46 protein-coding genes and 1 tRNA gene (1 of these 47 only partly in view) are annotated in these 57671 nt (G+C 37.7%); 35 read left to right on the top strand and 12 right to left on the bottom strand.

What is annotated here, in order from left to right:
• On the top strand, window positions 1-376 hold the 3' end of the coding sequence (gene tldD / locus QMA08_RS13145) for a metalloprotease TldD (protein WP_138488454.1). 1064 nt of this gene lie to the left of the window's left edge; the window shows 376 of its 1440 coding nt (coding positions 1065-1440); the start codon falls outside the window, past its left edge; the stop codon is at window positions 374-376.
• 153 nt (window positions 377-529) lie between these two features.
• Here tldD and QMA08_RS13140 read toward each other — a convergent pair whose 3' ends face one another.
• From QMA08_RS13140 to gorA, 3 genes are all read right to left on the bottom strand, one after another.
• Window positions 530-1366, bottom strand: coding sequence for a mechanosensitive ion channel family protein (locus QMA08_RS13140; RefSeq protein ID WP_024597410.1), 837 nt, complete (start codon window positions 1364-1366; stop codon window positions 530-532).
• Between the two features lie 108 nt (window positions 1367-1474).
• Complete coding sequence (locus QMA08_RS13135) at window positions 1475-2107, bottom strand: hypothetical protein (RefSeq protein WP_290174686.1); 633 nt, start codon at window positions 2105-2107, stop codon at window positions 1475-1477.
• A gap of 264 nt (window positions 2108-2371) precedes the next feature.
• Window positions 2372-3733: a glutathione-disulfide reductase gene (gorA, locus tag QMA08_RS13130; RefSeq protein ID WP_039485720.1), complete on the bottom strand. Its 1362-nt coding sequence runs from the start codon at window positions 3731-3733 to the stop codon at window positions 2372-2374.
• A 78-nt stretch (window positions 3734-3811) separates the two neighbouring features.
• Between gorA and QMA08_RS13125 the strand changes: the two genes are divergently transcribed.
• The 13 genes from QMA08_RS13125 (at window position 3812) to QMA08_RS13065 (ending at window position 17190) form a co-directional block, all read left to right on the top strand.
• Window positions 3812-4486 carry a DUF2461 domain-containing protein gene (locus QMA08_RS13125; RefSeq protein ID WP_138488457.1) on the top strand — a complete coding sequence of 225 codons (675 nt, stop codon included), beginning with the start codon at window positions 3812-3814 and terminating at the stop codon, window positions 4484-4486.
• 86 nt (window positions 4487-4572) lie between these two features.
• Window positions 4573-6612: an oligopeptidase A gene (gene prlC / locus QMA08_RS13120; RefSeq protein ID WP_290174685.1), complete on the top strand. Its 2040-nt coding sequence runs from the start codon at window positions 4573-4575 to the stop codon at window positions 6610-6612.
• A gap of 139 nt (window positions 6613-6751) precedes the next feature.
• Window positions 6752-7930 (top strand): response regulator, encoded by a 1179-nt coding sequence (locus tag QMA08_RS13115; RefSeq protein ID WP_290174684.1) that lies wholly within the window; start codon window positions 6752-6754, stop codon window positions 7928-7930.
• A gap of 57 nt (window positions 7931-7987) precedes the next feature.
• Window positions 7988-8743: a class I SAM-dependent methyltransferase gene (locus tag QMA08_RS13110; RefSeq protein ID WP_182671023.1), complete on the top strand. Its 756-nt coding sequence runs from the start codon at window positions 7988-7990 to the stop codon at window positions 8741-8743.
• A gap of 157 nt (window positions 8744-8900) precedes the next feature.
• Window positions 8901-9626 (top strand): tRNA (cytosine(32)/uridine(32)-2'-O)-methyltransferase TrmJ, encoded by a 726-nt coding sequence (trmJ, locus tag QMA08_RS13105; RefSeq protein WP_002958423.1) that lies wholly within the window; start codon window positions 8901-8903, stop codon window positions 9624-9626.
• A 237-nt stretch (window positions 9627-9863) separates the two neighbouring features.
• Window positions 9864-10355, top strand: a complete 492-nt coding sequence (iscR, locus tag QMA08_RS13100; protein WP_002958424.1) for a Fe-S cluster assembly transcriptional regulator IscR — start codon at window positions 9864-9866, stop codon at window positions 10353-10355.
• Between the two features lie 24 nt (window positions 10356-10379).
• On the top strand, window positions 10380-11597 hold the full coding sequence (locus QMA08_RS13095; protein ID WP_002958425.1) for an IscS subfamily cysteine desulfurase: 1218 nt from the start codon (window positions 10380-10382) through the stop codon (window positions 11595-11597).
• Between the two features lie 41 nt (window positions 11598-11638).
• Window positions 11639-12022, top strand: a complete 384-nt coding sequence (gene iscU, locus QMA08_RS13090) for a Fe-S cluster assembly scaffold IscU (protein WP_002958426.1) — start codon at window positions 11639-11641, stop codon at window positions 12020-12022.
• A 12-nt stretch (window positions 12023-12034) separates the two neighbouring features.
• On the top strand, window positions 12035-12358 hold the full coding sequence (gene iscA / locus QMA08_RS13085; RefSeq protein ID WP_002958427.1) for an iron-sulfur cluster assembly protein IscA: 324 nt from the start codon (window positions 12035-12037) through the stop codon (window positions 12356-12358).
• Window positions 12359-12440: 82 nt separating this feature from the next.
• Window positions 12441-12968: a co-chaperone HscB gene (gene hscB / locus QMA08_RS13080; protein WP_002958428.1), complete on the top strand. Its 528-nt coding sequence runs from the start codon at window positions 12441-12443 to the stop codon at window positions 12966-12968.
• Window positions 12969-13009: 41 nt separating this feature from the next.
• Window positions 13010-14872: a Fe-S protein assembly chaperone HscA gene (hscA, locus tag QMA08_RS13075; RefSeq protein ID WP_002958429.1), complete on the top strand. Its 1863-nt coding sequence runs from the start codon at window positions 13010-13012 to the stop codon at window positions 14870-14872.
• An 11-nt stretch (window positions 14873-14883) separates the two neighbouring features.
• Complete coding sequence (fdx, locus tag QMA08_RS13070; RefSeq protein WP_002958430.1) at window positions 14884-15222, top strand: ISC system 2Fe-2S type ferredoxin; 339 nt, start codon at window positions 14884-14886, stop codon at window positions 15220-15222.
• Window positions 15223-15762: 540 nt separating this feature from the next.
• Entirely contained in the window at window positions 15763-17190 is a 1428-nt protein-coding gene (locus tag QMA08_RS13065) for an NAD-dependent succinate-semialdehyde dehydrogenase (RefSeq protein ID WP_290174683.1), read from the top strand.
• Window positions 17191-17478: 288 nt separating this feature from the next.
• Here QMA08_RS13065 and QMA08_RS13060 read toward each other — a convergent pair whose 3' ends face one another.
• From QMA08_RS13060 to QMA08_RS13025, 8 genes are all read right to left on the bottom strand, one after another.
• Window positions 17479-19140: an HD family phosphohydrolase gene (locus QMA08_RS13060; RefSeq protein WP_290174682.1), complete on the bottom strand. Its 1662-nt coding sequence runs from the start codon at window positions 19138-19140 to the stop codon at window positions 17479-17481.
• Window positions 19112-21331, bottom strand: a complete 2220-nt coding sequence (locus tag QMA08_RS13055; protein ID WP_356783080.1) for an adenylate/guanylate cyclase domain-containing protein — start codon at window positions 21329-21331, stop codon at window positions 19112-19114. The genes QMA08_RS13060 and QMA08_RS13055 overlap by 29 nt, the downstream gene beginning before the upstream one ends.
• Before the next feature lie 20 nt (window positions 21332-21351).
• Entirely contained in the window at window positions 21352-22185 is an 834-nt protein-coding gene (locus tag QMA08_RS13050; RefSeq protein ID WP_290174681.1) for an MBL fold metallo-hydrolase, read from the bottom strand.
• Window positions 22186-22194: 9 nt separating this feature from the next.
• Window positions 22195-27516: an Ig-like domain-containing protein gene (locus QMA08_RS13045; RefSeq protein WP_290174680.1), complete on the bottom strand. Its 5322-nt coding sequence runs from the start codon at window positions 27514-27516 to the stop codon at window positions 22195-22197.
• 473 nt (window positions 27517-27989) lie between these two features.
• Window positions 27990-28334 (bottom strand): hypothetical protein, encoded by a 345-nt coding sequence (locus tag QMA08_RS13040; protein ID WP_290174679.1) that lies wholly within the window; start codon window positions 28332-28334, stop codon window positions 27990-27992.
• 39 nt (window positions 28335-28373) lie between these two features.
• Entirely contained in the window at window positions 28374-29495 is a 1122-nt protein-coding gene (locus QMA08_RS13035; protein WP_290174678.1) for a FecR family protein, read from the bottom strand.
• 12 nt (window positions 29496-29507) lie between these two features.
• Entirely contained in the window at window positions 29508-30833 is a 1326-nt protein-coding gene (locus QMA08_RS13030; protein ID WP_290174677.1) for a hypothetical protein, read from the bottom strand.
• 569 nt (window positions 30834-31402) lie between these two features.
• Window positions 31403-31478: transfer RNA gene (locus tag QMA08_RS13025), tRNA-His, on the bottom strand.
• 284 nt (window positions 31479-31762) lie between these two features.
• Here QMA08_RS13025 and QMA08_RS13020 point away from each other — a divergent pair.
• From QMA08_RS13020 to QMA08_RS12925, 20 genes are all read left to right on the top strand, one after another.
• Window positions 31763-32581, top strand: coding sequence for a mechanosensitive ion channel domain-containing protein (locus tag QMA08_RS13020; RefSeq protein WP_002958438.1), 819 nt, complete (start codon window positions 31763-31765; stop codon window positions 32579-32581).
• 186 nt (window positions 32582-32767) lie between these two features.
• On the top strand, window positions 32768-33550 hold the full coding sequence (locus tag QMA08_RS13015) for a DUF481 domain-containing protein (RefSeq protein ID WP_002958439.1): 783 nt from the start codon (window positions 32768-32770) through the stop codon (window positions 33548-33550).
• Window positions 33551-33672: 122 nt separating this feature from the next.
• On the top strand, window positions 33673-36351 hold the full coding sequence (locus tag QMA08_RS13010) for an SLBB domain-containing protein (RefSeq protein WP_290174676.1): 2679 nt from the start codon (window positions 33673-33675) through the stop codon (window positions 36349-36351).
• An 82-nt stretch (window positions 36352-36433) separates the two neighbouring features.
• On the top strand, window positions 36434-37390 hold the full coding sequence (locus QMA08_RS13005) for a Wzz/FepE/Etk N-terminal domain-containing protein (protein ID WP_182694792.1): 957 nt from the start codon (window positions 36434-36436) through the stop codon (window positions 37388-37390).
• A 147-nt stretch (window positions 37391-37537) separates the two neighbouring features.
• Window positions 37538-38728, top strand: a complete 1191-nt coding sequence (locus tag QMA08_RS13000) for a UDP-N-acetylglucosamine 4,6-dehydratase (protein WP_290174675.1) — start codon at window positions 37538-37540, stop codon at window positions 38726-38728.
• A gap of 15 nt (window positions 38729-38743) precedes the next feature.
• Entirely contained in the window at window positions 38744-39898 is a 1155-nt protein-coding gene (locus QMA08_RS12995; protein WP_290174674.1) for a LegC family aminotransferase, read from the top strand.
• A complete protein-coding gene (gene neuC, locus QMA08_RS12990) occupies window positions 39898-41052 on the top strand; it encodes a UDP-N-acetylglucosamine 2-epimerase (protein WP_290174673.1) in 1155 nt (384 codons plus the stop codon). The genes QMA08_RS12995 and neuC overlap by 1 nt, the downstream gene beginning before the upstream one ends.
• A gap of 8 nt (window positions 41053-41060) precedes the next feature.
• On the top strand, window positions 41061-42134 hold the full coding sequence (neuB, locus tag QMA08_RS12985) for an N-acetylneuraminate synthase (protein WP_290174672.1): 1074 nt from the start codon (window positions 41061-41063) through the stop codon (window positions 42132-42134).
• A complete protein-coding gene (locus tag QMA08_RS12980; protein WP_290174671.1) occupies window positions 42124-42783 on the top strand; it encodes a NeuD/PglB/VioB family sugar acetyltransferase in 660 nt (219 codons plus the stop codon). The genes neuB and QMA08_RS12980 overlap by 11 nt, the downstream gene beginning before the upstream one ends.
• Window positions 42773-43834, top strand: coding sequence for a nucleotidyltransferase family protein (locus QMA08_RS12975; RefSeq protein WP_290174670.1), 1062 nt, complete (start codon window positions 42773-42775; stop codon window positions 43832-43834). Before QMA08_RS12980 ends, QMA08_RS12975 begins: the two co-directional genes overlap by 11 nt.
• The gene (locus QMA08_RS12970; RefSeq protein WP_290174669.1) at window positions 43827-44531 is read left to right on the top strand and encodes an acylneuraminate cytidylyltransferase family protein; all 705 of its coding nucleotides are present in this window, start codon (window positions 43827-43829) and stop codon (window positions 44529-44531) included. Before QMA08_RS12975 ends, QMA08_RS12970 begins: the two co-directional genes overlap by 8 nt.
• A 102-nt stretch (window positions 44532-44633) precedes the next feature.
• On the top strand, window positions 44634-45905 hold the full coding sequence (locus tag QMA08_RS12965; protein WP_290174667.1) for an oligosaccharide flippase family protein: 1272 nt from the start codon (window positions 44634-44636) through the stop codon (window positions 45903-45905).
• 28 nt (window positions 45906-45933) lie between these two features.
• Window positions 45934-46917, top strand: coding sequence for a glycosyltransferase family 52 (locus tag QMA08_RS12960; protein WP_290174665.1), 984 nt, complete (start codon window positions 45934-45936; stop codon window positions 46915-46917).
• A gap of 16 nt (window positions 46918-46933) precedes the next feature.
• Entirely contained in the window at window positions 46934-47974 is a 1041-nt protein-coding gene (locus tag QMA08_RS12955; protein WP_182694782.1) for a hypothetical protein, read from the top strand.
• 1 nt (window position 47975) lies between these two features.
• A complete protein-coding gene (locus tag QMA08_RS12950; RefSeq protein WP_182694781.1) occupies window positions 47976-48815 on the top strand; it encodes a hypothetical protein in 840 nt (279 codons plus the stop codon).
• 25 nt (window positions 48816-48840) lie between these two features.
• Window positions 48841-50067: a glycosyltransferase family 4 protein gene (locus tag QMA08_RS12945; RefSeq protein WP_290174664.1), complete on the top strand. Its 1227-nt coding sequence runs from the start codon at window positions 48841-48843 to the stop codon at window positions 50065-50067.
• The gene (locus tag QMA08_RS12940; protein WP_290174663.1) at window positions 50060-50659 is read left to right on the top strand and encodes a sugar transferase; all 600 of its coding nucleotides are present in this window, start codon (window positions 50060-50062) and stop codon (window positions 50657-50659) included. Before QMA08_RS12945 ends, QMA08_RS12940 begins: the two co-directional genes overlap by 8 nt.
• Window positions 50652-51293, top strand: coding sequence for an acetyltransferase (locus QMA08_RS12935; protein ID WP_290174662.1), 642 nt, complete (start codon window positions 50652-50654; stop codon window positions 51291-51293). The genes QMA08_RS12940 and QMA08_RS12935 overlap by 8 nt, the downstream gene beginning before the upstream one ends.
• Before the next feature lie 25 nt (window positions 51294-51318).
• Window positions 51319-52497, top strand: a complete 1179-nt coding sequence (locus QMA08_RS12930; RefSeq protein ID WP_290174661.1) for a DegT/DnrJ/EryC1/StrS aminotransferase family protein — start codon at window positions 51319-51321, stop codon at window positions 52495-52497.
• Window positions 52498-52667: 170 nt separating this feature from the next.
• Window positions 52668-54602 (top strand): nucleoside-diphosphate sugar epimerase/dehydratase, encoded by a 1935-nt coding sequence (locus tag QMA08_RS12925; protein WP_290174660.1) that lies wholly within the window; start codon window positions 52668-52670, stop codon window positions 54600-54602.
• 154 nt (window positions 54603-54756) lie between these two features.
• On the opposite strand, the gene QMA08_RS12920 is transcribed toward QMA08_RS12925, so the two are convergent.
• The gene (locus QMA08_RS12920; protein ID WP_290174658.1) at window positions 54757-56130 is read right to left on the bottom strand and encodes an MBL fold metallo-hydrolase; all 1374 of its coding nucleotides are present in this window, start codon (window positions 56128-56130) and stop codon (window positions 54757-54759) included.
• A gap of 619 nt (window positions 56131-56749) precedes the next feature.
• Between QMA08_RS12920 and rfaH the strand changes: the two genes are divergently transcribed.
• Complete coding sequence (gene rfaH / locus QMA08_RS12915; RefSeq protein WP_290174657.1) at window positions 56750-57232, top strand: transcription/translation regulatory transformer protein RfaH; 483 nt, start codon at window positions 56750-56752, stop codon at window positions 57230-57232.
• The last annotated feature ends 439 nt before the right edge of the window (window positions 57233-57671 follow it).

Here is a 57671-nt window from a genome sequence, read left to right as displayed (position 1 = left end):
TTTACCAATGCCTCGCATGACTAATACCTACATGTTAGGTGGTGAGCACAGCCAAGCCGATATTATCAGCTCAGTTAAAAAAGGGGTATTCGCGCCTAACTTTGGCGGCGGACAAGTTGATATAACCTCAGGTAAGTTTGTATTTAGTGCATCAGAAGCGTATTTAATCGAAAATGGTAAAATTACCCAACCAATTAAAGGCGCAACGCTTATTGGTAATGGACCAGAAGTAATGCAGCAAATATCTATGGTTGGTAACGACTTAGCACTTGATAAAGGTGTTGGTGTTTGTGGTAAAGATGGTCAAAGCGTACCGGTAGGCGTAGGCCAACCAAGCCTTAAAATTGATCAGTTAACGGTCGGTGGTACAGCTTAAATATTACTCAAGCGCGAAGTGAATTCGCACCTTCGTGCTTGATGTTTATTGTAGGTGAGGTTTTACACCTCGCTTTTTAAATACAGACTTAGAAACAGATCGCGAAATAAATTCGCACCTACGATTTGTATTTTTACTTTGTGTAGGCGAGGTTTATGCCTCTCCTTCACCTTCTTTATTTTTTTCAGCCTCTTTGTACCATAACGCAAAAAAGCATTCTGTTAATTTGTGCTCTATCTCAAGCGCTTTTTCTGTCGGGCAAAACAAGGTAAAGCTTGCTTTAAATTCACCTAAATCGGTTGTACCAAAGTGAATTACCGGCTCTGGACCAGATATTTTTGCATCAAGTTTACGCTCAATCATCGAATTATAACGGCTTGCTACTTCTTGAAACTCTTCGCAGTACAGTTTAGCTTGCTCAGTGAGTGTGTCGTGAATAGGGTACGGGTTAAAGCTCTCTCTTCGGACAATAATAAAATGATGTGTAACAAAGCGTTTTACAAAGTTTAAGTTTTTAATAGAGCTGGTAATCAGCTTATTATTAGGTATGTATATGGTTTTTCTAGAAAATTGATAAGTATGTATATCAATTTCATGCATGGTTGTTTTTATCCAATCCGTTTCAGCTACTTCACCAAAGTAATCACCAACTTGTATCCAATCACCCACTCTAAACGGGCGAGTTGTTACGAGGTAAAAAAAGCCTATTACACACTGAATAAACTCACGCGTTGCAAGTACAATCGCCACAGCAAAAGCAGCAATAGAAAGTGCAAAGTTTTGAATTTCAGTAGACCACACAAATAGCAGCGATATCATCATTACAAAATTAATAAAGTGCTTAATATTGTGTGCGATGTAACGGATGTCTTTTTCTTTTTTTTCTGCGCGACTTTTAGCGAGCTTATCAACAAGCACTTTTAGTACAAATGCAATTGTGATCATTACAATTGAAAGAAGAAACGGATGCAGCAATATATCTTTAGTCATGGTATCCAATTAAACGTGAGTTGATAAAAACAGGCTCAGTATATTGATTTATTAAACCAATTAGCAAATTTAGTGTAAAAAAAGTAACCAATAAAAAATGTAGCTACGTTATTGAGTTACTTGATCAGTGCAATGCTTGTGATTTTTAGCCATTCTTTTTCGGCATATGAGTACAAGCTCAATGGCTGAAATAAAAATCAAAGTATAGCCAAGCGTTTCTATACCTTCTTCAACAATGTTTTTTACCGCACGTACATAGTCATCACCCATTACTGAATGCCAAAATGCGCCTTTGCCCATCATTCGCGAAAATGCGAGTAAAGTAACCATGCCTGATAAGCAAATTCCATAACTAGGAGTGAGGCTATAGGCTTTTAAAGAGTTAAAAGTACTTCCTCTGTTTGTTATTAAATAAACAAACACGCCAGCTAAAATTGAATAGACGATACTTTGCCAAGCGCCATCAAAAAAGTATAAGTCGAGGTAGGTATCAAACTCTCTCACAAACATCATTGCCGATAACGCAGCTAGTAATACAGCCGGTATTTTGAGTTGAAAGTTAATTCGCGAAGCGTAAAAAAATAAAATACAGCTTAAAAAAGTTAAAACATCTTGCATATGTTCGGTAAGAGTTTCTTCACTGTAAAGTGCATCCTGTTTTAATTCAAACCCTTCAAGTTGAATTAAATAAGCAACACCCGCTAGGCATAATAAATAAATAAAAGATCGCAGTAAAAACATAAATAACCAAGAGAAACTATAAATGCGCGGGATTCTAATCGTTAAAATGCTTTAAAGCCAAAACAAAATTTAAACTTTTAACCTTTTTATCGGTCTAAAATTTTTGTTGTTAAAATAACGGCTTAGATGTTTTTTTAATGTTGAATGGATGTTTTTAATGTGACGTTTTAAGTGGTTTGTTGTGCAAAATATAACAAGCATTAAAAAGCCCTTACTAATTACTTAACAAGGGCTTTTTATAATTGAGCGCTTAGAGTTTAGCGCCTAGCGCATCGTTACAAACTCTTCAGAACCTGTTGGGTGAATCGCAACAACGGCATCAAAGTCAGCTTTAGTTGCGCCCATTTTCATGGCAACTGCAAAACCTTGAATCATTTCATCAACCGCAAAACCAATACCATGTAGGCCAACTACTTTTTCGTCTGGGCCGGCACATACAAGTTTCATTTTACAAGGCTGGCGATGTTTAGTTACCGCTGTGTACATAGCTGTAAAACCAGATTGGTAAATCTTAACGTTTTCTTCGCCATACTGAGAAATAGCTTCTTGTTCAGTAAGGCCAATAGTACCAATTGGTGGGTGACTAAATACAACAGTAGGAACTAGGCTGTAATCCATTTTTAAATCATCAGGTAGTTCTTTATTAAATAAGCGTTCTGATAAAGTACGCCCTGCTTTAACTGCTACAGGCGTAAGTTCAATACCGTTTTCGATAATATCGCCAACCGCGTATACATTTTTAGCTGTGGTATTTTGAAACTCATCAACTTTAACAAAACCATCGCTGTTAACTTCTACGCCGGCAGCGGCTACATTAATTGCATCTGTTGTTGGCTGGCGGCCAATGGCCCAAATTACTTGGTCAACGTTATGAGTTTTGCCATTATCTAAATGTAGCGTTACAGAGCCATCATCTTCTTTAACTAATTTATGAGGTACAGATTCTGTATGAAGAGTAGGGCCTTCAGCAGCCATAACATCAACAAGTGTTTCAACTATGTATGGGTCAAAGTTACGAAGTGGAGAATGCTTACGAACAAATAAATGTGTTTCAGTACCTAAACCATGTAATACACCAGCAAGCTCGACGGCTATGTAGCCTGCGCCAATAACTGCAACGCGCTTAGGCTGCTCTTTTAGTTCAAAAAAGCCATTTGAATCGATACCGTGTTCAGCACCTTCAATATGCGGAATGCTTGGGCGGCCGCCTACTGCAATTAATATATGGTCGGCTGTGTAGTGCTCGCCGTTTACTTCAACTGTTTTATTATCTACAAATTTAGCAAAACCTTTAATTACAGTAACGCCATTGCTAGCAAGGCCACTGTCGTAACCTTTATGAATTCGACCTATGTAGGCTTCACGGCTTTCTACTAACTTGCTCCAATCAAAGCCTTTAACTTCAACATTAAAGCCGTAATCTGGGGCATATAAATTAATTGCTTCAGCAACCTGAGCACCGTGCCACATTACTTTTTTAGGTACACAGCCCACGTTTACACACGTGCCGCCCATGTGTTTTGCTTCTATAAGTGCTACTTTAGCGCCACGCATTGCCGCTCTATTTGCAGAGGCAATACCACCACTGCCACCACCGATTGCAATATAATCAAAGTGTTGTGTCATTTTATGTCCTTAGGCGTTGAGTTTTATGCGCATTAGCATAACATTAAGTTTTAAAAATAAAGAGTGTTTAGGTGACCTATGTTTAGTAAAAAAACATTCGAATTTCTTGCTCAGCTTGATCAAAACAATAATAGAGACTGGTTTAACGACCATAAATCACAGTATGAGGAATACGTAAGAGAGCCCGCTTTAGATTTCATTAGGCAAATGCAAGCACCACTTGCTGAGGTTTCTAGCCATTTTGTCGCATCAGATAAAAAAGTCGGCGGTAGTTTAATGAGAATCCATAAAGACGCGCGTTTTAGTAAAGATAAAACCCCATATAAAATTAATGTAGGAATTCAATTTCGCCATTTTATGGGAAAAGACGTACACGCCCCTGGTTTTTATTTTCACTTAGCAAATGACGAATGTTTTGTAGGTGCTGGTATTTGGCGACCAGAATCAAAGGCGCTTAATGCAATTAGAACCTGCATAGACGAAAACCCAAATAGCTATAAAAAAGCAATTTATGATGAGCAATTTAAATCTATATTTGAAATGTCAGGAGAGTCGCTAAAACGCCCACCAAGAGGTTTTGAAAAAGATCATCCCTTAATAGATGAGCTCAAACGAAAAGACTTTATAGCCATTAGCCCACTTACTCAAAAGCAAATATGCAGTAATAACCTAGTTGATACGGTACTAGAACGTTATAAAGTGGCCGACTCATTAATGGGTTATTTGTGTTTTGCTTTAGAGCAACCTTATTAAAATTAAACAACTTAAAAGCGGCTGAGTTGTTTTTTTACTTTTAGACCCAATTTAAAACGTAATGCATTAACGCAAAGAGAGTATTTATGAGCAACCCACTAATTGGCCTTGAAGGCTTACCACCATTTTCAAAAATAAAGCCTGAGTACGTAGTACCAGCACTAAAAGACGGTATTGAGCTTTGTCGTAAAGCCATTGATGACGTGCTAGCGAAAGGCTCGTACACGTGGGATGACTTAGTATTACCCCTTGAAGAAGCGGACGATAAATTATCGCGCATGTTCTCCCCTGTATCGCATTTAAATTCAGTAATGAATAACGACGAATTACGTGAAGCTTACGAGCAGTGCTTACCGTTAATATCTGAATATTCAACATTTGTAGGTCAGCATCAAGGTTTATACAACGCGTATAATACGCTTTATAACAGCGACGAATTTAAAACGCTGACTACAGCACAGCAAAAAACAATTACTAATGCGCTTCGTGATTTTAAATTATCGGGTATTGCATTAGCACCGAAGCAGCAAAAACGCTACGGCGAAATTAGCGCGCGTTTATCAGAACTTGCCTCAAAATTTGGCAACAACGTAATGGATGCCACACTTGCTTGGCACAAACATATTACTGATGAAAGCGACTTAGCTGGCTTGCCAGAATCTGCTTTAGCGCTTGCAGCTGACACAGCAAAAAGTAAAGAGTTAGACGGTTGGGTATTTACCCTTGATTTTCCGTCGTATTTACCAATTATGACCTATGCAGATAACCGCGAACTCCGCAGAGAAACTTACACCGCGTTTTCTACGCGCGCATCAGATCAAGGCCCTAATGCTGGTGAGTTTGATAACTCACAGATTATGAGTGAGGAGCTTGCGCTTCGCCATGAACTTGCACAGTTACTAGGATTTAACAGCTACGCTGAAAAGTCACTGGCAACTAAAATGGCCGAAACACCGGCGCAAGTATTCTCGTTTTTAGAAGACCTAGCGGCTAAATCAAAACCACAAGCAGAACAAGAAGTGGCAGAATTAAAAGCCTATGCTGAGCAAAAACATGGTATTTCTGAATTACAGGCATGGGATTTTGGTTACTACAGCGAAAAACTTAAGCAAGAAAAATACGCTATTTCAGATGAAGTACTACGTCCTTACTTCCCAGCAAATAAAGTATTAAGTGGCTTATTCGAAACCGTTAACCGCTTATTTGGTATTAGCGTAAAAGAAGTTACTGATTTTGATACTTACCACAAAGATGTACGTTTTTTTGAAATTGTAGATAGCAGCAACACCCTACGCGGACGTTTTTATCTCGATTTATATGCACGTGACCGTAAACGCGGTGGGGCGTGGATGGACGACTGTATGGGCCGTAAAGTACGTGCTAACGGCGAACTACAAACTCCAGTGGCTTATTTAGTGTGTAATTTTAATAAAGCGGTTGGCGATAAACCTGCATTGTTTACTCATGACGAAGTGACTACCTTATTCCACGAGTTTGGTCATGGTATTCACCACATGCTTACACAAGTTGATGCTGCCCCTGTTGCGGGTATTAATGGTGTAGCGTGGGATGCGGTAGAGCTTCCTAGTCAGTTTTTAGAAAACTGGTGTTATGAAGAAGAAGCATTGAGCTTTATTTCAGGTCATTATGAAACGGGCGAGCCGTTACCTAAAGAGCTACTTGATAAGCTACTAGCGGCTAAAAACTACAACTCAGGCATGCAAATGCTACGTCAAATTGAGTTCTCGTTATTCGACTTTAAAATCCACAATGATTATAAAGCGGGTGAAGAGTGTCAAATTCAAGCAGTACTTGATGACGTACGCAGCCGTACCTCGGTCGTTAAGCCTCCTGAGTTTAACCGTTTTCAACATGGCTTTAGCCACATTTTTGCAGGCGGTTACAGCGCTGGTTATTACTCATATAAATGGGCTGAAGTACTCTCTGCTGATGCTTATTCTAAATTTGAAGAAGAAGGTATTTTTAACCCGCAAACCGGTCAAGCCTTCATGCAAAACATTTTAGAAAAAGGCGGCAGTGAAGAGCCAATGGAATTATTTAAAAAGTTCCGTGGTCGTGAGCCTAATGTTGACGCGTTACTACGCCACAGCGGTATTGCAGCTTAAAAACTAATATTTAGCACAAACTAAATTAAAGCGCCTAAATGGCGCTTTTTTATTATTTGTAAATTATTATCTAATAATTTTTAGTAATTTCATCCTGTCGTACTATGCTTTTAGCACACCTATTAAAATGGATTAAGGCATGGCAAAGTTGGTATTAGCAATTGATGACGACAAATATGTTCATCATATAATTGAAGAGTCTTTAGCAGGGTTTTGTAAAATAATTCATGCAAAAGATGGCGATGAAGGATTAAGGCTAACCAATAAATATAACCCTGATATTATTTTACTCGATATTGAAATGCCAGATATGTCAGGCTATGACGTATGTAAAGCGATAAAGCACAGTGAAAGCACTCAAGATATTCCCGTTATGTTTCTCTCATCTAAAATAGAGTTAAGCGATCGGGTAAAAGGTTATAGTGTTGGCGCATCTGATTACATTACTAAACCCTTTAACGCAGAAGAGTTAATAGCGCGTATAAAAGTGCTTTACGAATATCGACAGCAATGTGCAAAGCTAAAACTGGATATAGCAAAAGCGAATAAAACAGCGGAAATAGCGATGACAGAGTCGGGCGATATGGGGCGTATAATGCGCTACGTTGGACAAAGCTATCACGCTAATAACTTTCAATCGTTGAGTGAACACTTTTTTGCCTTTTTTGCTCCTTTAAATTTAGATGTTGTGGTTGTGTTTTGGTATCAAGGAACAGGTGTTTTTTACAGTCAGCAAAGCGGTGTATGCCCGTTAGAGCAAGAGCTGCTGGAGCAACACAGACAAGCTCAACGATTTGTTGATATTGGTAGTAGTACTATAATTAATTACCCCAAAGTATCCCTTTTGATAAAAAATATGCCAGTTGATAACGATGCTTTGTACGGACGCTATAAAGATCTGTTCCCGCATATATTAGAAGTAACCAACGAGAAGGTTATTACCATGGAAAGAAGCGAAAGCAGTTATGAGCAGGCAGCTCAAATAAGTACAGCCCTTCAAGATATTGTTAAGCAGTTAACTACTCAAAATATAGAGCAAAACAAAAGTACTAAAGTGTTTATAGAGCAGCTACATGAGCTTGACTGCGCCATTAAGCTACAACAAACACAAGCAAATCCTGCAGATCTCACCTTATATATATCTCAATTAGATCAAACAATGCAGTTATTTGTATCGGCTAATAGTGATTTAGCTTTTATCAAATATCAGCTTAAACAAGTTGCCGAAAGCCGCAATGAGCTTATATCTAATTTACGCACTAAAGCGGAAGCCGCAAAGGTCAATACGAATCATCACAGTGATATAGAGCTATTTTAGTGCTTTAAAGTAAAGCGGTTGATATACTACTGGCGTATTTTATCGTCGGAGTTTATTGTGGTTATTCAGTGTGCTTTTAAAGAGTTACGCCCTTATTTAAATGAATTAGAAACACGCTTTGGTTTAGCCCAATGGGCGCAAAATTGCAGTGGCTTTAGCTTACATTACGACGATAAAGGGTTAAGCCTATTTAAAACCGACGAGCCTAAACTAGGTGCAATTAATGTTGATTTTGTAACCGGTGCTGCTGCCCATAGGCGCAAGTTTGGCGGTGGTAAAGGGCAAGCTATTGCCAAAGCGGTTGGTTTAAATAAAGGTGCAACGCCTGTTGTACTTGATGCTACCGCAGGCCTTGGGCGAGACGGCTTTGTACTTGCCTCGCTAGGGTGCAAAGTCATATTACATGAACGTCATCCGGTTGTTGCAGCCCTTTTATACGATGGGTTAAAGCGAGCCTATAGCGATATTGAAATTGGTGTGTGGATGAAAGAAAACATGAGCCTAATATTTGGCTCAAGCCATACTTTGCTCTCTCAGTGCGAAAGCATGCCCGATGTTGTTTATTTAGATCCCATGTTTCCGCATCGCGAAAAATCAGCATTAGTTAAAAAAGAAATGCGCGTATTTCAAGAGCTAGTTGGTGCAGACAACGACGCTGACGACCTACTTGATTTTGCTTATCCACTTGCCAGTAAGCGTGTCGTTGTAAAGCGCCCCGATTACGCGCCATTCTTAAACGAAAAAACCCCAAGTATGCAAATTAAAACCAAAAAGAACCGTTTTGATGTTTACGTAAAAGCGGCAATGGTTTAAACATCAAAACAAATTGGTGGTTTATCCCTAGAATTTATCTATGTAAGAATCGTTATATTGGCTTTGATCTTAGGATCTAGCCTTTTGAATCTAGGATCTTATTACATTTTCATGTTAGAATTTGCGCAATTTTTTGGCATAGCAAAGTAGCACAGTAATGATCTTAGATGATATTCGCATTGTTTTAGTTAACACGTCACATTCGGGCAATATTGGTTCGGCGGCTCGCGCCATGAAAACCATGGGTCTATCAAAGCTTTATTTAGTTGATCCTGCTTGTGAAATAGACAGCCAAGCAAGTGCTTTAGCTGCAGGCGCAACTGATGTTTTAGGCAATGCAGTTATTGTAGGTACTGTTGAAGAAGCTATCGCTGACTGTACATTAACAATTGGCACAAGTGCGCGTTCTCGTACGCTTTCGTGGCCAATGGTTGAACCACGTGAATGTGGTGAAAAACTCGTTGCTGAAGCTGTAAATGGTCCTGTAGCGCTAGTATTTGGTCGTGAAAACAGCGGCTTAACTAATGAAGAATTACAGCTTTGTAATTACCACGTATGTATTCCTGCTAATCCTGAATACAGCTCGCTTAATTTAGCTATGGCGGTACAAACACTTAGTTACGAAACACGTATGGCGTTTTTAAATCAACAACCTAAAAAGGTTGAAGAAGACGATGCTGTTTACCCAAGCTCAAAACAAACAGAACTGTTTTATGAGCACCTTGAAGAGACGCTTTTCAAAACCGGCTTTATTATCAAACAGCACCCTGGTTTAGTTATGACTAAATTACGTCGTTTATTTAACCGAGCTCACCCTGAAGATGCCGAAATGAATATTTTACGCGGTATTCTCACCTCAATTAATAAGTCTATCCCTAAGTAACTTAGGTATAGCTATTAGTTATAAAAACCAATGGGTAAATAACTAGCTAATACTTGACTAAAATACTCAGGTAATTACAATGGCTATAATACTTGACCAAAGAGGTCAAGTATTGAAAGTTTGTTAACTCTACAATTTAAAAAGTAAGAGTTTATAAATCAAATTTTTATCAAGTGATAATACTTGACTAATTTACTCTGGTAATTAAAATTTGCACTCTTTTGTGCAGGGGGCGTTATGAAGTTAACATCAAAAGGCAGATATGCCGTTACAGCTATGCTGGATGTTGCACTACACACAGGTGTAGGTCCTGTAGCCCTTGCTGATATTTCACAAAGACAAGAAATTTCTTTGTCTTACCTTGAACAATTATTTGCTCGTTTACGTAAAAATGGCCTAGTAAGTTCTGTTCGTGGACCTGGTGGTGGTTATTTACTAGGGCGTGAAGCGGGCGTCATCTCTGTCGGCGATATTATTAGCGCCGTAGACGAATCGGTCGATGCAACACGTTGCCAAGGTGCCGATACCGGCTGTCAGAGTGGTATGCGTTGTTTAACACATAATTTGTGGTCAGACTTAAGCGCACGCATAGAAGAATTTTTGAATAATATTACCCTTGCTGAATTGGTGGAAAAATCAGATGTGAAAGAAATAGCATCGCGCCAAGATAACAGTATCAATAATGCAATTAAGCAGTTGGAAAACATTCAAGTAAGCTGTCAACTTTAAGGTTGACCTGCAGCGGAGAGAGAAATGAAGTTACCGATTTATTTAGATTACGCAGCGACCACGCCTGTTGATGAACGTGTTGCTAAAGAAATGATGCAGTGCCTGACAATGGACGGTAAGTTTGGTAATCCTGCGTCACGCTCACACCGTTTTGGTTGGCAAGCAGAAGAAGCTGTTGACCAAGCGCGTACAGATATTGCTGATTTAATTAATGCAGACCCACGTGAAATTGTTTTCACATCGGGTGCAACAGAATCAAATAACCTTGCTATTAAAGGTGCAGCACAGTTTTACAAGAAAAAAGGTAAGCACGTTATTACCGCTAAAACTGAGCATAAAGCTGTAATCGACACATGTCGTGAGCTTGAGCGCCAAGGTTTTGAAGTAACTTACATGGACGTCGAAGAAAACGGCCTACTTGATTTACAAAAACTTGCCGACACAATGCGTGACGACACAGTACTTGTAAGCATCATGCACGTTAATAACGAGCTAGGTGTGATTCAAGATATCGCGACTATTGGCGAAATGTGTCGCGAACGTAAAATTATGTTCCACGTAGATGCAGCGCAAAGCGCGGGCAAAGTATTAATCGACGTGCAACAGCTTAAAGTTGATTTTATGTCGTTCTCTGCACATAAAGTGTATGGCCCTAAAGGTGTTGGTGCACTTTACGTTCGTCGTAAACCACGTGCTCGCCTCGAAGCGCAAATGCACGGTGGCGGACATGAACGCGGTATGCGCTCTGGTACACTAGCAACTCACCAATTAGTGGGTATGGGTACTGCGTTTAAAATTGCTAAGCAAGATTTCGAAAAAGATCACGCACACATCAGCGCCTTACGTAATCGTTTAATCGACGGCATTATGGCTGATATGGACGAAGTATACTTTAACGGCACACAAGACCAATCAGTACCGGGTATTGTAAATATCAGCTTTAACTTTGTTGAAGGTGAGTCGTTACTTATGGCAGTAAAAGACATTGCAGTATCGTCAGGTTCAGCCTGTACATCTGCAAGCTTAGAGCCTTCTTATGTATTACGTGCACTTGGCCGTAACGACGAATTAGCACATAGCTCAATTCGTTTTAGTATTGGTCGCTTTACTACCGAAGAAGAGATTGATTACACCGTCGAATTAATGAAAAACTCTATCGGTCGCCTACGTGAGATGTCTCCACTTTGGGAGATGCATCAAGAAGGTATTGATTTAGATTCAGTTGAATGGGCTCACCACTAATAGTGTGAGCACATACCCTAGCAGGTAATGAGGATAGAATAATGGCTTATAGTGATAAAGTAATCGACCACGTAGAAAACCCACGTAACGTAGGTACTCTAGATAAGAACGATCCGTCAGTGGCAACGGGTATGGTAGGCGCACCAGCATGTGGTGACGTAATGAAACTGCAAATTAAAGTATCTGCCACTGGCGTTATTGAAGATGCAAAATTCAAAACCTACGGTTGTGGTAGCGCAATTGCTTCATCTTCACTTGTAACAGAGTGGGTTAAAGGCAAAACGCTAGACGAAGCAGCGACAATTAAAAACACTGATATCAGTGCAGAGCTTGAGTTGCCACCAGTGAAAATTCACTGTTCAATTTTAGCCGAAGACGCAATTCAAGCAGCAATTGCAGACTACAAAAGCAAACAAGCGAAGTAAGAAGAGAAACTCATGGCAGTGACATTGACAGATGCGGCAGCAAACCGCGTACAATCATTTTTAGCAAACCGCGGTAAAGGTTTAGGCCTGCGCGTTGGCATTAAAACGACGGGCTGTTCAGGTCTTGCTTATGTACTTGAGTTTGTTGACGATTTAAACGAAGACGATGAAACTTTTGCGGCTAAAGGTGTCACCTTAATTGTTGACGCTAAAAGCTTAGTTTACATTGACGGCACAGAGCTCGACTACACTAAAGAAGGCTTAAATGAAGGGTTTAAATTTAATAACCCGAATCAAGCAGATGAGTGTGGTTGTGGCGAAAGCTTTACCGTTTAAGCTTTAAATATCTTTGTAGTATAAATAAGCCCTGCCAGTTAATGTAGGGCTTTGTTATTTCTGAATATTATTGGTTGAAGTTATGCGTTACTTTGAATTATTTGCAGTCCCCGTTGATTACAATATTGATTTAGCAACGGTTAACAAGCACTACTTGGAATTACAGCGTACTGTACATCCCGATCGCCACGCGAATGCGAGCAGCCGCGATAAGTTAATGGCTGTGCAAAGCACCGCCGAAATTAACGATGCGCTACAAACATTAAAGCACCCAGTAAAACGTGCCGAATATATGTTGAGCGAGCTAGGCGTTGATATTCGTGCAGAGCAGCAAACCTTGCAAGATCCAATGTTTTTAATGCAGCAAATGGAACTTCGCGAAGAACTTGAAGAGCTAACATCAGCTAGCGATCCTGATACCGCCATTGCAAATTTTGAAAAACAAATTAAGCAATTAAACGCGCAATACAGTGCACAACTTGCTGAGCAATTAGCAAGTAACGATGAGCAGCAATATCAACTTGCCGCAGATAATATTCGTAAACTGAAGTTTGTTTATAAGTTACGTGAAGAACTAGAGCGTATCGAAGACAGTTTATTTGACGATTAATTACTTGCTGCAAAGCGAGCAACACGAGTTTAAAGAGCATTATGGCATTATTGCAAATTGCTGAGCCGGGGCAAAGCGCGGCACCACACGAACATAAACTAGCAATTGGTATTGACCTTGGTACAACTAATTCATTAGTTGCAACAGTGCAAAGTGGCGAAGCCCGCACGTTAACTGATGATCTTGGCGCGGCTATGTTACCGTCGGTTGTTCGTTATCAAGCAGGCGGTATTACTGTTGGCGCAGAAGCTGCACAAGCCGCAACGCAAGACCCTGCTAACACACTTATTTCGGTTAAGCGTTTTTTAGGTAAAACTCAGGCTGAAATAGAGCAAAGTTATGGGCAACTACCGTATGAATTCTGTGAGCACAATGGTGCGCTAGCAATAGAAACTGCGGCAGGTAAAATTAGTCCAATTAAGGCATCAAGCCATATTTTAGCTGCATTAAAAGCACGAGCTGAGCAAAGTTTTGGCAACCAAGAAATTTTAGGGGCTGTAATCACAGTACCAGCGTACTTTGATGACGCACAGCGCCAAAGTACTAAAGATGCCGCAGAGCTTGCTGGTATTAACGTACTACGTTTATTAAATGAGCCAACAGCAGCAGCGGTTGCTTATGGTTTAGATTCAGGTCAAGAAGGTATTATTGCTGTTTACGATTTAGGTGGTGGTACGTTTGATATATCAGTACTTAGATTACACCAAGGTGTGTTTGAAGTAATGGCAACCGGTGGCGACTCTAGCCTCGGCGGCGATGACTTTGATTCGCTCCTTGTTGATTACTTTAAGCAGCAAACAGGTGTGTCAGCATTATCACCTTCAGTTTTACGTTTATTCATCAATAAAGCAAAAGCGTGTAAAGAAGCATTAAGCCAATACGCTAAAGTAAACGTGGGCCTTGAGTTTGACGATCAAAAATACACCGTTGAAGTAACGCGCGAAACGTTTGATGAAATGGCTATGCCACTAATTAAAAAAACGCTGCGCTCGTGTCGTCGTGCTGTAAAAGATGCTGGCATTGAAAATGAAGAAGTGCTGCAAGTTATTATGGTAGGTGGTTCAACCCGTATGCCATTGGTACGTAGTCAAGTACAAAGCTTTTTTGATAAAGAGCCACTAACTTCAATCGATCCTGATCGTGTTGTAGCCTTAGGTGCCGCGCTTCAAGCCGACGTGTTAATTGGCAATAAGCCCGATTCTGACATGTTATTGCTTGATGTATTACCGTTATCGCTAGGCCTTGAAACTATGGGTGGTTTGGTTGAAAAAATCATTCCGCGTAATACAACGATTCCGGTAGCACGCGCACAAGAATTTACAACGTTTAAAGACGGTCAAACAGCCATGTCATTACATGTGCTGCAAGGTGAACGTGAGCTTGTTGATGATTGTCGATCGCTTGCTAAGTTTAGCTTAAAAGGTATTCCACCAATGGCGGCAGGCGCTGCGCATATTCGTGTAACCTTTAAAGTTGATGCTGATGGCCTATTAAGTGTTTCAGCTATGGAAAAATCAACAGGTGTACAAGCTGAGATTCAAGTTAAGCCTTCGTTTGGTTTATCTGATGACCAAGTAGCTAACATGCTAAAAGAATCAATGAGCAACGCTAAAGGCGACATGCAAGCGCGTATGCTTAAAGAGCAACAAGTAGAAGCGTTGCGTGTAATAGAAGCGCTTAATGCATCACTTGAAGCCGATGGTGCATTACTTGACGATATGCAACTAGCTAACTTACGCGCTGAAATTGCAGAACTGGTAAAAGTGCGCGAAAATGCACAAGAGCCTGGCGAGATTAAAGCAGCTATCGAAAAAGTCGATAATGCGAGTAGCGACTTTGCATCGCGTAGAATGGATGCATCAATTAAAAAGGCCCTTACAGGGCAGTCAGTAGACAACATTTAAGAGAGATTAGAATGCCACAAATTGTTTTTCTTCCACATCCTGAATTATGTCCTGACGGCGCTGCAATTGAAGCTCCTACAGGTCAAACGGTACTCGACGCTGCGCTTAAAAATGGTATCAGCATTGCGCACGCTTGTGAAAAATCGTGTGCATGTACTACGTGTCACTTAGTGATTCGTGAAGGATTTGATTCACTTGAAGAAAGTGATGAGCTAGAAGACGACATGCTAGATAAAGCATGGGGCTTAGAGCCTGAGTCACGCCTTGGTTGCCAAGCAATTATAAGAGATGAAGACCTAGTGGTTGAAATACCTAAGTACAATCTCAATATCGTTAATGAAGAGCACTAGTTTTTAACGATGTATATATTAAAAGCCGCTGTTTGATACAGCGGCTTTTTTGTTTGTGAATTGTAGGCGTGACGAGTAAAACTCGTAAGTTATTTTGTAGGCAAGCAAAGCATGCTGGCGTTATGTGTTTTAACTCTAGGTTATAAATATAGAAGCTGCGCTTCTCACGTGAGCAAGCTCAACGTCTACAGCAAATTTTAAATTATATATTTATTTTGTAGACGCAAAGCTTGCTGGCGTTATGTGTTTTAACTCTAGGTATAAATATAGAAGCTGCGCTTCTCACGTGAGCAAGCTCAACGTCTACAGCAAATTTTAAATTATACATTTATTTTGTAGACGCACAGCTTGCTGGCGTGACGAGCAAAGCTCGTAAGTTATTTTGTAGACGCAAAGCTAGCTTGTGTGATGTGTTTTAACTCTAGGTTATAAATATAGAAGCTGCGCTTCTCACGTGAGCAAAGATCCTAAAATGTTAGCCTTGGCTTTATGCCACGCATTAAAAGCTAACACCTTAAAACGTAATTTTGGAGGTTTATTTTGAGTAATCTTATTTTTTCTGACTCATTTATTAACGGCGAATTTTATAAAACTGATACGCGCTTTAGCGTTAACGATCCCGCTACCGAAAAAAGTATTGTTGAAGTAAGCGATATTGACGAGCAGGGTGTAAATAGCGCAATAACCGCAGCTCAAGAAGCTTTTGTTAAGTTAAAAACGACAAATGCCACTGAGCGAAGCGAAACCTTGATGCGCTGGTATGAGCTAGTAATAAAGCACAAGCAAACACTTGCAGAGCTAATGACCAAAGAGCAAGGCAAACCACTCAAAGAATCCCTTGGTGAGATTGATTACGGTGCAGGTTTTATCAAATGGTTTGCAGAAGAAGCCAAACGTAGTTACGGAGATGTAATTCCGCCAACAGATGACTCGCACCGTTTAACCAGCTTTAAGCAGCCTGTCGGTGTTGTAGCTGGTATAACGCCGTGGAACTTTCCTATTGCTATGGTTACTCGTAAAGTAGCGCCAGCTTACGCTGCGGGCTGTAGCTTTATACTTAAACCTTCTGAACACACGCCACTTTGTGCTATTGCGCTTGCTCATCTAGCCGATCAAGCTGGTTTTGTTAAAGGTGCATTTAATGTACTGGTTTCTCAAGATGCCAAAACAGTAGGTAAAATGCTGACTGACTCAGAAGTTGTGCGTAAGTTTACATTTACCGGTTCTACCGGTGTAGGTAAGCAGTTGCTATCGCAATGTGCTGACACAATTAAACGCACCTCGATGGAGCTTGGCGGTAATGCACCTTTTATTATTTTTGATAATGCCGACTTAGATGAAGCTGTTGAAGGGCTAATGGCGGCTAAATTTAGAAATAGTGGGCAGGCATGTGTTGCTGCAAACCGTATTTTTATACAACGTAATATTCTCGACAAAGTACTTTCAAAAATCACGCCTAAGGTTGCAGCGTTAAAAGTAGCAAATGGTTTTGAAGACGATGTTGATATTGGTCCACTCATTTACCCTAAAGCCAAAGAGAAAGTGCAACAGTTAGTACAAGACGCACTCGATAAAGGCGCGACGCTGATTGGTGATAATAGTGACTTAGGTGGCAGCTTTCAAAACCCATTAATTGTAAACAACGTCACTACAGAGATGGATATTTACCACGAAGAGGTATTTGGCCCAGTGTTAACGGTTATTCCTTTTGATGAAGAAAGTGAAGTGCTTGCGCTTGCCAACGATGTACCATTTGGTTTAGCAGCTTATTTTTACAGCCAAAACATTAAGCAAGTCTACCGAGTTAGTGAAGGGCTTGAATTTGGTATGGTCGGCGTAAATGAAGGTGTTATATCAAACCCAGTAGCGCCATTTGGTGGTGTTAAGCAATCTGGTTTGGGTCGAGAAGGCGGTCATCAAGGGCTTGATGAGTACTTAGAAGAAAAGTACGTGTGTATTAAAATATAACGCCCGTTAAGTTTATGAGCGCGAATTTACTTCGCGCTTTTTTATGACGTTAATATGGCAGATATATGAACTTTACCTTTTACTGTTGCTACACAAAGCACTAAATGCTACCTTTGGAGCCATATTTTTTGTTAATAAAATAACATAAAAAAACTAATAAAAAGTAAAAGGATTTCTATAAGTAGAAATAACCCCGTGTGTAAATGCCACCGTAAGGTGGCATTTTTTTGTTTGAATAGTTATAGACTGTAATAAGCGCATTTTGAATAAAGGCATGGCTTATAGGTGCTAACTTATAGGGGTGTAGCCGGGTAAATTATCAAAATCTATCTCATCTAACTGCTCTGGATCTGCATACTCGTTGATATAATTTTTATAAACTTCTGATTCAATAAAAATAGCAAAAATGTCAGCATCAAGATGGTTTTTAGCAACCATTGACCCTAAAATAAATAAACACTCACTGACCGGTTTTGCTTTTTTGTAGGGCCTATCTACTGCAGATAGCGCTTCAAAAATATCCGTAATAGCCATTAACCTTGCAGGCACCGACATTTGCTCTTTGGTTAAACCTCTTGGGTAACCAGTACCGTCAAGTTTTTCATGATGACCTAAAGCATATTCAGTAACATTGCTTAAGTGTTTAGGAAACGGCAGGGCATCTAAAATATTTTTAGTTACATCCATATGGCGCTTCATTACTTCACGTTCGGCTTCGGTTAGCGTGCCTCTTCGTATTGTTAAGTTTTCAACTTCATCAGCTGAGAGCAATGGTGTATTAATATCATTAATAACGAGTTGGTATTTGTTTGCAATGCGTTCAATGTGCTCAAGTTCTGCATCACCTAAAAACTCGCCCCCTACATTAACACGCTGTAATAATGCACGGTCTAATGCCAACTGTTTAAGCTCGGTATCAAGTAGGCGTTCAAATTGTTGAACTTCGATAGGTTTTTGCAGCTTCATCGCACAGATGATCTTTTGCTGATACGCTATTTTTAAATCTCGGCTAATTATTTCAAATTTAGCATCTACATATTTTATTCGATCAAAAATAGTTTCTAGTTTTGTCGACTTTTCCATAATGTGATCGGGGGTTGCTATTTTCCCACAGTCATGTAACCAGCCAGCTATATCAAGCTCATGTCGGTCGGCTTCACTCATCGAAAATGAAGCCAAAGGGCCTTTATTTATATCATTAACGGCATCAGCTAGCATTAACGTGAGTGCAGGCACTCGTTTACAATGGCCACCGGTATGAGGAGACTTTTCATCTATTGCCATCGCAATTGTTTCAGCAAAGGTCGAAAAGAGATCTTCCATTCCCTTAATTAGTGTTGAGTTAGTTAGTGAAATAGCGCCTAAAGAGGCAAAAGATCGAATTAGAGTGACGAGCTCTTCACTAAAAGGAATGTTTTTATTTTGCGCATCTTTTACATTTATAAGCTGGATTACACCAATAATGTCATCTTCATGATCTTTTAAAGGAATTGTTAGCATGGACTCAGAACGATAACCCGTGCGTGCATCCATTTTGCGTGCAGCGCTCATATCAAAAGGCAAGGCATCATACACGTCAGGAATGTTAATCACTTCGCCTGAATTCGCAGAATGCGCAACAATAGCAGTGTCATTTGGTTTGCCATCAATAAAAAGATCTATATTGGGGAAATCAACGGGGCTACCTAACGTGCCACCTAAATAAAGATTTAATGACTTATTTATTACCGTTTCAAACTTGAGTTGTTTGTTTGGGGTAATAGAGTAAATGCTGCCAGCATCAGAATTTGCTATCGACATTACAACTTGCAGTATTTCATCAAGTAATTTAGACGAGTTTTTTTCGGTTGTTAGTCTAATGCTAATATCGATAAAGTGCTGAAGATTTGTTTTGTCTTTAATGTGCTGTCGCATATGTTTACTACTTTTGAGTATGTTTGAAGGCACCATTCCAATCCTTAGCTAGTGTTTGCAAATCAGTGCCCTTAATACGTTCAATAAAAATGGCATAAATGTTGGGGCTAAATACGGTTGTACTGTGTAGCTCTTTAAATAAGCTAAGCGCTTGTGGCCAGTTTTTTTTATAAAAAAGCGTTATGGCCTGCTGCGACTTTTTAACTTCATTTAACTGCTCTTCATCGAGCTTATCTGTAAAGTTTATAGGTTCAAACAACTGTACAGCAGCTGTTTTACCAACAACTTGCACTTTATCTATTAGACGAAATGAAATATGGGGGCATTCCTTCATTGTCTCTTCTGTAACAAGAATAGCTACGCCATAAAATTTGGTCAAGCTTTCTACTCTAGCACCTAAATTAACAGTATCACCAAGAACTGTATAGGCTTTACGGTAAACCGAACCCATATCACCTACATTCATGTCGCCAGTACTTAAACCGATACCTATTTTTATTGCAGGCTGGTTGTTTTCTGCAAATAACTGATTTATTTTCGTTAACCCGTTGATCATAGACATTGCGGCTTCAACACCATGGCGAGCGTGATTTTCATCTTTTAGTGGGGCATTCCAAAATGCCATCACCATATCGCCTACGTACTTATCAATAGTTCCGTGATGATCAAATATGATTTTGGTAATAGCCGTAAGATATTCGTTTAAATATTCACTTAACTGATGAGGGGTCATACTTTCTGATAGTGAAGTGAAACTACGAATGTCGGCAAACAACACCGTCATATTTTTTCGCTCACTTTTTTGAGATAAACTTTTACCTTGCAGTATCATTTGGTTTATACGCTCAGGAGGAACATATTGGTCAAACATAGATTTTATTTTTCGGCTGTGTTTCATTTCAGCGATAGAGCCTACAATGATGTAATAACCGGCTAATATAATGATGAGTAAAAGAGGCATTAATAAAGGTAAACTAATTTTTTGTACTGACCATAAATAAACGTTTAAAAATATAACGACACTTGTGACTGTAAGAGACAAAACAATAATAAAACGTGCGCTCTTAGCATGGCTAAAAAACGACAGTACGAAACCCGTCAATGCAATGATGAGTAAGCTTGCTCCCTGTGACCAATTAGGTTTAGAGGGAAGTAGCTCTGGGTGCATTAACCCTTCAAATATATTGGCATGAACCTCCACACCTGGGTATTGCAAACCAACAGGTGTTGACCTTAAATCAGCAAGCCCTACGGCGGAAGTACCAATAAAGGCTACTGCGCCTTCTAATTCCTCTAAACCAATTTTTTTGGTCAAAATATCGGTAGCCGAATAATAGGGAAAGCTATGCGCACGCCCTTTGTAAGGAATTAATATTTGCCCATACTCATCAGTTTGAATCCACTTATCTTGAAACTTTATACCTTCGAATAAGGTTATACCATCTAACCTATTGGAACGGGTTTCTATGTTTTCAGCAAGGGTATAAAGTCGAGCAACTTCAAGTGCTAAAGAAGGATAAAGCTTATCGCCAACTCGATTTATAAGAGCTGCTTTACGTATAAAACCATCTTCGTCAATATGTGCATTAATAAAGCCGGTGCCCGTTGCAGCATTTTGTAACTGTGGAATATTTACAATAGCACCAGGAAACTGGTTTATTTGTGAATTAGTGTGTTCTTCGCTTGCCCATACAACACTGTTTTTAGCTGGCAAGTTTTGATTAGTCAGTTGTTCATCAATTAGTAAAAAACCAAGAACAGTATCATTTTTAGATAATGCGCTTGCTAGTTTTGTGTCTGCATCGACTTGCTTCGTAATTTCAGCAAAGGGGATGGTGTACTTTTTTGATAAATCAGGAATCTCAGACATAATTTTTGTAACAGGGTTTTCTTCCTGTTCAGAAAAAAATATATCGAATGCAATAACAATAACACCTGCATCGCTAAGCTTTGTAACAAGGTCGGCTAATTTTGAGCGACTCCAAGGAAAGCGTCCTTGTTCTTGCATGCTCTTTTCATCGATATCAATTATTACAACGGTTTCATCAATACGCCTAGGCGTCTCTGAAAGCGTCAGTAATAACCGAGAGTCGTATATTATACCTTCTACACGGTTAACTAACTTTGCAAGCGACCCAGTTGAAAATAACTCTATTGATGCAATTAATAATGTAATAACAGCGCCAATAAAAAAATGCTTTGAGGTAATGGGTTTTAAGAAGCTAATGAGTAACGCTCCTTGATAGACTAAAAATCAAAAACTCGTCCTTCTCGGCCGCATTCTATTTTTACCTGTTGAGCGTACTGCGTGTGTAAATACTTTTCTATAGCGATTAATTGTTCATCGGTTCTTGATGGATCGTGGCTAATAATAATTACATTTTTAATACTCGCTTTTATAGCAAGCTCAGCAACCTGATCTATGGTGCTATGACCCCAACCATGCTTAAGAGGCAAGTCTGCATCTATAAATTGAGCATCGTGAATTAGTAAATCAGCGCCTTCAATAAAATTGCTCCATTCGCAAATACTTGTGTTTACCTTCTCTGGTGGGTTTAGCTCATTGTCGGTAACGTAGGCTATCTTTTTTTCATCTGCTTTAATGCAATAAGCAGTACCGCCACCAGGGTGATTCAGTGGAGCAGTCGAAACCAAAAAACCGTTAAGTGTAAATTGCTTTTGAGACGATAAATCAGTATTAAGCGTAATGCTGGCAGGTAAATCCTGATAACACACAGGAAAGTACGAACCACTCATTTGCTTTAATATGGCATCTTGGCTTTTTTTATCATCAACGTTGCCAGCTACAATGGTTATATTGCGGTTGGGTTGGTAGATAGGTTTAAAAAAAGGAAACCCTTGAATATGATCCCAATGATTATGCGTTAGTAAAATATTGATAGGACTTTGTGTTTCTAGTAAACGTGCACCGAGTTCTACAATACCGGTACCAGAGTCTAAAATAAGATCTTTACCGTTATCTTGTTCAATGTACACACACGAGGTATTTCCCCCAAAAATGTGTGTATTACTTCCAGCTGAAGGCATCGAGCCTCTAACACCAAAAAATTCAACTTTCATAATTTAAGGCTAAGCTCCATCTGCTTCAAAATTGAATTTAGAAATACTAACATTGTTAGAGTTAGTGTCATTACAGGTGATACTTACAACAACTTGGGTATCATTTTGCAGGATGATTGAAGTAAATACATGTGTACTGACACATTGGCTTGCTTCATAAAATCCGACACCACTGGCTCCAAACGTATTATCTAAAGTACCGTCAGTTAAAATGCGCGCTAACATTCCTTTATTGTTAGCCTTGCCTGCTAAAATAAGTTGATTGCTGCTATCTAGCGCTGCACCACTTAGCTCAGTGTTACCGGTTGAGGCCAAAGTATATTCACCGACACCGTTTTCGGCAAAGCTAGTATCAAGCGTACCCGTAACAAGCAACCTAATAACATTGGCTTTATTTGGCGAATCAATAAGGTTTGCTATTAAATATAACTTACCCGTTGTGTCAGTTAAAATCTGCACTATTTTATTGTCGGTATCTGTAGTTTCCTCACCTACATATTTAAAGATTTCAGTACCGTTTGAGCTCAACTTCAATGCGATTAGCTTTGAAGTGCCACTTAATACAGACTTACCACCAATGAAAATATCTGCATTGTTGGTATGTACGCGGTTATAGTACTCAAAAGCTGAGCCTATGATACTTCCGCCAGTGCCAAAGTTAGGCTCTAGAGTACCTTCTGGCGTCAACATTATAACGATTGGGTTAGGAGTACCACTTGTTACTATTGACCCAACAGTAATAATGTTACCGCTGTTATCAAGTGCAATATCTGTCAGGTTTACCAATTCTGCGCCACTGACAGAAGTTGTGTATACACCGTCTGTTGCAAATGAAGTGTCTAAATTACCAGACTGTTCAACTTTAGCTACAAAGCCCGCTTCACCATTTTCACTATTTTTAGAGCCCGCAATAAATAAGCTGCCGCTATTGTGTTCAACCAACGCTATATTAGATGCGCTTAAATTTATGGCAATTTCTTTATGGCCACTTTCGCTGAAGCTAGTATCTATAGCACCCGCACTCGTAAAGCGTGTTAATACTAATTTAGTAATTGAGTTCGATTTAGCCGTTGATGCAAGAATATATTTACCGACATGAGGGCCATTGCTCAGTTGTAAAACGTGCATTGATTGATCGTCAGATTCTGCGCTTATAGTATCAAAAGCAAGATAACCAACGTCTGCAAAGTTACTGAATAATGTGGCTTGCTCGTCAATTGCTGCAACAAATGGTTTAGTGGTTGAGTCGTCAATAACACCTGATACCCATACTGTATCATTCGCATCTATAGTTGCCGATTTGGCAAATTGCTTACCATTGATACCTGAAATAATATTAATACCTGATGCGCCATAAGTACTATCAAGTGAGCCATCAGACGTTAAAATACGGGCAGAAAATAGTTTCTCACTAGCAGAAACTCCAGTAGTGCCAGATAACGTAATCCCATTTTTAATTGGCTCATATTTTACGCCGGTTACATTCGCGCCACCATCACCACTACCACTATCACTATCAATATCGTAAATAGCAGTACCTGCATCACCAAAACTCGTTATAAGAGTACCCGTTTTATCAATAGCCAAAACCACGGCTTCTTTTTCACCACTATTACGAGTTATGTAACCACCTACAAAAGCTGTAAAGTCGGTGTTTTTAGCGCCGCCAATTGCAAATAGTTCGTCATCTTTATTATTCTTGGACAAGTCGAGCGATAATGCTGCGCTACCATTAAAACTTCCATTGTTTTCACCATCAGAAATTAAATAACGAATAAGTACGTCTTTATCACCAGTTGCACTTGTGACACTGCCAACAACCATAAGATCAGAGCTATTAAAGTTTTTAATAGCAAACGCTTCGTCATCTCTACTAGCGCCGCTCACATCGACAATTTTAGGGCTTCCGGCTTCATAAGCGAGCGTAGAGATATCGTATTTTATCCATAAGCTATCGTTGTCGTTACCATTAAATGACTTACCAACAGCCTGAATTTTATTGTCGCTAAATTCAAGGTCATTAATCACGAGGGTGCTTGCTAATGAGGTACAGTGAATACCTGAATTATTATCTCCAGAGTTATTACTTAATACGCCAGCGGTATTCATTTTCAACAAACATGCTTCGGTATTTGTGCCATCAAAACTAGTGTAAGCAACAAAGAGGCTTGTACCATCAGAGATGATAGCTGTTGCTTGTTCATCATTTTCTAAATCTAATACTTTAACGCCATCACCATTAAATGCTGTATTTATCACACCACTCGTTGTATACGATGCAATAACAATATCTTTGTCGCTGTTATTACTAAAACCTACAAAGTAAAGGTTATTATTTAGCTCAATACTGTCATTAAATTCACCGCTTGAAAAAATTCCAGAAAGCTCAAGTTCACCTGTTATAGGGCGACCAAATGTTTCATCTTCAACAGGAACTAGGGGCTCCGTATCATCAGTGATATCAATTATTATATTAATAGTAGTTGTTTCGTTAGGCGTACCGTCGTCAGTAATAGCTAGGCTCAATATGTACTGAGGAGTTGTTTCAAAATCAAACGGGCTTTCACCTTTTACAGTTAATAAGCCAGAATCATTATTTATTTCGAATATGGGGGCACCACTGAGTATGGTGTAACTTAAATTTTGGTTCTCAATGTCTGAGGCACTAACAGTCCCAATAGTGTCGCTATCGGTTGCGTTTTCGCTAATATTAAAACCTTGGTTTGACGCAACTGGAGCATCGTTAATAGGAGCAATCGTAATTGACAAACTAGCAGTATCTGTAGCGTTATTCCCATCATCTACAGTATAACTGACAACAACAATACCGTTGGTATTTGCAGCCGGTGTGTACTGTAGTTTGTTATCAACAACGGATACTGAACCGCTATCAGCTGACGCTGCTGTTATGCTTAGGTTATCACTATCAGCGTCTATATCATTAATCAACACATCAATGAGTAGCGGTGCTGCATCTTCATCCATCGTTGCCGTGTCAGCATTTGCTATTGGAGCATCATTTACAGGTGTAATAGTGATAGTTAACGTTGTTGTACTGGCACCGCCGTTGCTATCACTTACAGTATAAGTAACTGTTGCTAAGCCGTTGTCGTCGGCTTCCGGTGTGTATTGAATTTGATTGCCAAGCACTGATACAGAGCCAATATCAGCTGAGACTGCGCTGATGGCAAGGCTGTCGCCATCCTCGTCTGAGTCATTGGCTAATACGTTTATCAGTATTGGTGCTGCATCTTCCGCCATAGTTGCCGTGTCAGCATTTGCTATTGGAGCATCATTTACAGGTGTAATAGTGATAGTTAACGTTGCTGTACTGGCGCCGCCGTTGCTATCGCTTACAGTATAAGTAACTGTTGCTAAGCCGTTGTCGTCGGCTGCCGGTGTATATTGAATTTGATTGCCAACCACTGATACAGAGCCAATATTAGCTGATGCTGCGCTTATGGTAAGGCTGTCGCCATCCACGTCTGAGTCATTGGCTAATACGTTTATTAGTATTGGCGCTGCATCTTCATCTATCGTAGCTGAGTCTGCGTTTGCTATTGGAGCATCGTTTACGGGAATAATAGTAATTGTTAAGTTAGTAGTTGCAGTACCGCCGTTACCATCACTTATTGTGTAGTTAATAATTGCGGTTCCATTTGTATTAGGAGCAGGCGTATATTGGATTTTATTATCAACAACAGATGCAGAACCTCTATCTGCAGTAGCGGCTGTTATCACAAGAGTATCGCCGTCAATGTCGGAGTCGTTAGCTAATACGTTAACTAATAACGCAGGAGCATCTTCGTTCATCGTTGCTGAGTCAGCATTTGCAGTAGGGGCATCATTAACGGGTGTAACAGTAATCGTCACACTTGCTGTTCTGTCGTTTATACCTTCATTACCAGTGCTATAACCATCAGTAATGGTATAAGTTAGTACTATTTCACCTGAAAAATTTGCTGGTGGAGTAAACTGTATTTTTCCGGCGACAATAGTCGCTTCACCAGCAGTATTTTCTATATTAGAAATACTTATTGTATCGCCATCTGCATCAGTGTCGTTAGCTAGCACATCTAAAAAAGATGCAGAGCTGTCTTCGTCTAACGTATATTGATCGTCATTGGCTTGTGGAAAAGTATTAACGCCGCTTTCACTTAAGGTTACTTGAGCTGTTGCAGTTAAACCTTGCTCATTTGAAATTGAATAGGTAAAGCTATCTACACCAATAAAACCTAAGTCTGGCTGATAGGTAAACGAGCCATCAGCATTTAATGTTAGTTCGCCATTTTGAGTTGTATTAATTGCCGTGGTATTAACCGATAAATCACCAGCCTCAATATTAAAGTCGTTAATTAACAAGCCATTTTGTACTGTTACTTCAAATAGTTTATTTTTGCTAAATTGATAGGCATCATTTTGTGCAACAGGGTTATCGGGTTCGCTGTTTATTACTAAAGTTACTGTGGCTGTAGAGGTTGCACCTAATGAGTCTATAGCTTGGTATTGAAATTGATCAACACCATTAAAATTAGCATCCGGCACATAACTAAAGCTGCCATCAGTTGCTAATAATAGTTGGCCATGTGTGGGTGCCACCATAAACGTTTCATCAACTGAAAAACTGTCATTATTTGGGTCAGTATCGTTACTAAGCACACCATTAGCTGCTGTAACCACAAGTGTTTCATCTTCGCTTAAACTATAGCTATTATTTTTTGTTATAGGGGCTACGTTAGTGTTTGAACTTACAATAGTTACATTTGCAATAGCCTGAGCACCTTGTGCATCAACAACTCTGTACTGAAAGCTGTCTTGGCCTTGCATATTTTGCTCGCCTTGGTATTCAAATCCACCATTATCAAAAAGGGTTAATTGTCCTCTGGTTGGTTCGCTAACCGGCGTTGTATCAACAGTTAAGTCATCTAAGTCTATATCGCTATCGTTTATAAGTAAGCCTGGCGATAGGACAACTAAGGTTCCATTATTTGTAATGCTGTAAGTATTATCAAGCGCAATAGGAGCGTCGTTAACAGCTAAAATGGTTATCTCTACAACTGCGGTATCTGTCATACCTAGCTCGTTAGCAACTTGATAGCTAAAGGCATCTTCACCATTAAAGTTTGCAATAGGGATATAAGTAAAATCCCCATTTTCATTTATATTAAGAGTGCCATGCTGCGGTAGAATTAATGCATCTGCATTTACACGTAAATCACCACTGTATTGATTCGTATCATTTGTTAGCACGTTGCCTTGCAGAGTTTGATCTTCATTTATCTGAAACTGATCGACATTTGCCTCTGGTGCAAATGCAAGCTCTCCACCCACTGGTGCTATGTTTATTATATTAGCAAAACCACTTTCACCACTGCCATCAACACCGGTAATAAGTACTTGGTAACTTTTATTAGTAAGTGACTCGGTAATGCTTAGTGCAGTATCTTGAATACTTAAAAATTGTTGCCCATTCTCTAATTCATTAATATTAGTAGATGAGACTCCAGCTTGAGTTGCAATATAAACGTTGTAACGATTAAGTTCGGGGTTGGCCTGCCACGAAAGATTAATATTATCTTCGTCTCGATGTGCTGTAACACCTTCAATTTGATATGGTTGCCAGTTAAAAGTGATTGCATCAGCAAGGACTTGATTATTTAAAGTGTCAGTTATCCATATTTCAAGGCGTATTTCCCCTGGAGTTACGCCATAAAGCGCAGGGCTGAGACCTATAATTGACTTTTCGTAGTCAACGCCACAATCAGAAGAACAAAGTGATATGCTTTTATTAACGCTAGGGAGTACTAAATTAACTTCAGCAATGCCATCAGTATCCGAAGCTTCAGTAAAAAAGAAACATTACCCTGTACGGTGTCGTTTGTTTGTGAAAAAACAATATCAGCGCGAGTATTAGCTAAACTTGCTCCAACAACCCCTCTACTTGAAGTGACAGCACCTAAAACTTTTGTACTCTTGGTTTGATTACTCGCTATAACACCTGCCAAATTTATATAGCTAGTCACCGTTGGCGGTATTACTTCAGCCGTAGGTGATTGTATTGCCTCTTGAGTGGGGCTTTCTTCTGAGCCTCCACAGGCACTTAACAAAAACACCATAGAACCAAGCAAAAATAAACTTTTTGCTGTCATTTTAAATACTCCATAATAAAAGCTTTGTATCCAATGTGTTTATGGTTCTAATTTAAAAGAACCGCTAGCATTTACATCAGGATTATTTATTTCGTTAAGATTAAAGTTGCCAGTAATGTTGTCTAAGTCATTCAAAAATATTGCATCAACATCACCCTCGGCTTTATTGTTACCATGGGATGCAAATGTAACGACCAGCTCAAGTTCGCTTAAATTTATTAAGCCGCTGTAAGCTGCATACCAATTTCCACCGGCGTCATTAAAACTAATTTCGCCATCAGGCACGGTGCCATTATCAAAATCAACGGCCATAGTCATAGCAAAGTCAGCAACAGCACCCACACTCGAATTTACATTAAAGCTTGATGCCTCATAGTTAAATACACCTTGGCGCTGAGCTATTTGATCGACTAAAGATGCGCTGCTAACAGTTTGAAATTGTTGTTCAGAATATATATCCATAACACCTGTATCAGCTTCAAAAGCATTTACTTCAACTTCAGTTACCGATGCTTGCTCAGTTTCTTCTTCGTTGTCGTCTTTAGGATCAATTGCTACTATATTTTGATCAAACACGCGTGCCGCACGTGTTGTTTTAAAGACTTCACCAGTGGCTGTAATTTGTGCAAACGAAAATGCCTCGTTATCACCCAAAGAAACCACGTTATTATTTTCTAACGTTAAATCTATTGCGCCATCCCATACCGCTAAAAATACATCGCCTTTAACGAGCTGAACTTCAAAATGCGTTCCGCGTATACCAATAGAGCCAACGGGAGTTTTTACACTATAAGAGCCGCCATTTTTTTTAATTACGCCGGAAATAGATCGCAAACCGCCTTTAAGTAACTCAATAGAAGCAGAGCCCTGTTGGGTATTGTCATTAAATTCGTAGTTAGCAATATTTAATTCTGAGTTTTCTTTTAAGGCTATTAAACCACCATCCAACATCGAAAATTGCGCTTTGCTTTTCTCTCCAGTCGTAATGCGATCTACGCCAAAAACAGTATCTCTGCGCTGCAACTGTCGTTGTTGTTCATTGCTTCCATCAACCGCGAGTACAGAGCCTCGTGCTAAAATAGTTTTACCAGCAGGGTCGTTTGCTTGTGTATAAAAACTTACACAAAGTAAAGTGGTAATTACAGGGAGTAAATGTTTCATAAATACCTTAAATTAAAATGAGTAAGAAGCGCTTAAATTTATATCTAAACGGTCATATTCGAATAAAGAAATATTACTGGATTTATCTTGATAGTTGGCAGCCAACTGTATGGCTAAATCGCGATTAACTAAGTAGCGAACAGAAGTTGAGAACATAAAGAGGTTATCGGCACGTTCTTGTAAAAATAAAGGGTGATCATCTTTATAATTAATCCATTGGTATCCAGCAAGAGATAACAACTGCCAATGTTGAGCCAACTGAGTGTTCACTTGGTAGTACAAGCTCGTAATATTACGGCTATTAAATTCACCCTCTGTAATGTCAGCTTCCTCGCTTTTAGCGTTAATGCTTAAGCTTTGAAACCAATTTCGAGCTGCATAGCTAGCACCTGCATTTATCGCATAAAATGAGTTATCGAGCTTTTCATCAAATCTATTGTTTAAAACACCCGCAGTCAAAGAGCTAAATAAATTAACTTGCTTATTTAGCGTAAAATTTGCTCCGGCCGTTAAAGCTGATTCAGTACGATAAAGTTCACCGTCAAGCATCAGCGAAGTGGTAGCAACTCGTGCAAACCAACTTATGTCATTTTGTTTATATTGATAGGCGGCATTAATGTTCGCATTTATACGATCGTATTGACTGAGTCCATCAAACTTGTACCACCCAGTATCAATACTTAAAGTGATTAAGCTTTTTTGGTCAATAGGGTGAGAGTACTTTCCTCTGTAATTAAGTCGTGCATAGTTGTCCTGCGTACTTTTACTTTCTGGCGATAACAAAAATTCACCAATATTAGGAATTATAATCGTATTTTCTGCAGTACCTGCGTTTACGTTGCCATCTACGCCAAGGGCAAGCTCAATATTTTGTTTATAAGAGCGTCCAGCTTCTTGTTGCTTAAGTGCTGCAGTTTCTAGCAATGACTGTGCTGAAGATTTAATGTTATTAGGTGTGTCAGGTGAGTTGATTAGTATTAAAGCTTGAGTATCGGCTGCAGGTAAATTATTAACTGTTAAATAAGCGCGAACTAAGTACAAGCGAGCTTCATACCATCTAGGATTATTTTCAACCACGCGTTCAAAGGCAAATACAGCTGGCGCCGCATGCCCTGTTTTAAGTGCACTGACCCCTAATAAAAAGTCGTATACGGGTTCGCCCAGGTACTGATATTCACTATTACTTTTTTGATAAGCCTGAGTGTATTTTTTTTCAGAAACTAATTTTTGCATTTCAATCAATAGCTTATTATATTCATCATTGCTTTTAGCCAATGAGTTAAAGCTCATTACAGCTAAACAACTACACAGTAAATTTCCTAAAACCTGTTTAATCATGCTTAATTTTATATCCCAGTAGAAGTTTGATGTTTAGTAAAAAGTGATGCCAACATTAGAAACCTACCACTTTTAGTAGTTAAGTATAGTTAATACAGTCACATTGGTTAATTAATTGTAGATAAGTAATGAGTTATACCAATCCGCGATAATACTTAATCATTTTGCGGGGCTAAACGTGTCGCTACCTGTGTTAAAAAATTCTCATTTACGACTGCATGGATGCAGAAGGTAGAGCAATGCAGGAGCAATTGCCGAGAACAATTAAATAGCGAATTTTTTGCCAAGCTATCAACATGTTTTTCCATCCTCAAAATAGAACACTTAATTAAGCGAATTGGTATTAATACTTGTTTATTAAATATTATTACTAATTAGGGCGTGTTGATCTTTGTGGATTGAAATTTTTTAATCTAGGGATGATTTAATCGCTGCGTGAGATTTACAAATTAGTGGATTTAACTAGAGTATGAATAATTGTGTTGTAATCTTAATATAGTAAGAGGTTTTAGAATTTATATAATAGGATAATTAATAGGGTATAAATATGAGGCTTTCTAGGAAAAAAGTGGGGCGATTGACGGGGCTTGAACCCGCGACAACCGGAATCACAATCCGGGGCTCTACCAACTGAGCTACAACCGCCACTACACACACCTCGTTTGGTGTGGCGCGCATAATACATAAAATAATAATTGTTGTGAAGCCTAAAAGTGAAATAAATTAAAATAATTTAAATCAGGCAAATTTAATTAGTATTAAGTCGTTAATATTTTTCCAAAGTAGGCTACATTTTATTGGATAATTGCCTATAAAAAATCGAGTATAGTTGCATTTAATAGTATTAATTCATTATTTCATGAGAATAAATTGTAAATTAATGTATAATAATGCCCGAAAACGCTTAATAAAAAACATTTGGAGTAAATATGGATTCAGTACTTAATTGGCTTAACGATAACTCAGGCCTAATTTTACACTATGGTATTCAAGCAGTTGTTGCGCTTGTTATCTTTTTACTTGGTAGTCGTGTTGCTAAGTTTTGTTCTAACTTAACTGAAAAAGGTTTTGCTAAAAAGAAAGTAGATAAAGCTGTCGGCTCATTTGTTTCAAGTATTGTGTACACACTTGTATTTGCTGTAACTATTTTAATGGCACTTTCGCAAATTGGCATTGAAACAACTTCGTTCATTGCTATTTTAGGTGCTGCCGGTTTAGCTGTTGGTTTGGCATTACAAGGTTCATTATCTAACTTCGCATCAGGCGTACTAATTATTTTACTTCGTCCATTTAAGTCTGGTGACTTTGTTGAAGCAGGTAATAAAATGGGTACAGTTAAAAAAATCGAAATATTCTCAACTGAACTACGTACTCCAGATAACAAAGTAATTATCGTACCAAACTCTCAAATAATGTCTGGTGCTATTACTAACTTCTCACGAGAGTCTACTCGCCGTATCGATTTAGTTATTGGTGTTGGCTACGATGCTGATTTACGTCACGCAAAAGAAGTATTAAAATCTGTATTAGATGCAGAGACACGCATACTTAAAGATCCAGCTTACAATGTATCTGTAAATGAGTTAGGCGATTCAAGTGTTAACTTTATTGTTCGTCCTTGGGTTAACGCTGCTGATTACTGGCCTACTTACTGGTCATTAATGGAAAATATTAAAATCGCATTAGATGATGCAGATATTACTATCCCATTTCCACAAATGGATGTTCACTTTCACAAGCAAGACTAATTTTAAATAGTTATTTAATTAAAGTTATCTTTAATTGTTGTAGTGCTAAAAAGCTATTAAACATAAAATTTTCATGCGGGATCTGCCGCATGAAAATTTTTTACATTATTACTTAGCTGTTTAGCTTGCTCTAACAAGTAATGCTTTAATAAAATAGATGTACATTTATACAAAGGTTATTTTTTAATGAAATTAAAGCTTTTATCAGTTTTAGTTGCAGCTTCTGCTGCAACAAACGCATTTGCTGCAGACGCAGAACAAAGAACATGGGAAGTTACCAGTGAACTAGGTGCTATTGTCACAAGTGGTAATACAGAAACGACCACACTTAAAGGTGGCATCAAAGTTCAGCACAACCTTGAAAACTGGAACAACGAATACAAGCTAGACGGCATCTACAAAGAAGATGAAGTTGAAGATGCTAATGGTGACAAAAACAAGCAGCGCACTAACGAAAAGTATTCAATTTCTGCACAAGGTAATTACAAATTAAATGAAGATCATTCTCATTTATTCATTTATGGTTCACACGTTTCAGATTATTTTGGAGCGTATAGAAGTGAGTCAGTAATTTCTGCAGGTTACGGTTTACGTTTATTAAACGAAAAAACCATGTGGTTAAGTGCTGAAATTGGTCCTGGTTATAAATACTTTGAATACCCAGATGACAGCACTGAAGTTGATGACAACGGTAACTCTCTTGCTGGTGAATTTGAAGGCGAAGTAATTGCCTTGGGTAAGTTAGATTACAACTGGCAAATTTCTGAGAATGCACGTTTTACTCAATTAGTTGCTGTTGAGTACGGTGATACAAACACTAAAACTCGCTCTGAAACTGCATTACTTGCAAAAATAAACGGCTCGTTACAAATGAAAGTCGCTTTTAATGTCACTAACAACTCAGATGTTGCTGACGACAAAGAAAGCACTGACACTGAAACGTCATTCACGTTGGTTTACAGTTTTTAACCAATGTAGTTAAGTTAATGACACTAAAGTGACAAAAGGGACGAAAGTCCCTTTTTTATTTTCTTAAAATTAAGGTATTATAGCGGCCAATTTTGGTTGTAGACCTAGGGATATACCTACTCGTGAAAGTTTTTACACAATTTATTAGTGCTTTTATTCTACTTTGTAGTTTTAGTACTTTGGCTTTTACGCCAACAGCGTCTCAAATTGAGCAATTTAAAAAGTTACCTAAAGCTCAACAAGAAGCCCTCGCAAAACAATACGGTGTTGATATAGCAACGATCACTGGTACAAACCAATCTAATAATCAAAATAATACACAGCAGCAAAATAGTATTGGTGAGCGCGCAGAACCCGAAAAAGAAAAGCTTACAGATGAAGAGCGCTTTAAACCAAAAACAGACGAATTAAAGCCGTACGGTTACGAATTGTTTGCAGGTGAACCAACTACATTTATGCCAAGCGAAAATGCCGCAGTACCAGATACATATATTGTGGGCCCTGGCGATCAATTAAAAATAAACTTTTATGGTAAAGAAAGTGACAGTTTTGAAGTTATAGTTGACCGTGAAGGACGTATTAGTATTCCAGATTTAAGCCCTGTAGAAGTGGCCGGTTTAACTTTTGCTGAAATTAAAGAATTAGTAAAAGTAAAAGTAGAGCAAGAGGTAATAGGTGTAAAAGCGTTTGTATCGCTTGGTCAGCTTCGTAGCATGCGTATTTTAGTGCTAGGTGAGGCTTACAAGCCTGGTAGCTACAGTGTTTCATCATTAACAACCGTTTCGCACGCATTATTTGTAAGCGGTGGCGTGTCTGATATTGCCTCTCTTCGTAATATTCAAGTTAAACGAGCAGGCAAGGTTGTAGCAAATTTTGACCTTTACGATTTACTTATTAATGGCGATAGCAGTAACGATATCGTATTAAAGCCGGGCGATGCTGTATTTATTCCATCAGTTGGCGCTCAAGTAACAGTTGAAGGTGCAGTTAAACGTCCCGCTATTTTTGAACTTAAAAAAGGTGAGTCAGCTAAGCAGTTATTAGCAATGGCCGGAGGCCTTAAACCCAATGCATACGCTAAAAGCGCAATTGTAGAGCGCTTTAATTTCGATCGTAAAGAAGTACTATCGGTCGATTTTTCAAAACCACAAATTAACTATATCCCAAAAGATGGCGACCGTATTCGCTTTAATTCAGTTAGCTCGCAATATCAAAATTCAATTAGCTTAATTGGTGCAGTAGCACGCCCAGGTAATTATCAATGGCACCAAGGTAAGCGTATTTCAGATGTACTTAAATCTATACGCGGTGACCTACTACCGCAAGCCGATTTAAGCTACGGCCTCGTAATCCGCGAAATAAATGTAAACGGCGATATTGAAGCGCATCAGTTCGACGTTGCTCAAGCGATTATTAAAAATCCTGAAAACAACTTACAACTTAAAGCTAATGACAAGATAGTTGTATTTAGTCGTTTTGAAGAAAAAGAAGCAGAGCAATCAGCTCTAGCAAATATGGCCCTTAGCCAAGAGCAACAAGAGCAGCAACAAAAAGCAGAGCAATGGCACAAGTTTGAGCAAAAAGAGTTCGAAAAATATATTGGTGTTAATCAAGAAGACGAAGAGCTTGTTCTTGAAGACAATAAAATACTAACAATTGCTGAAATTTCTAAACGCAAAGCAAAAGAAGAAGAAGACCAAGAACTCAAACCTGAGGATTATGCATTATTTAGTCGCCATAACTTGTTAGCGCCAATTATTGCTAAATTTAAACAGCAAGCATCAGTGCAACAAGCAATGCAATTAGTTGAAATCAGCGGGAATGTAACTTTCCCTGGTATTTATCCACTAATGATTGGTGGTGAGGTAAGTGATTTAATAACAGCAGCCGGTGGCCTGTTAGAGTCTGCCTACGTAAAACAAGCTGAAATTACACGTATTGTAGCCAGCGATGGTTCTAAAATAGAACACTTACGATTTGACCTTGAAAGCGCCATGAAAGGCGACCTTCAAAGTAATATTACATTACAAAGTAAAGACAGCATCAACGTTTTTGCTATTCCAAATTGGCAAGAAAATGTAAAAGTAGAATTAAAAGGTGAGCTTAAATTTCCAGGCACGTACACTATACGCCGAGGTGAAACGCTAACTGAATTACTTGAACGCGCGGGTGGTTTTTCACAATTTGCAGAGCAAAAAGCTGCTGTATTTACCCGTACATCAATTAAAGAACAAGAGCAAAAGCAACTAGCGCGTTTATCTACAGAGCTTCGCCGCGACATCGCCTCTAAGAGCTTCCAAAACTCTGTAAGCAGTAACACACTTTCTTATGAAGAAATGAACAAACTGTTAAACGACCTCGCGAGTGTTGAAGCCGTAGGACGTTTAGTAATTGATTTACCTTTAATTGTAAATAATCAACAAAACTTAGTATTACAAGATGGTGATACACTTTATGTACCAAGCAAGCGTGATTCAATTAGCGTAATTGGTGAAGTTAACTACTCCACATCACATCTTTATAAATCAGGTGTTAGTGTTGATGATTATATAGCGCTAAGTGGTGGTCTTAAAGAGCGTGCGGCTGAAGATAGAATTTACATTATTAAAGCTAATGGTTCAGTGAAAATACCAAACACAGGTGGCTGGTTTGCAGCAAATAATGCTGATCAGTTAGAACCAGGTGACACAATAGTAATACCAATGGACGCAGGACATATGGACAAGCTAACGCTTTGGAGCACAGCAACGCAGATTCTTTATCAGCTTGGTGTGGCAGTTGCAGCGATTGGTAGTCTTTGATTTTTAATGTACTGATTTTTTATATGTTAGGTAATTTAAGCACTGTTATTTGCAGCCAATGCTTTTAGGATATTAAAGTTTTATGTCAAAAAATATACAATCATATAATCAAGATAATAACTTCTTTCAAGCTAACTCAATTGACAATGAGGTACGCTTGAGAGAACTGTTTTCTATCGTATGGAAAGGGAAGTGGACTGTTATTTTTGTTACATTTCTTTTCGGGGTTGCTTCAATTGTATATGCTTTACACAAACCTAACATATACACATCTGAAGTATTGTTAGCTCCTACAGAGTCTGAGCAAAGTGGTGGACTATCAGCACTAGCAGGGCAATTTGGTGGTTTAGCGAGTTTAGCCGGTGTAAATTTAGCATCTCAAAATACAAATAAAAGCCAGCTTGCACTTGAGGTCTTGGTTTCGAGGCGATTTACAAGTGACTTCATACAAAAGCATAATATTTTACCTGAGTTGATGGCAATTAAATCCTGGGACTTGATGAATAATAAAGTTGTCTATGATGAAGAAATTTACAACTTTGAATCAAGAAAGTGGCTCCGAGAAGTCGAAGCTCCTTACAAAGCAAAACCTTCAATGCAAGAAGCATATAAAGAGTTTAGTAAAATTTTTTCTGCAACCTTAAACTCAGAAACAGGAATGGTAACTCTGTCTATTGAACATATATCACCTTATATAGCTCAACAGTGGGCTAAATGGTTAGTTGAAGATATTAACCAAGAAATGAAAGAAAGAGATGTTTTAGAGGCTAATAGAAGCACTGATTTTTTGACTAAACAAATAGAAAAAACTCACATTGCAGATATACGAACCATCTTATATAAACTAATTGAAGAGCAAGCTAAAACAATTATGTTAGCAAATGTGCGAGATGAATATGTATTTAAGACCATAGATCCAGCTCTAGTATCTGAAGAAAAAAGTAAACCAAAGAGGGCGTTAATTGTTATTTTGGGTGTTTTTCTAGGTGGAATGCTTAGCGTTTTATTTTTATTATTAAAACATGCTTTAAGAAAATAATATGTATTATCGAAGCTCTAGGTGGCTAAGTCGCTAGTGGCTTTTTAATATTCACATTTTTAATCAAACATATTCTCCATTAATAAGTAACTTTAATATATTAATTTATAGTTCTTGAAACAATATGTATAAATCAAAGGATTCAGAGTGAGCAATTTACTTTCCCTAATAGGCCGCACAGAAGAGTTGTTTTCCCATGATATTGAAGACTCAAATGAAAAGCTTAAAAAAGCTGTATCAAGCTCAACTTTCCTAGTTTTGGGGGGGGCAGGTTCAATAGGACAGGCTGTCACGAAAGAAATATTTAAACGCAATCCTAGAAAACTTCATGTTGTTGATATTAGTGAAAATAACATGGTTGAGTTGGTTCGCGATATTCGTAGTTCGTATGGCTATATAGAGGGCGACTTTCAAACGTTTGCGCTTGATATTGGCTCAGTTGAGTATGATGCATTTATAAAAGCTGACGGAAAATATGACTATGTATTGAATTTATCTGCGCTTAAGCATGTTCGTAGTGAAAAAGACCCATTTACCTTAATGCGTATGATTGACGTAAATGTTTTTAATACCGATAAAACAATTCAACAATCGATTGATTGTGGTGCTAAAAAATACTTTTGTGTATCTACAGATAAAGCAGCAAATCCAGTTAATATGATGGGGGCTTCAAAGCGTATAATGGAAATGTTCTTAATGCGTAAAAGTGAAGACATTGCTATTTCTACCGCTCGATTTGCAAACGTGGCTTTTTCAGATGGCTCATTGTTACATGGTTTTAACCAGCGCATACAAAAGCAACAACCAATAGTCGCACCGAGTGATATCAAGCGCTACTTTGTTACACCTCAAGAATCTGGTGAGCTATGTTTAATGTCATGTATTTTTGGTGAAAATAGAGATATTTTCTTTCCAAAGTTAAGTGAAGCTTTGCATCTAATCACCTTTGCAGACATTGCTGTTAAATACCTTCAAGATCGTGGTTATGAACCTTTCTTATGTAAAACTGAAGACGAAGCACGCGAGCTAGTAAAAACATTACCTACTCAAGGTAAGTGGCCTTGCTTATTTACTGAAAGTGACACCACTGGTGAAAAAGACTTTGAAGAATTTTTTACTGAAAGTGAAACATTGGATATGGATCGCTTTGAAAATTTAGGCATTATCAAAAATGATGCTATTTTCGATCAAGCACTACTTGCTGAGTTTGAAGAAAAAATTACTCAAATGAAAGCTGATAAGTTTTGGACAAAAGACGAAATTGTCTCACTTTTCTTTAAAATGATTCCTGATTTTGGGCATAAAGAAACCGGCAAATACCTTGATGGTAAAATGTAATTAGGTAGATATATTATGACTAAACAGTTTGTTTCATTTGTAAAAGATCTTTACCAAACGAATGAGTTTATTCCTCTACACGCACCAACTTTCTCAGGGAATGAACAAAAGTATGTATCAGAAACAATTAGTAGTACGTTTGTTTCAAGTGTTGGTAAGTTTGTAGATGACTTTGAAAAACATATTGAAATTTACACCGGAACTCCAAAAGCAGTTGCCACTGTAAATGGCACCGCAGCATTACATGCAGCATTGTATATGGCAGGTGTTAAAAGCAACGATATCGTTATTACTCAAGCTCTAACTTTTGTAGCAACCTGTAATGCAGTGCATCACATGGGGGCAGAGCCCGCCTTTGTTGATGTGTCACCTTTGAACCTGGGATTATGCCCTAAAGCATTGTCTACATTTTTAGAGCAGAATGCAGTGCTAACCGAGTCAGGACCTATACATAAAAAAACAAAGCAACGTTTTCAAGCTGTTGTACCAATGCATACATTTGGGCACCCTGTAGAGCTTGATGAACTAATCAATGTGTGTAATGAGTGGCGTATTGCTTTAGTAGAAGATGCTGCAGAAAGTCTAGGTTCTTTTTATAAAGGTAAGCATACTGGTACGTTAGGTGATTTTGGTGCTATTAGCTTTAATGGAAATAAGATTATTACCACAGGTGGTGGTGGTATGGTTTTATGTAAAAGTTTAGAGTCAGGGCAGCATACAAAACATATAACAACTACTGCTAAGGTTCCTCATCCGTATGAGTTCTTTCATGATGAAGCGGGTTTTAACTATCGCATGCCTAACTTAAACGCGGCACTTGGATGTGCGCAAATGGAAAATCTTAAAGTATTTGTCGATAATAAACGACATCTTGCGAACTTATATTCAGACTTTTTTAAAGGATCTGATTTTCAATTTGTAATAGAGCCTAGCTATGCAAAATCAAATTATTGGTTAAATGCAATTATTTGCCCAAATCATTCTGAGCGAGAAAAGCTCCTAAAACAAACTAATGCTGAAGGTGTAATGACTCGACCAATATGGCAATTAATGCATAGATTACCTATGTTTAAAAATGCGCTACGTGGTGATTTAACTCACTCAGAGTTTATTGAAGCTCATTTAGTTAATATACCAAGCTCTCCACTTGAAAGTTTAGGCGAGTTATAATGACAAAAAAAATAGCTGTATTTACAGGTACGCGTGCTGAATATGGGCTCCTATATTGGCTTATAAAAGACATTCATAATGATCCAGAGCTTACGTTACAGCTATTAGTTTCAGGTATGCATCTGTCATCAGAGTTTGGTGAAACCTATAAACAAATAGAGCAAGATGGCTTTACAATAGATGAGAAAATAGAAATTCTATTATCATCAGATACCGCAGTCGGCATAGCTAAAAGTATGGGGTTAGGTGTGCTAGGTTTTGCTGACGCATTAAGTCGATTAAAGCCAGATGCGCTTGTTATTTTAGGTGATCGCTTCGAAGCTCTCGCCGCTGCTCAAACTGCAATGATATTACGTATACCTATTTTACACCTGCACGGTGGAGAAATAACTGAAGGCGCATATGATGATGCGATTCGCCATGCTATTACCAAGCTTAGCTATTTACATGGAACGTCTACTGAGGAGTATCGCCAACGTGTTATACAGCTAGGTGAAATACCTGAGCGTGTTAAAAATATTGGTGCAATTGGTCTTGATCATTTAGCACGAAGTGACTTTATGAGTGTCAATGAAATTGGCAACTCATTAAACTTTAATTTGAAGCAGCCTTACTTTCTTGTTACCTATCACCCCGTAACTTTAGGTGCAGAGCCTCCTGAGCAAAGCTTTGTTGCATTACTTGAATCATTAGATAATTTCAAAGATCATCAAGTTATTCTAACATATCCCAATGCCGATGATGGTGGTCGTCGTATAATTCCAATACTTGAAGACTACGCTAAACAATATCCAACTAGAGTTTGTGCAATACCTTCATTGGGACAAAAGCGCTACCTCAGCACTGTAAAAAATGCTGCGGCTGTTATAGGCAACTCATCAAGCGGTATTATTGAAGTTCCTGCGTTCAATGTGCCTACAGTTAATATAGGTATAAGACAAAAAGGTCGTTTAGCGGCCAAAAGTGTCCTTAACTGCACTGCCACAGGGGAATCTATTTCAGCAGCGATAAAATCGGCTATTACAGGAAGCTATAAAACTCCTGGCGAAATAATAACAAATCCATATGGCGCAGGTAATGCAAGCGCTCAAGCAATTCAAATGCTTAAATCTTTAGAATTTGAGCCGAGCAAATCCTTTTACGACTTAAAATGAGAAATCCTATGACATTAATTATTGCTGAAGCGGGTGTTAATCATAATGGCAGTGACGATTTAGCATTTTCTCTTGTTGATGCAGCGCATCAAGCTGGAGCTGATATAGTTAAATTTCAGACATTTAAAGCTAAAAATTTGGTTACTGAAGATGCACAACAGGCTGAGTATCAGATCACGAATAGTGGTCAAAAAGAGTCTCAGTACTCAATGCTAAAGCGATTAGAATTAAGCTACGAAACACATCATAAGTTAGTTAAATATTGTAATGATTTAGGCATAGAGTTTTTATCTACAGCATTTGATTCAGAGAGCCTATCGTTTTTAGTTGATGATTTAGGAATAACACGTTTAAAGTTACCATCTGGTGAGATAACAAATGCGCCATTGGTACTTGAGCACGCAAGAACAGGCTGTGATCTAATTGTATCAACAGGTATGGCGTCGCTTTCTGAAATAGAGCAGGTATTATCAGTAATTGCTTTTGGTTATATAAACCCCAAAGGTAACCCAACAGATGAAGCCTTACAAACAGCTTACTTTTCAGAACAAGGCAAGCAATTATTAAAAGACAAAGTAACGCTTTTACATTGCACAACTGAATACCCAGCTCCATTCAATGATATAAATTTAAATGCTATGGACACAATGAAAGATGCATTTAAGTTAAAAGTAGGGTACTCAGATCATAGTGCAGGTGTAGTGGTACCTATTGCGGCAGTCGCCAAAGGAGCTACTTTAATTGAAAAGCACTTCACTGTTGATAAAGCATTACCGGGCCCAGATCACAAAGCATCTCTTGATCCTATCGAATTAAAAGAAATGGTTGATGGCATTCGCATCGTGGAAAAAATATTAGGTGATGGAATTAAGGGCCCACGCCCTTCTGAAGTAAAAAATAAAGTAGTCGCTCGTAAAAGCTTAGTTGCAGCACAAGCAATTAAACAAGGTGAGATTTTAACTGAACAGCTTATTTCAGTAAAAAGGCCTGGGGATGGTATTGCCCCAATTAATTTTTGGAAACTATTAGGTACTCCAGCTACTAAAGATTATTTAGTTGGTCAATTACTCGATGAAAAATAAACCTCTTTTAATTATTGGTGGCGGAGGCCATGCTGCAGCATTAGCTGAAATTCTTATCAGGCAAAAAAAGAAGATCGTTGGTGTAGTTGCTCCACAGATAACTGCAGAGCATATAATTTTCGAAAATATAGAACGTTTTTTCAATGATGACGACATCCTTAACTTTAGTCCAAAAGATATATTATTAGTTAACGGTATTGGCTCAATGCCTTACAAGTCATTTAGAGAAACTGTTTATAATCGTTTTCGAAAACTAGGTTATGAGTTTGTAACAGTCATAGCCGATTCAGCTTTAGTATCCGATTATTCTATTTTAGAAAGCGGTGTACAAATAATGAACAATAGTGTGGTTAATATTGGGAGCCGGATTGGTGAAAATAGCTTAATAAACACTTCTGTTTCTATAGACCACGATTGTAATATTGGTGAAAATTGCCATTTAGCTCCCGGCACTACTTTAAGTGGTCAGGTTATAATTGAAAAAAATGTGCATGTAGCTACGGGTGTTAGTGTCATTAATAATATCACTATAGGTCACAGCACTATAGTTGGAGTCGGGGCTAATATAACTAAATCAATCCCATCAAACTCCATTGTGTATGGTGCGCGTTCAGTAATTAAAGGATTAGGTATAACAGATGACAATTAACTGGCAAAAAGTAGTGATTGAACCTTCAGTTTCAATTAAAGAAGCTTTGAGAGTTATTGATAAAGAGGCCTTAAGGGTCGCTTTGGTCGTTGATAACAATAAATTAATTGGCATGGTAACTGATGGTGATGTTCGTAGGGGGATATTACAAGGCATAGAGCTTTCTGCACCAGTAAGCGAAATAATGAATACTAATCCAGTCAGCGCTAACGTTTCATTAAGTAGTCATGATTTAAAAGCTCTAATGCAGTCGCGCAAGATATTATCACTACCTATAGTAAATGATGAGGGGCAGCTCGTCGGACTAAAAACATTATACGATACTCTTGTAATTGAAAAACGTGAAAACCCTGTTTTTATTATGGCAGGAGGCTTTGGTACTCGTTTAAGGCCATTAACAGATAACTGCCCCAAGCCCATGCTCAAAGTTGGTGATAAACCAATGCTTGAGACATTAATTAATAATTTTAAGAGTCATGGCTTTTACAAGTTCTATATTTCCACACATTATTTACCTGAAGTTATTGTTAACTACTTTGGTGATGGTAGCCAATTTGGCATTGAAATTGAGTACATATATGAAGAAACTCCTTTAGGGACAGGAGGTGCGCTTTCTTTATTACCAGCTACGTTACCTAAAGAGCCTCTAATTATGATAAATGGGGATATTTTGACTAATGTCGACTTTTCAAAAGTACTTGATTTTCACACAAAGAAAAATAGTGACGCAACTATGTGCGTACGTGACTATGAGATAAAAATTCCTTTTGGTGTTATTGAAGGTGAAGGTCATGAAATTACAGCCATGGTAGAGAAACCGACATATCGTTACTTTGTTAATGCAGGCATTTATGTGATTTCGCATAATATTATTAATTCACTTCCAAAGAATCAGCATTTAGATATGCCAAGCTTGTTTGAGATAAAGCAAAAAGAAGGCTTAAAAACTTTAAAGTTTCCGATACATGAATATTGGCTAGATGTTGGCCGCCATGATGACTTTAAAAAAGCTCAAGTTGATATCTACACTTTGGGTATTAATAATGATTGATCAAAAAAAGATCTTAGCTATCATCCCAGCTAGAGGTGGAAGTAAAAGATTACCTCGAAAAAATATATTACCAATCGCAGGAAAACCATTAATTCAATGGACTATAGAGGCTAGCTTAGATTCTAAGTATATAGATTCTACATTTGTCTCCACTGATTGCTCTGAAATTGCAGAAACGGCTAAAAGTTGTGGAGCGCAAGTACCTTACTTAAGGTCAGATATATTATCTAATGATACAGCAACTAGTATGGATGTAGTGCTTGACGCAATAGATAATTATGAGAGAAGTGGACAGGTATTTGATTTTGTACTTTTGCTTCAACCCACTTCGCCATTAAGAACAACAGATGATATTGATGGTGCAATTGAAATGTTTCAGAGTAAATCAGCTGATGCTGTCGTCTCTGTTACTGAGTGTGAGCACTCCCCGTTGTGGTCTAACACACTCCCTTCAGATTTTAGCTTATCTAACTTTATTCCCGACTCAGTTTTAAAGCAACGAAGTCAGGATTTACCTAAGTACTACCGACTTAATGGAGCGATTTACCTCTTTAATGTAAAGCATGTTAAAGAAGGAATTAGTTATTTATCCCTTCCTCGTTCATTTGCTTATGCTATGGATAAGTCCCACTCAATCGATATTGATGATAATTTTGATTTTAGGGTAGCTGAAGCATTCTTGATGAACGCCAAGTAATCATCAAAATTTTATAAATTTGAATTACTTAATAGCAAAAAGGATCGTCATGAAAACCTTTAAAGCCGTATATCAGCTCTTTTTTAATGGTAAATAATATTAATGAGTACATTCTTCCGAAAGACCTCAATATATTTTATCGCGAATATAATTAATGCTGCCATACCATTTTTGTTACTACCTATATTAACTCGTTATTTATCGGTTGAAGAGTATGGTCAAATTGCAATGTTTCAATTATTAATAGCAGGCTTAGCGGGTATAATAGGTTTAAATACAGTTGGAGCAGCAGGCCGTAAATTTTATGATAAAGGTGTCAGCGAAAGTGAGCTAAGAGCCTACAATACATCCTGTCTCTGGGTTCTCTTTTTTTCAACTTTGTTTATTGTACTTCTAACTTTGATATTTGATGAGGAACTAGCATCTATTTTATCAATTTCTAGTGACTGGATTTATTTTGCAATAGTAGTATCTACAGGCTCTTTCATTATTCAGCTACGGTTAAATCAATGGCAAATCAGAGGTGAAGCAAAAAGATACGGAGCTTTACAAGTTGGTAATAGCTTACTTAATTTATGTGCCTCTTTAGCTTTTGTTGTACTGTATTCTATGGGTGCAAGTGGAAGAATTGATGCCTTAGTTACCACAAGTATAATTATTTCGATTGTAGCCCTATACTTTTTGGTTAAAAATAAACTATTAAGATTTAGTCTGCCGAACAAAAAAAATATTATTGAAGCTTTAAGCTTCGGAGTTCCCTTAGTACCGCATGTGTTTGGTGCTTTCTTGTTATCAAGTGCAGATCGTTATGTAATCAATGATAATTTAGGGCTAGCAGCTGCAGGAATATATTTACTAGCATTTCAATTAAGTAGTGCTTTAACAATCGTTTTTGACGCAATAAACAAATCTTATGTACCTTGGCTTTTTAAAAATCTGGCTAAAGAGGATGACACGATAAAGTTAAGTATTGTAAAGAACACATATAGTTACTTTGCTTTGCTTATTTTTGTTGCATTAGCTGGCTTTTTTATTGGTCCTTTAGTAGTTACGTTTGTTGCAGGGAAGCAGTTTGCAGATGCTTCCTATATTATCGGTTGGCTATTATTGGGGCAAGTTTTTGGAGGGATGTACCTCATGGTAACTAATTATATGTTTTACTCAAAACAAACAGCTAAATTATCTTTTGTAACAATTACTTGTGGATTAATAAATGTATTATTAATGTTCATGCTTGTTAAAATGCATGGAATATTAGGAGCTGCTATCGCATTTTCTGTTTCTAAAGGGATACAGTTTTTCCTTACATGGGTATATGCATTTAAAGCAGTAAAAATGCCTTGGCTGTATTTTTATAGCACTGAAAGTAAATAGTAGTTATTATCTTTTAATAAGAGTTTTTATGAAAAAAAAATATAAAGAAAAATCTAATGTTTGTGTAGTCAATAATGTCCATGGGTTACTCTTATACATTCTTCAATATCCAGCTAAACTTAATGATACTATTTATGTTATTGGCGATGAGCTAGATAAAATTATAAATTTAAGCATAAATACTAAAATTGTAATAAATACTCCCAAAAAAGTGGATAGTAATATTGCAAAGATTATAAAGTATTTTAAGTATTATTATATTACTCAACCTATATTGAGAAATAAATTTAAAGGGATGCTTTTTTTCGGGCAAGATCATCATTTTTTTTCAAACGTAATGGATAAGCATGCGACTGTTATTGAAGATGGTGAAAGAACATATTTCGAGCATCCAGGTAAGGCGACTCGACTGCATAAACTATTATTCCCGATTCGCTTTGAGATCTTTCATGGGCGGGAGGTTTTTACCAAAAAAGTATTACTAACTAATGATAAAAATATCCCCGAGGCATTAAAAAATAAATATGAATATATAGATTTGAAGTCTAAGTGGAAACAACTTTCAGAAATAGAAAAGGAAATAATCTTTTCTATCTTTAAAGTTGATGAAGCTATTCTTTCTGATTATCGATTTTCCACTTCTATAATTTTTACACAACCCTTCTCTGAAGAGGGCTTTATGTCAGAACTTGAGAAGATAAATATGTATAAAAAATTATTAGAAAAATATAAAGTAAAAAATATAATTATTAAACCTCATCCAAGAGAAACGACGAAATATGACTTCGAAGGATTGAGCTTTTTTCAGCTACCATCGCATTTTCCTTCTCAGTTTTTATCCTTCTTTGATTTTCATTTTGAAAAAGCAATAACGGTTAACTCCACTGCTATATACGGTATATCGGCAAATGAAATTATCGTTGAAGGTGTATGTGAGCCAAAGCTTTTATCAAAGCTTTTGGGTAGTTTCACTTTAAGTGATCTTTCAAAAGACAATAAAGCTTCTAGGTAGTGGTGTTGATAACTATATGATCCAACAACTATTAAAAATTATTTCATTGTTTTCAAGCAGCCTTTATATTTTATTACTTTTTGCTTTCGCTTTGTCAGGAAATAAATACTTTTTAATTGCAGCTTCAGTGATTTGTATTGTTTATGTTTTTCTAATTCGCTGGCGATTTGAATATTTTGTTTTTATTGTGTTTTTTTCAGTCTCTATTTTAATCACGAGCTCGTTTTGGAATTATCTTTTTTACCAACCCCTATACTTCTTTTTTATCTCTTGTGTTGTAGGAATATTTATTTATCAAAATCCTCCATCTAAATTTTGGTGCGGGTTGGTTTTTATTTTAGTAGCATCATATTTTTCTTTTCATATATTGAGCTTTTCTGATTTAAACGAAGATGTTTTCTTTGGGAATAGTAGGAATTTTATTTCAATTTGGATGATTGTTGTTTCTATTTTTTGTTACGCATCTCCATTAAGCCGGAATGTAAAAATTATTATTTTTTCAGTTAGCTTTATAATTAGTAGTGTAACACTAGGACGAAGCGGCATAATTTCAACATTATTTATTTTATTAAGTTACATTTTTTTATCGGAAAGCAAAAGCAAGACTAAAGAATTTTTATTTATTATCTCAGTTATGTTAGTTTTTTTAGTTAGTTTTTTTGATGAAATTTATTTTTTAATTGAAACTATTGTCCAGCGGTTTGAAGGGGCTAGAGCTGTAGATCCTAGAGCTTTAGTACTTGATTGTTATATAGATAATATTGATTTATTTAGGTTTTCTTTTGGGGTGAATGCATTTGATGGTGAATACTGTGGAACGTTAGCTATAGGTGAGTACGCACCACATAACTCATTAATTTCCTTGTATGCTAATTTAGGCGTCATGTCGATTATATATTTAATTATAGCCTTAATTATGCGCGCCCCTTTGGAACTTAAATGCATATTTTTTGGCCTTCTGCTGAGGGCGTCTACAGATTCTGTTTTATTTTTCACATATTTTGATTTTATTTATATTTATCTTTTATTAAAAATTTATCACGCAAAGAGGTATTAGCTTGAGAATAAAAAAATTAATATTGTCATTAACTAAAAATATATATTATTTTTTAGTTAATCGTTTATCGAATGTAGTTAGAAGACAGCCTGATAACAACTCCAAATTCTTAGTGTCTCTTACTACATATAATAAAAGAATAAATCGAGTTTATTTAACCATCGAAAGTTTATTTAATCAAGATGAGCCTGCTTCTAAAGTTGTTCTTTTTTTATGCGAAGAGGACATCCCAACTAAGGGAATGCCAAGGAGCTTAATTCGTTTAGAAGCGCGTGGACTTGAGATAAAAGTTGTAGAAAAAAATATTCGCTCATATAAAAAACTATCTTGTATCAATATGATTGAAGATTACGAGGATTATAATTTTGTAGTAACAGTTGACGATGATATTTTCTACCCTAAAAACTTCTTATCTGGCTTCTCAAATAATATTAAAGAGAGGAATGATGAGGTTTTATGTTACCGAGGCAAGACTATATCGTTTGATTCAGATAATAAAATACTAGATTATTCAAAATGGCCATTGTCGAATAACCTGTCAGATTGGATATTACCCACAGGTGTTTCAGGTGTTTGCTATCCGATCAAAATATTAAATGAACATTTTTTTGATCAAGAAGCTTTTCTGACTTATTGCCCTACAGCCGACGATATCTGGTACAAGTTATGCTGTTTAGAGCAAGGAGTTGCATCAAGGTTAGTATCTGAAGAAAGCATTCATTTTGTTCCTGTATTTTATTTCAATGCAGACAGCCTTGAAAGTATTAATGTGGGTGATAATAAAAATACAATACAAATAGAAAAAGGTTTAAAATATTTTAATATACCTTTTGAACGTTAAAATGAAATTATAAATTGAGGTTTTTTTGAAAATATTATATCTACATCAATACTTTGCTACGCCTGAGTCAAATGCTGGAACGCGATCTTATGAAATGGCCAAGCGACTAGTTAAAAGTGGTCATGATGTTACATTTATTACTAGCTCGGCTTATTTTTCAGAAAACTATAATCTAAACCATGGTTGGAACCTTATAGATATTGAAGGTATAAAACTACACGTTCTACATCTAGCATATTCAAATAAAGATAGTTTTTTTAAGCGAATTTTAAAATTTATTAGATTTTCAGTAAGCTCAACAGTTAAATCTTTTTCTATCAAAGCCGATGTGGTTTTTGCTACAAGTACACCCTTAACTATTGCAATACCCGGTGTGATTTACTCTAAGTGCAAAAAAAGGCCTCTAGTATTTGAGGTGCGTGATCTTTGGCCAGAATTGCCTGTGGCTGCTGGCGTGATAAAAAATAAATTAATAATAAAATTTGCAACATGGTTAGAAAAATATACCTATAAAAATTCAACTAGATTGATTGGTCTTTCACCAGGCATGTGTGATGGAATAATAAAGCATGGAATTTCACCTGGTAAAGTAACCCTTGCTACAAATAGTTGTGATACGAGTTTGTTTGATGTTAGTGAAGATGTTGGCATCGATTATTTAAAATCTAAGTTAGGTTTTGTTAATGGTAGAAAACTTATTGTATATACGGGTACATTCGGTCTAATTAATAATGTGAGCTATATTGTGGGCTTGGCAAAAGCTGCGCAGAACTCTAATCCAAATTTATGTTTTGTTGCAATTGGTGACGGGATGGAAAAAGAGAAGATAATAAGCGAAGCAAGAGCGCTAGGTGTTTACAATAAAAACCTATACTTTCTTGACCCAGTACCAAAAACAGAAATAGTTCGTTTATTATCTGCCGCAGACTTATCTTTGTCATTATTCGGTCCAGTAAAAGAGATGTGGCATAATTCTGCAAATAAGCTGTTTGATGCACTAGCTTCAAAAACGCCCATCGCAATTAATTACGGTGGTTGGCAAAAAGACTTCATTAAAGAACACAAATGTGGCTTAGTTTTAGATGCGGATGATTACAAGGCATCTAGTATGCTTATTAGTGACTTTCTTGACAGTAAATCTGATTACGAAGCAGCCGTGAATAGCTGTAAAACACTAGCTTATGAACATTTTTCTAGAGACATGATGGCTACAAGAGTCGAAAAAACGCTACAGGATGCTATTAATGATTAAGTATTTTTTTGACTTAACGGTTTCAATAATTGTATTTTTGATTTTACTTCCAGTTATATTACTGGTTGCTGTGTTAATCAGGAGCAAATTGGGCTCACCTATTTTGTTTACGCAAGACCGCCCTGGCTTAAACGGTAAAGTGTTTAAAATGATGAAGTTTAGAAGCATGCTCGATGCCAAAGATAAGCACGGTAACTTGCTTCCGGATAACGAAAGAATGACTAAATTTGGTGCTTTTTTACGCTCAACCAGTTTAGACGAGCTACCTGGCTTGTTTAATGTTATTAAAGGCGACATGAGCTTAGTTGGGCCTCGGCCACTATTAGTACAATATTTACCGCTGTATAACTCAGAACAAGCTAAACGCCACAATGTAAGACCTGGTATAACAGGTTGGGCACAAGTTAACGGGCGTAATGCAATTGGCTGGGATGAAAAGTTTAAGCTCGATGTATGGTATGTAGAAAATCAAAGCTTTTTACTCGATATGAAAATATTACTGTTAACAGTAAAAAAAGTTTTTGTAAGAGAGGGCATCAGTGCTGATGGGCACGTAACTATTGAGCCTTTTAAAGGTTCTAATAATGACTAAGCCAGCTTTAAAAACGCTGGCTATTTTAGGGGCTAGCGGCCACGGTAAAATAATAGCTGATATTGCGGAGCAGCTAGGCTTTAGTGTTAGCTTTTATGATGATGCCTATCCTAATAAAAAAAATATAGAGCATTGGTCTGTTGTAGGTACATTTTCAGATTTGCTGAATGTACCTAGTAACAACATGAATGTTGCTGTTGCTATAGGTCACAATAATACTCGAGAAGAAAAAATAAAAACGTTAGCCAAAAATGGCTACACACTTCCAATCCTAATACACCCAAGTGCAATTATAAGTAAATATGCTCAAATAGATTCTGGGTCTGTTATAGCTGCCAACGCTGTTATTAACGCTTTCGCAGTAATAGGCCGTGGCTGTATAATTAATACCTCAGCTATAATTGAGCATGATTGTAAAATAGGTGACTTTACCCATATTTGTCCTGGTACTTCGTTAGCTGGCGGAGTTTACGTCGGGCGAAGTAGTTGGCTAGGTATTGGAAGTAAAGTAAAACAACTTATTAATATTGGCGATAATACATTAATTGGTGCAGGTAGTTTGGTTGTTAAAGATATACCATCAGGTGTAATTGCTTATGGCTCTCCCTGCATTAAAGTTTCAGAAAATAGTTAAGCCTTTTAAATCTTATAGGAATTTCATGTTAAATACCCCATTTTCCCCATGGCCTAGCTTTACACAAGAAGAAGCCGATGCAGTTAGCCGCGTTATTTTATCTAATAAAGTAAATTATTGGACGGGTACTGAAGGCCGTGAATTTGAAAAAGAATTTGCAAGCTGGGCTGACAGCAAATACGCAATAGCGTTAGGTAATGGCACATTAGCACTTGATCTTGCACTCAAAGCATTAAACATCGGCGCTGGTGATGAAGTAATAACTACACCACGCACCTTTTTAGCATCTGCTTCAAGTATTGTTACATCAGGAGCAGCACCTGTATTTGCAGATGTCGATCTGAATAGCCAAGCTATTTCCGCCGAATCTATAAAAGCAGTACTTACACCAAAAACTAAAGCAGTTATTGTTGTTCATTTAGCAGGTATGCCAGCGGAAATGGATGAAATAATGGCGCTCAGCAAAGAACATGGTTTTTATGTAATTGAAGACTGTGCACAAGCGCATGGTGCTAAATATAAAGGTCGTTCTGTTGGAAGCATTGGTCACATAGGTGCATGGAGTTTCTGCCAAGATAAAATAATGACCACAGGCGGTGAGGGCGGCATGGTAACGACTAACTCAAAAGAGTTATGGTCAAGCATGTGGAGCTATAAAGACCACGGGAAAAGCTTTGATGCTATTTATAATAGAGAGCATCCACCCGGTTTTAGATGGCTACATGAGAGCTTTGGCACTAATTGGCGTATGACCGAAATGCAAGCTACTATAGGTCGTATTCAGCTAAAGCGTATGGCTGATTGGACCGCAAAACGCCAAGCATATAGTACATTGCTCGATAGTGCTGCAGAGAATTTTGAGTGTATAAGATTAGTTAATGTACCAGAACATATCGAACATGCTCAATATAAGCACTATATGTTTATAAAACCAGAGTGTTTGGCTAATGATTGGGATCGCGACCGTATAGTAAACGAAATTGCGGAACGTGGTGTACCGTGTTTCCAAGGTAGTTGTTCAGAGGTTTATCTTGAAAAAGCATTTGATGATACCCCTTGGAGACCTAAAAAACGTTTACCTAATGCAGTACTACTAGGAGAAACGTCAATTATGTTTTTGGTCCATCCAACTTTGACTGAAAGTGAAATAGGTAAAGCAGCTCAAATAATCAACGAAGTGCTTGTTTTAGCTTCTTTAAAATAAAAACATATACCTAACGATAACGTTTACTAACAAAAAACAACCAAATACATAAAGACTATATAAATATTTACATATAGTCTTTATTTATTAAGTGCAATAGTTGTTCATCTTGTAGTAAAATTGTAATCAATAGAATAGTAGTCTTACTGCTAGCTTCAGGGAAATGTATTGTGTCTTTAAAATTTTTAGTTAATTTACCTCGTCCTCAAAAAAGAATTATTTCTCTCCTCATCGATAGCGTATTTATAATTGTAGCTTTTTGGCTGGCTTTTTTATTAAGGCTAGACAGCACCGCCGTTTTAAAAAATACACATACTTGGATTTTATTATCAGCATTATTGCCGCTTAGCTTATTAAGCTTTGTAAAGCTTGGGCTCTACAGGGCTGTGTTACGCTATATGAACACTCAAGCTATGTGGGCCATTATTGCCGGTGTAGTACTTTCGACCGTTTATTTAACTATTTTATCTTTTTTTCTTAGTGCGCCAGTACCACGCACCGTTCCTTTTATTTATGCCAGCTTTTGTATTTTATTTGTTGGTGGTGCAAGGCTAACCGTGCGAGCTGTAGTTGGCCAAATAACTATGCGTCGCAAAGAAGGCGTAATTATTTATGGAGCAGGTTCTGCTGGCCGCCAATTAGCAACTGCCTTAGCAAATGGCCCTGAATACTCACCAGTCGCATTTATAGACGACGACCCTAAAAAGCATTTATCGTTAATTCAAGGTATTTGTGTGCATGCACCGTCGCAAATTGCTGAAATTGCAAAGCAAAAGTGTGCAAATAAAATATTATTGGCACTACCAAGTACATCTCGTAGTCGTCGAAAAGAAGTACTTAACGCAATAGAAAAATTTAAATTACAAGTTATGACTATACCTGGTATGGCAGACATTGTTGCAGGAACAACTAATCTTGACGAAGTAAAAGATGTCGAAATTGATGACCTGCTAGGCCGTGACTCAGTGCAACCTCGTCAAGATTTAATGTCGGCAAATATAGCCAATAAAGTTGTAATGGTTACAGGTGCTGGCGGTTCTATAGGTTCAGAGCTTTGTAGGCAAATAGTAAAAAATAGTCCGGCTAAATTAGTGCTATTTGAGCTTTCTGAGTTCGCGCTTTACGCAATTGAAAAAGAGTTATCAGAGTTTTGTGCAAAAAATGACTTAAATATTGAAATACTGCCAATACTGGGCTCTATTCAAAATAAAAAATTAGTTGAGTCAACATTTTCTACTTTTAGTGTTCAAACTGTTTACCATGCCGCAGCGTATAAGCATGTACCCTTAGTTGAACACAATGTTGTAGAAGGCGTACGTAATAATGTTTACGGCACCTATAACTTAGCAACTGCGGCCATATATACAAAGGTAGAAACTTTCGTTCTTATATCAACAGATAAAGCTGTACGCCCAACAAATATAATGGGTACTACTAAGCGCATGGCTGAATTAGTACTGCAAGGGCTATCTGAAATCCAAGACACAACACGCTTTACCATGGTTCGATTTGGTAATGTTTTAGGATCGTCAGGATCTGTTGTCCCCCTGTTTAGAAAGCAAATTAAAGCGGGTGGTCCAATAACACTAACCCACCAAGACATAACCCGTTACTTTATGACAATTCCAGAAGCAGCTCAGCTAGTTATTCAAGCCGGTGCAATGGGTGTGGGAAGTGACGTGTTTGTACTTGATATGGGAGAGCCTGTTAAAATTAAAGATTTAGCTATTAAAATGGTTCACTTGTCAGGGCTTGAAGTTAAACACGCAAAACGACCAAACGGCGATATAGAAATACAATGCACAGGTTTACGCCCAGGTGAAAAGCTTTTTGAAGAGCTCCTGATAGGAGACAACGTTATTGGCACCGACCATCCAAGAATCCTAAGTGCACAAGAAATTAAAATGCCATGGAGCGAACTGTCTCCATTTTTAGATAAGCTTAAGTTAGCCTGTGACGAAACCGATCATCAAGAAATACGTAGATTACTTTTAACCGCACCTACTGCTTTTTCACCAACGGACGGTATTTGTGACTTAAACTGGAAACAAAAATTTAATAATCAAACGAATGTTACAGTTTTACCAAACGTAAGTGGCTCCTAAAGCGAATAGATTGCAATAGTTTGATCTTTGTAGGGAATGACATGCCTACGTGGATTACCCCTCGGTGTATGTGACCATGTAGGCGTCTTATTTGCTGGCGCACTAAAACCACCGCTTTTAAGTATTTATCAAATTGCGTGAGCGAGCTTCTCGCCTACAATTTACCAATCTCTATTTTAACTTCACTACTTAACACTTCCTTGTACTTTGCTGCTAACGCGTTTTTTGCATCATCATCACCATGCACAATTTTTATATGGCTTGGCTTTTTATGCATACCTGTTACAAACTTAATTAATCCGTTTTGATCGGCATGGGCGCTATAGCCACTAATTGTATGTACTTTGGCGTTTATATTAATGCGAGCATTATTTATAAAAACATAGCCATTACGAGGGCCATATTTTTGAATTTCGCGACCGAGCGTTTTGTTTCCTTGGTAACCTACAAACAATACATCGGTGGTTTTGTCACTTAAAAATCGCTCAAGATAATTAACTATTCGGCCCCCTGTGCACATACCGCTTGCCGCTAATATTATGGCTGGTGTTTGCCGCGAACTTAAATAGTTAATAACAGCCAAGTGCTCTTTGTGTGAATCAACCGTAGTTAGGTTTTTAAAATCGAGCGGATGCCTACCGTTTGCAACTTTGCGTTTAGCTTCGTTATCCCACAAGTGTTTAAAGTTTTTGTATTGCTCAGTAAAATTGGCTGCCATAGGGGAGTCGAGTATTACGTGAATGTCTCGCCACTTAGACTTTTTAGATGAGCCATGTATGAGTTGCTCAAGCTCATATAGCAGCTCTTGTGTGCGGCCAATACTAAAAGCAGGAACTAAAACAACACCATTGTCGGCTACGGCGCGTTCAATAATGTTTTTTAGCGTTTTTGTACGCTCTTTACGGGCTTGATGATTTTTATCACCGTAGGTTGATTCAATAACTAGGGTGTCGGCTTTATAAGGCGCTTTAGGCGAAGGGAGTAGCGGGGTATACGGCGCGCCTAAGTCTCCTGAAAATACAACGCAATGTTTGATGTTATCATTATTTGTAACGTCAATTTCAACGTAGGCAGAACCTAATATATGCCCCGCACGCTGAAACCTCGCCTTAGCTTTATCAGGCCCTTTGCAAGGCAGTTCAAACCACGTTTTATAATCAACAGCAACTATGCGTTTATTTAATAAGCTTAAGCAGGCAGCTATAATTTTAGGGTCGCGAGTTACACCCACTTTTAAAGCATCTTCAATTACCAAAGGTAATAAACTGGCCGATGCAATACTTGTAAAAATAGGGCCTTTAAAACCGGCTGCTAATAAGTAAGGAATTCGACCAACATGGTCAATATGGCAATGGGTAACAATAAGCGCAGTAACATGGGTAATATCAAATTCAATTGAAAGATCTGCTTTAGAGTCTTCACCTTGAAATAACCCGCAATCAACAAGCACACTTGTTTGCTCGTTAATTACCAGTTCGTGACACGAACCAGTAACTCCATTAACCGCTCCGTGGTGAAGTATTTGCATTGCGCTTCCTTGTTATCAAGTTGTTACATTGAATTTTAAGGTAGAAGCAAAGCCATAAATATTCAAGGTTATAGCGCTTGAGCTAAATTAATAACCTCACCTGCAAATATAAACCAGCCTGTAGGTACGAATTTATTTCGCGCTCATGTTTTAACTCCCAAAAAGCGAGGTATAAAACCTCACCTACAAACATACATCAACCTGTAGGTGCGAATTTACTTCGCTCTCATGTTTTAACTTTTTTAAAAAGCGAGGTATAAAACCTCACCTACAAACATGCATCTACCTGTAGGTGCGAATTTACTTCGCGCTTTTATTACTTTTATCACTTTGCGTTCTTACTTAAATATTAATTTTTTAATCATATAAATTCAGGTTTTTAATAAATTTATTACCTTTCCCTAAACTTTTGTTTAGCTTGCTCTAAACATTGCTTTATAAGCGCTAAACCAGCGTTAAAGCCTTTATTTCTCTTAAATTCAATAACATTGTTTACTAATGTGAGTGGCTATTAACCACTAAGGCTTATTTACATAGGCACTCTATGGTGGTTATAATGCCGCCGTTATTTAGTTTAGTGTTGTGTTTTTTGCAACTTAGTTATGTGTTAAGGACTATTATGGAAAGTTGGTATTTAGTCGTATGCAAACCTAAGCAAGAAGAGAGAGCCAAAACTAACTTGCAAAATCAAGGGATTGAAGCGTTTTACCCCAAATTAACTACCGAAAGGTTGGTTAAAGGTCGGCGTACTGTCAAACAAACTGCTTTATTCCCTAATTATTTATTTGTATGCCTTGAGTCAAAAAACGGTAATTTTTCTGCTGTAAAAAATACACGTGGAATTGGTGGCTTTGTATCCTATGGAGCACAGTATCAATTAGTTTCTACACATATAATTAATCAGCTAAAAAATGAGCGTTCAGTTACTACAGAATCACTAATACCAAAAGCAGGTGATGTAGTCAGTGTGAATAACGATTCATTTAGTAATATACAAGCAATATACAAAGAGCCAGACGGCGACCTGCGCAGTATTTTACTAATTAACTTACTCAATCAAAAAATTGAAGTAAGTGTAGATAATAAAGATATTAAGCAATAATAACTAAAAGCGTAACACCGTAAAAAATAGCTATATATCAGTACATAGGAACTGTAACCTAAGGGCGGAAGCGTGCCTAAAGCACTTAAAACACCGTGGTTAAGGTCACAGCTTGCTGGCGTGACGAGCAAAGCTCGTAATAAGGGTTATTCACAAAGAGGTTAAGAGCACACTGCGTTTTAGAGAAGTAAACAGCCATAAAGCACTTGTTTAAATGGCTTCTCATTTACTCCTCATTCGCTTCTCTTTGTGCAATCATATTTTAAGTGATTTATTCATAAAGAAGTTAAGAGCGTACAATGCTTTTAACGTGAAAGCCCAACGGCAAAGTTTAGCACCGTGGTTAAGGTCACTTGTAGACGCACAGCTTGCTGGCGTGACGAGCAAAGCTCGTAATAAGGGTTATTCACAAAGAGGTTAAGAGCACACTGCGTTTTAG

Origin of the sequence: Pseudoalteromonas sp. APC 3355, from assembly GCF_030407615.1 — a bacterium.
GTDB lineage: Bacteria > Pseudomonadota > Gammaproteobacteria > Enterobacterales > Alteromonadaceae > Pseudoalteromonas > Pseudoalteromonas distincta.
Note: the sequence above shows the minus strand (reverse complement) of the source record. Positions and strands in the feature narration are given on the sequence as shown.

What these genes read in the sequence shown, in the direction of transcription:
- QMA08_RS13140 (WP_024597410.1), bottom strand. Translation starts at nt 1,366, where the DNA reads ATGACTAAAGATATATTGCTGCATCCGTTTCTTCTTTCAATTGTAATG.
- QMA08_RS13135 (WP_290174686.1), bottom strand. Translation starts at nt 2,107, where the DNA reads ATGTTTTTACTGCGATCTTTTATTTATTTATTATGCCTAGCGGGTGTT.
- gorA (WP_039485720.1), bottom strand. Translation starts at nt 3,733, where the DNA reads ATGACACAACACTTTGATTATATTGCAATCGGTGGTGGCAGTGGTGGT.
- QMA08_RS13125 (WP_138488457.1), top strand. Translation starts at nt 3,812, where the DNA reads ATGTTTAGTAAAAAAACATTCGAATTTCTTGCTCAGCTTGATCAAAAC.
- prlC (WP_290174685.1), top strand. Translation starts at nt 4,573, where the DNA reads ATGAGCAACCCACTAATTGGCCTTGAAGGCTTACCACCATTTTCAAAA.
- QMA08_RS13115 (WP_290174684.1), top strand. Translation starts at nt 6,752, where the DNA reads ATGGCAAAGTTGGTATTAGCAATTGATGACGACAAATATGTTCATCAT.
- trmJ (WP_002958423.1), top strand. Translation starts at nt 8,901, where the DNA reads ATGATCTTAGATGATATTCGCATTGTTTTAGTTAACACGTCACATTCG.
- iscR (WP_002958424.1), top strand. Translation starts at nt 9,864, where the DNA reads ATGAAGTTAACATCAAAAGGCAGATATGCCGTTACAGCTATGCTGGAT.
- QMA08_RS13095 (WP_002958425.1), top strand. Translation starts at nt 10,380, where the DNA reads ATGAAGTTACCGATTTATTTAGATTACGCAGCGACCACGCCTGTTGAT.
- iscU (WP_002958426.1), top strand. Translation starts at nt 11,639, where the DNA reads ATGGCTTATAGTGATAAAGTAATCGACCACGTAGAAAACCCACGTAAC.
- iscA (WP_002958427.1), top strand. Translation starts at nt 12,035, where the DNA reads ATGGCAGTGACATTGACAGATGCGGCAGCAAACCGCGTACAATCATTT.
- hscB (WP_002958428.1), top strand. Translation starts at nt 12,441, where the DNA reads ATGCGTTACTTTGAATTATTTGCAGTCCCCGTTGATTACAATATTGAT.
- hscA (WP_002958429.1), top strand. Translation starts at nt 13,010, where the DNA reads ATGGCATTATTGCAAATTGCTGAGCCGGGGCAAAGCGCGGCACCACAC.
- fdx (WP_002958430.1), top strand. Translation starts at nt 14,884, where the DNA reads ATGCCACAAATTGTTTTTCTTCCACATCCTGAATTATGTCCTGACGGC.
- QMA08_RS13060 (WP_290174682.1), bottom strand. Translation starts at nt 19,140, where the DNA reads ATGGTGCCTTCAAACATACTCAAAAGTAGTAAACATATGCGACAGCAC.
- QMA08_RS13050 (WP_290174681.1), bottom strand. Translation starts at nt 22,185, where the DNA reads ATGAAAGTTGAATTTTTTGGTGTTAGAGGCTCGATGCCTTCAGCTGGA.
- QMA08_RS13040 (WP_290174679.1), bottom strand. Translation starts at nt 28,334, where the DNA reads ATGACAGCAAAAAGTTTATTTTTGCTTGGTTCTATGGTGTTTTTGTTA.
- QMA08_RS13035 (WP_290174678.1), bottom strand. Translation starts at nt 29,495, where the DNA reads ATGAAACATTTACTCCCTGTAATTACCACTTTACTTTGTGTAAGTTTT.
- QMA08_RS13030 (WP_290174677.1), bottom strand. Translation starts at nt 30,833, where the DNA reads ATGATTAAACAGGTTTTAGGAAATTTACTGTGTAGTTGTTTAGCTGTA.
- QMA08_RS13020 (WP_002958438.1), top strand. Translation starts at nt 31,763, where the DNA reads ATGGATTCAGTACTTAATTGGCTTAACGATAACTCAGGCCTAATTTTA.
- QMA08_RS13015 (WP_002958439.1), top strand. Translation starts at nt 32,768, where the DNA reads ATGAAATTAAAGCTTTTATCAGTTTTAGTTGCAGCTTCTGCTGCAACA.
- QMA08_RS13005 (WP_182694792.1), top strand. Translation starts at nt 36,434, where the DNA reads ATGTCAAAAAATATACAATCATATAATCAAGATAATAACTTCTTTCAA.
- QMA08_RS12995 (WP_290174674.1), top strand. Translation starts at nt 38,744, where the DNA reads ATGACTAAACAGTTTGTTTCATTTGTAAAAGATCTTTACCAAACGAAT.
- neuC (WP_290174673.1), top strand. Translation starts at nt 39,898, where the DNA reads ATGACAAAAAAAATAGCTGTATTTACAGGTACGCGTGCTGAATATGGG.
- neuB (WP_290174672.1), top strand. Translation starts at nt 41,061, where the DNA reads ATGACATTAATTATTGCTGAAGCGGGTGTTAATCATAATGGCAGTGAC.
- QMA08_RS12980 (WP_290174671.1), top strand. Translation starts at nt 42,124, where the DNA reads ATGAAAAATAAACCTCTTTTAATTATTGGTGGCGGAGGCCATGCTGCA.
- QMA08_RS12975 (WP_290174670.1), top strand. Translation starts at nt 42,773, where the DNA reads ATGACAATTAACTGGCAAAAAGTAGTGATTGAACCTTCAGTTTCAATT.
- QMA08_RS12970 (WP_290174669.1), top strand. Translation starts at nt 43,827, where the DNA reads ATGATTGATCAAAAAAAGATCTTAGCTATCATCCCAGCTAGAGGTGGA.
- QMA08_RS12965 (WP_290174667.1), top strand. Translation starts at nt 44,634, where the DNA reads ATGAGTACATTCTTCCGAAAGACCTCAATATATTTTATCGCGAATATA.
- QMA08_RS12960 (WP_290174665.1), top strand. Translation starts at nt 45,934, where the DNA reads ATGAAAAAAAAATATAAAGAAAAATCTAATGTTTGTGTAGTCAATAAT.
- QMA08_RS12955 (WP_182694782.1), top strand. Translation starts at nt 46,934, where the DNA reads ATGATCCAACAACTATTAAAAATTATTTCATTGTTTTCAAGCAGCCTT.
- QMA08_RS12940 (WP_290174663.1), top strand. Translation starts at nt 50,060, where the DNA reads ATGATTAAGTATTTTTTTGACTTAACGGTTTCAATAATTGTATTTTTG.
- QMA08_RS12935 (WP_290174662.1), top strand. Translation starts at nt 50,652, where the DNA reads ATGACTAAGCCAGCTTTAAAAACGCTGGCTATTTTAGGGGCTAGCGGC.
- QMA08_RS12930 (WP_290174661.1), top strand. Translation starts at nt 51,319, where the DNA reads ATGTTAAATACCCCATTTTCCCCATGGCCTAGCTTTACACAAGAAGAA.
- QMA08_RS12920 (WP_290174658.1), bottom strand. Translation starts at nt 56,130, where the DNA reads ATGCAAATACTTCACCACGGAGCGGTTAATGGAGTTACTGGTTCGTGT.
- rfaH (WP_290174657.1), top strand. Translation starts at nt 56,750, where the DNA reads ATGGAAAGTTGGTATTTAGTCGTATGCAAACCTAAGCAAGAAGAGAGA.